This window comes from Pseudomonas viridiflava (assembly GCF_900602065.1).
Classification (GTDB): Bacteria; Pseudomonadota; Gammaproteobacteria; order Pseudomonadales; family Pseudomonadaceae; genus Aquipseudomonas.
The window spans coordinates 1-57671 of sequence record NZ_UWFN01000098.1 but is presented as its reverse complement, the minus strand read 5'-3'; the positions used below and the strand labels follow the sequence as shown (position 1 = coordinate 57671).

The following is a 57671-nucleotide window of genomic DNA, read 5'->3' as shown; positions in this document are numbered from 1 at the left end:
AAGGTCAGGGCTGGAGCACATTGAACAAGGGCGTCACCAACGAGCAGGGCCGGATTACCGGGCTGTACCCCGAAGGCAAGGCGCTGGAGAAAGGCACGTATCGCGTTACGTTCAAGACGGGTGAATGGTTCCAGAAACACCAGACGGCAAGCTTCTTCCCGGAAGTACCGGTGATCTTCAATGTGGACGGCACCTTGCCGCATTACCACATCCCGCTGCTGATCAGCCCTTATGGGTTCTCGACGTATCGCGGGAGTTAATAAGCGCATTACGGCGTCGGTATGTCTGACACGGCTACAAGGATTGCCGATATCCGTGGGGCATCGCATTCCCTCGTAGGAGCTGCCGAAGGCTACGAAAGCGTTATGTCTGACACACCGCTGTTCGCAGCCTTCGGCAGCTCCTACAGGGATCGACGATATCTGTTGGAGCGAGGCTTGGTCTGGGCGGCATTCTGACGATTCAGGCATATCACGTAATCGTTCAGCACGGGCAAGCGCGCTCTTACAGTGTTGCTCACGGATTAAATACAAAGTTATGGCGTCAACAAAACGTCAAATTATCGTATTCGTTACACATATCAGTTTTCCAGCCGCCGAACGGGCGACGGTTTCCCGACACACGGTCACAACTTTTACGCTTCTCCGGGTCATATCAGAGTGCTGGCCGATTGGTTCTTGGCAGCCCTGTGAATTCAGTCCGCTACCGGAGATAAGTCCATGATTTATAACGTCCAAAATTTTGGCGCCAAAGGAGATGGTGTCACGGATGATACCGCTGCCATACAAAAGGCCATCGACGCAGCCGCCGCAGCGGGTGGCGGGCAGGTTTACATTCCACCGGGCACGTTCATCGTCAGCGGTGGTGAGGAGCCTTCCGACGGTTGCCTCATGCTCAAAAGCAATGTGTACATGTATGGCGACGGGATGGGCGTTTCCAATATCAAGGTTGCGGACGGCTCGGACACGAAGATCACCGGCATCATCCGCTCGGCCTACGGCGAAGAAACCCACGATTTTGGCCTGAGCAATCTGACGCTTGATGGCAACCGGGACAATACCACCGGCAAAATCGACGGCTGGTTCAACGGTTACATTCCCGGCCAGGAGGGCTACGACTCCAACGTCACCCTGGACGGTGTCGAAATCAAGGACTGCTCGGGTTACGGCTTCGACCCGCACGAACAGACCGTCAATATGGTCATCAAGAACAGCGTGTCCCACGGCAACGGCCTGGACGGCTTTGTTGCCGACTTCCTCAGCAACAGCACATTCGAAAACAACGTCGCCTACGACAACGACCGCCATGGTTTCAACGTCGTCACCAGCACTCACGATTTCACCCTGACCAATAACGTTGCCTACAACAATGGCGGCGGCGGTATCGTCGTGCAGCGTGGCAGCGAGAACATCCCCTCCCCCAGCAACATCGTTATCACGGGTGGCGAGGTTTACGGCAATGGTGCCGAAGGCGTGCTCATCAAGTTGTCCAGCGATGTGACCCTCAGTGGCGTGGATATCCATGACAACGGCAGCGCCGGGGTGCGTATCTACGGCAGCAATAATGTCGAAGTGACCGACAACACCCTCACCAATAACGCGCTGAAAGGCGCGGTACCGGAAATCATCATTCAGTCCTACGACGATACGTTGGGCGTCTCCGGCAAATACTTCGACGGCAGCGACAATACGATTCAGGGCAACACCATCACCGGCAGCAACCTGTCGACCTATGGCGTGGCGGAGCGCAACGAAGACGGCACCGACCGTAACGCAATCATCGGCAACACCATTGGCCACACCAGCAAAGGTGACACGCTGGTATACGGCGACGGCAGTTACGTCAGCGCCACCGTGCCAGTGGTGACGGTTCAGGGCACTGAGGGCAATGACACCCTGATCGGTAGCAGCGCCAACGAAATCTTCTACGGCGCTGCGGGTAACGACACGATCAACGCAGGGGCCGGTAACGACATTCTGGTCGGCGGTGCAGGCATCGATAAACTCACCGGGGGTGCGGGTGCTGACACGTTTCGCTTCGCCAGCCAGTCCGACAGCTACCGCAATGCCACGACCAGCTTCGATGACACCATCACCGATTTCGATGTCACGCAGGACAAGATCGACATCGCCGACCTCGGTTTTACAGGGTTGGGCAATGGCCGCGGGGGCACCTTGCAGGTCAGCTACAACGCCAGCAACGACCGCACCTACATCAAGGACTACGATGCTGACGCCGCAGGCAATCGCTTCGAGCTGATTCTCAACGGCAACCTCACCAGCACGCTGACGGCCGATAACTTCATCTTCAACCGGACAGTCACCGGCACCAACGGCAACGACTCGTTGCAGGGCACCGATTCGGCAGACACCCTGCTCGGCCTCGCCGGTAACGACAGCCTGGTCGGCGGCGCGGGTGATGACAAACTCAACGGCGGCGCGGGCATGGACACGCTTAGCGGCGGTGCCGGAGCGGACACATTCGTGTTCTCGGACCGGATGGACAGCTACCGCAACTACAACACAGGCGGCGCCAACCTCGGCGATCTGATCACCGACTTCGATCGCACAGCCGACAAGATCGATGTATCGGCGCTGGGCTTTACTGGCCTGGGCGACGGCAAAAACAACACCCTTTATCTGGTGCTCAACGACGCCGGGACCAAGACCTACATCAAGTCGCTGGACGCGGATGCCAACGGTAACCGTTTCGAAATCGCGCTGGACGGCAACTACCTCGACAAGCTGACCAGCGCCAACTTCGTCTTTGCCACCACGCCAACGACCAACCATGCCCCCGTGGTTGCAACCCCGTTGCTGGATCAGAACGCGACTGAAAATACCGCCTTCAGCTATGTCGTACCTGCCACCAGTTTCACGGACCCGGACAACGACAGCCTGAGCTACACCGCGTCTCTTGCCGACGGCAGCGCCCTGCCCGACTGGCTGACCTTTGACGCCGCCAGCCGCACGCTCAGCGGCACACCGGACAGCACCGCGTCGGGCAATTATTCGGTGAAGATCACCGCGACTGACGGCAGCAACGCCACGGTCAGCGACAGTTTCACGCTGGCGGTGCAGGACGTCCCCGCCGCGCCGATCATCATCAACGGCACCCCCAACAACGACACGCTGACCGGGACGGCGGCCAACGAGCAATTGCTGGGTGGCGCGGGTAACGACACGCTCAATGGCGGCGCGGGCAACGATATTCTTATCGGCGGCGCAGGTTCAGACAAACTCACCGGGGGCGCCGGGGCGGACGTCTTCCAATTCACCTCGAAGATGGACAGTTACCGCACCAGCACCACCAGCGCCAGTGACCAGATCCTTGATTTTGATGTGGCCGCTGACAAGATCGACGTCTCCACACTGGGCTACACCGGCTTGGGCAATGGTCTGAACGGCACGCTGCAGATGGTCTACAACGCGTCGAACAATCGCACTTATCTCAAGGACAACACGGTCGACGCCAACGGCAACCGCTTTGAGATCTCACTGGCGGGGAATCTGGCCAACAGCCTGACGTCCAGCCATTTCGTGTTCGCCGACCAGAACATGCCAAGCAACGTTGCGCCTGTAGTGGTGATCCCGCTACTGGACCAGAACGCGAGTGAAAACACCGCGTTCTCATACACCGTGACCAGCAACAGCTTTGCCGATGCCAACAAGGATCAACTGAGCTACAGCGCAACGCTCGCGGATGGCACAGCCCTGCCTTCATGGTTGAGCTTCGACGCAGTCAACCTCACGTTCAGCGGCACGCCTACCAGCACTGCGGCGGGCAATTACGACGTATTGATCAAAGCGACTGATCCTGCGGGCGCGTCGGTGAGCGACAATTTTGCACTGGTCGTCGCAGATGCCCCTGCCAATACCATCGCGGGCACCGACAACGCTGAAACCCTGACGGGCACAGCTGGCGCGGACCTGATACTGGGCCTGGGCGGCAACGATACGATCAGGGCCAATGCCGGGGCGGATATCATTGACGGCGGCGCCGGGCGTGACTCGCTTTACGGCGGCACCGGCGCGGATACCTTCCGCTACAGCAACGTGCTCGATAGCTACCGCGACTACGACGCGGGAGGCGTCACGGCCACCGACACGATCTATGACTTCACCCAGGGTGTGGACAAGATCGATGTCTCGGCTTTGGGCTTCCTTGGGTTGGGCGACGGCAGCAACGGCACGCTGTACATGACCCTCAATGCGGCGGGCGACAAGACTTACGTCAAGTCCAGCGAACCCGACGCCGACGGCAATCGCTTCGAGATCGCCCTCAGCGGGAACTACCTCAATACCCTGACAGCTGACGACTTTGTCTTCGGTGAACGCGCTCAGCAGGACATCCTCTACTTGCCAACGCTCGGTCAATCCAACGCGCGATTGCTGCGCATGACCGAGGACGATGATCAGTCCGGCACGTCCATGCTGGTCAACGACCTGAGCAAGTACACCACCTATGACGTGCGCAGCCAGTTCAACGATGCGGATGGCAATGGCATCGACATCGCAGTCGGTGGCAGCACTGTGAACGGCATGTCGACGCTAGGCGCCGAAGAGCTGAAATTGTGCTGGTGGCTGACCGATACCAATGAGCCAGGCCCGGCGTTGTTGCGTGCCGTTGCGCTGCTGCAGAACCAGCTTACTGAGCTCAAGGCCGTCGATAACGTCAAGATGGGCATCATCTGGGGTCAGGGCGAAGAAGCTGCGCAAGAGATTGGCCGGGCGGCGGACAAACAGGCAGCGGCTGCCGACTACAAAGCGGCAACGCTGGCGGTGTTTGACTACCTGCACTCGCAGTTGGGGAGCTTCGATGTGTACATCATGGAGACTGGTCATTACGACCAGGACGCCGCCCGTGCGCGGGGTTACTCGGAGGACAAGATCGCGCAGATTGTTGAGGGTGTGGGCTATGTCCGCGCCTCTCAGGAAGCTATTGCGGCTGAGCGTACCGACGTCAAACTCGCCGTTGATTACACCGACTTGCCATTGCGCCACGAAGTCGACCCGCTGGTTTACCCCGATGATGTCTGGCACCTGCATGAAGAATCGGCCGAAATCGTCGGGCAGCGTCTGGCTGACTACATCGCCGATGACTTGGGTTTCAAGGGCAATCCCAATGACAACAACAGCGTGCAGGACATCTTCGACAACGCTCATAACGAAGGCGGGATGATCTTCGGTACCGATCAGGCCGACACGCTGGTTGGCACCTCGGGCAACGACACGCTGGACGGCGACCTGGGCGCTGACACCATGACTGGCGGCGATGGCAACGACATTTATGTAGTCGACAATGCCTTCGACAGCGTTGTGGAAACCAACATCTCGCCTGCGCAGATCGACACCGTGCAGGCATCGGTCAGCTGGACACTGGGTAACAACCTGGAAAATCTGGTGCTGACCGGGGTCTCGGCTATCGATGGCACAGGTAACGCCGTACGCAACTTCATCACCGGCAATGCCGCCAACAACATCATCGACGGCGCTGCGGGTGCAGACAGCATGAGCGGTGGCAATGGCAGTGACACTTATTACGTGGACGACACGAGCGACAACGTGATCGAAACCAACAGCGACAAGGTGTCGGGCGGTACTGACAGCGTACACAGCAGCCTGGCGACCTACACGCTGACGGCGAACGTTGAAAACCTGTACATCGATAGCAATGCAGCGGCCAATGGTATCGGCAATGCGCTGGACAACACGCTATTCGCGGGTGCGGGGGACAACGTGCTGGACGGGCGTGCCGGTAACGATACGGTGTCATTCGAGCGAGCATTGGCGGGCATCACCGCGACGCTGTCGACCTCGGCGCAACAGAACACCGTCGGCTCGGGATTCGATACTCTCAAGGGTATCGAAAACCTGACAGGCAGTGCCTATGCCGACACCCTCTCCGGCAACAGCAGCGCCAACGTGCTGAATGGCGGCGCGGGTAATGACACGCTGGTGGGCGGTTCAGGTAATGACCGGTTGATTGGCGGGGAAGGCACGGACATGTTGACGGGCGGAACAGGCGCTGACACTTACGTCTTCGGTTCGTTTTCCGAGATGGGCACAGGGGGCTTGCGGGACGTCATCAGCGGCTTTAAAACCACCGAAGGCGATCAACTGGACTTCACCGGGCTGGATGCCAACCCACTGACCACCGGGATGGACGCCTTCAGTTTCATTGGCAACAACGCCTTCGACAGTACTGACGCCACCGGCCAGCTTCGTTTCGCCGACGGCATCCTTTACGGCAGCCTCAATGCGGACGCCACTGCGGAGTTCGAAATCCAGTTGGTCGGAGTCAAGGAGTTGCACGCCAGCGACTTTACGGTCGGATAGCTGTCCTTAAATGCATTTCCTGGAGGAGTGACCGTGTTCGCGATCTGGCGCGAAGCGACAGCAATGGCCGCGACTCGTTACATTTGCTGAATCGGGTCGCCAGATTTACGACTGATGCGCCCCCGTTCGCGAACACGTTCACTCTTACCAGGTCTGCGTTTCAATCCATTATTGAAGTGATGTTTGATGAGGGGGAGCTTGCTCGCGATAGCGTCGGGTCGGTCGTTACTTGTCGAAAGAAAAATCGCATCGCGAGCAAGCTCACGCCTACAGGTCCAATGTTCGCTACGACGCGTCAATGCCCCCGGAAATCTGCAAGTGATTGAGAGCATCAGAGGTAGAGCGCGTAAATAGAGAGGTCGCGGGTATACAGGTCCCGGGCGCGTATCGCCCGAGACCTGCCATTCACCGCTTTTACTTACAGAAAGGTAAACACCGACTCGGCAGACAGACGCGACTTCGGCAACTTGGCGTTGAAGTCAGTCTCGCTGCGATAGCCCAGGCTGACGATCACCAGGCTGCTGAACCCCTTGTCACGCAGACCGAGCTCTTCATCGAGCTTCTTGAAGTCGAAACCTTCCATGGGCGTGGCGTCCAGACCCAGCGAAGCCGCGCCCAGCAGCAATGTACCCAACGCCAGATAGGTTTGTTTTTCCATCCAGTGCTGCACGTCCTTGAGGTCGTAGCGATGCATGTCCACATAGCCACGACGCAATTTGTCCTGCCCAGCCCTGGCTTCCGGGTTCTGAAAACGGCCATCCAGTTCTTCTTGATCGATCACCGCCTGCAAGTGAGCTTCGGCCATTTCAGTACGCGTGCAGAGCACCACAACGTGGGAAGCATTCAGGATCTTGGCCTGGTTGTAGGCAAAACCATCCTGTGCGCCTTTGGCGATCCGCGCCTTGCCTTGTTCGTCAGCAGCTACAACGAAGTGCCAGGGCTGCGAATTGACCGATGACGGGCTGTGGCGCAATTGGTCGAGCAATGTATCGATACTCGCCTGAGGAATTTTACGGGTCGCGTCGTAAGCTTTGGTGGTGTAGCGGCTCTTGGCGAGGCTGGCGAGTTCCATGGTGTTCTCCGGTTAAAGATGCTTAGCGGGTTGGTGCTGGCGCTGCGTTGATTTTTACGCGCAAGAGGCTGTAAGGCTTCTGGCGCAGATCTTTACCGTCGTGGAAACCGGCCTGGCGATGCAACTGGTTGGCGGTGAAATACAGGTAGCCATCCGGGCCTATGGACAAGGTATCCGGCCACAACACTCGAGCATCGTGAACGATGGTTTGCCAAGTGCCATCCGCAAGGCGTTTGCGAATACCGTTGTGCTCGTAATCACTGGCATATACCGCTCCGTTCGCGTCGGCTTCGAGGCCGTCGGAAGCACCTTTTTCGCCTAGATCCTGAACAGCGGCGTCCAGTGCTTTCTCGCTGACGCTTGCATCACGCAAGAGCCTGGTCGGTACGGAATACAGATGACGGCTCGACAGCGGGCTGAAATATAACGTCTGACCATCTGGCGACAGTGCGATGCCATCGGAGGCAACCCCCAGCGCTTTCTTCTTGCCATCAGCGCCCGTGGTCATAACCGTCTGCCCTTCGACGACCGGGATGAACGACGGATCAACCGATGTCGACTTAGCACCGCTCAAACGGCGTGTCGCCTTGCCGCTCGCGATGTCCATGACAATGATCGCGCCGGGCCCACTGACGGAGGAGTCAGTGACATAGACCGTGCCTTCTTTACCAGTACGAAAATCGAAGCGCATGTCGTTGACGTAAGTGCTTGGCAGGATGACGTTGGCCGGGAAGACCAGCGTTTTCACAACCTTGTTACTCGCCAGATCGACCGCTACCAGCTTCGCGCCTCCAGGCTTGGGTGCAGCGAACCCGGGGGCAGCAGTGTCCAGCAACCACACGCGACGCTGCCCGTCAGCCACTACGCTCTGCACACTGATCAGCCCCTTGGCCGGGTCCTTGGGATCTTCCTGGTTGATCTGTGCATTGGGCCAAGCCTGTACTTTGCCGTCCCGAATTTCAGCGACCGTAAAAGGCACGTCATCGCCCCAACGCGGGAAGTTGACGAAAATACGTCCGGTTTCGCTCACGGTCACGCCCGTGGGCATAGCGTCGTGGAAAGCGAAGACTTGCTGCAATTGGCCAATGGCCGCGTCGGCCGGCGCGTTTGCTGGAAAATCGGCAGCCTCTGCCGCCAACGCTGTTTGAGCATTAAAGGCCACACCAAGTGCCAAAGCGGAAACAGCAAAAAAGGACTTTTTGAACATGGACATTCTCCGGACTGCCTGTCGGACACAGGCAGCCACTGACGGATTGATGAAAATCAAAAGCCTTCGAGGACGATCTTGCCTTTCGCCTTGCCGCTTTCCACGACCGCGTGGGCACGGCGGAGGTTGGCCGCGTTGATCGTGCCGAAATGCTCGCCAAGCGTGGTTTTGAGCACGCCTTGATCAATCAGGTCTGCAACGCGATTCAACAGCTCATGCTGCTTGATCATGTCAGGGGTTTCGAACAACGAACGGGTGAACATCAGCTCCCAGTGCAGCGACAACGCCTTACGCTTCATCGGTACAACGTCGAGGGTTTTCGGGTCGTCGATCAGAGCCAGCTTGCCTTGTGGACGCAGCGCTTCGATCAACTGCGCGAAGTGGCTGTCGGTGTGGGTCAGGCTGGCGACATGAGTGACCTGACCAACGCCAATCTGCTCCAGCTGCGCCACCAACGGCTTGCTGTGATCGATAACGTGATGCGCGCCGAGCTGCTTGATCCACGCTTGAGTTTCTGGGCGCGAGGCAGTGCCGATAACGGTCATTCTGGTCAGTTGGCGGGCCAGTTGAACGAGGATCGAACCCACGCCGCCCGCAGCACCGATGATCAACAGGCTCTCGCCTTCACCACCACCCTCTTCAACGCCAAGGCGATCGAAGAGCAATTCCCAAGCGGTGATTGAAGTCAGCGGCAACGCGGCCGCGTGGGCGTTATCGATGGATTTCGGTTTATGGCCGACGATGCGCTCATCCACCAGATGGAATTCGCTGTAGCTGCCGGGGCGCACGATTGAACCGGCATAGAACACTTCATCACCGGGTTGAAACAGCGTCACGTCACGGCCCACTTCCCGCACCGTACCGACGGCGTCCCAACCGACAACTTTAGGTTCAGTGGCAGCCGAACCCGCACGGATCTTGGTGTCTACCGGGTTGACCGATACGGCACGCACTTCAACCAGCAGGTCACGAGGACCGGGCGCAGGTTTAGGCAGGTCCATGTCGAGCAACGCATTAGGGTCTTCAATAGGCAGACCGTGTTGGGTGAAGGCGATGGCTTTCATGGGAATTCCTTTGAACGTGGTTTTTCAAAACGTGGGGCCATACTCACCTTCTCTACCGCAAAGAAAAACCCCTAAAATGCGCCAACACTTTCACAGCTGGAGTGAAGATGATTCGTATTGATGATCTGGCTTTGTTTGTGCGGACAGCCGCTTTAGGCAGCTTTTCCAATGCCGCGCGTGAGGTCGATCTGTTGCCAGGCCAAGTGGCGGCGGCGATCAAGCGCCTGGAGCGCGAACTGGACGTGCGCCTGTTCGCTCGCTCCACACGAAGCCTGCGCCTGACGATTGAGGGCGAGCAGTACTTGCCCAATGCCCAATCCGTGCTCGACACCTTGAAAGACGGCCGTGAGAAGCTGCGCCGCGAATCTGCCGAGCTACAGGGCGTGCTACAGGTCGCCGCGCCCTCGGATCTGGGCCGTAACGTGTTGCTGGGGTGGCTGTCCGAATTCCGTCGCGAACATCCGACGTTGTCGATGCGTCTGTTTCTATCTGATCAGGTTGCCGACATGTTCCGCGATCCGGTAGACGTTGCGATTCGCTACGGCCTGCTGGAAGACGCCAATTACATCGCCCTGCCGCTGGCAGCGTGGAATCGGCGGGTGCTGGTTGCGTCGCCCGATTACTTGCAGCGCCATGGCAGGCCCCAGACGCCCGACGATCTGCTGCGTCACGACTGCTTGCTCTACACTCTCGGAGGGCGGATCTACGATAAATGGCGAGTCGGTGCGCGAGTAATCTCGGTGTCGGGTCCGCTGTTTTGTGATGATGCCGATGTCGCGCGGCGCTGGGCCGTTTCTGGCGAAGGCATTACCTACAAATCGTGGCTGGACGTCAGTCAGGACATCAAGGCTGGCAGCCTGGAAATCCTCCTGCCGGATTATCCCGGTGAGCCTGTCCCGCTGAATCTGGTCTGCCCACACCGCAAACAGTTTTCACCTGCTATTCAGCAATTGCATTCGTTGTTGAAAGGCAAGTTCGCGGAGCTGGAGAAGGAACTGCCTGGATTGATTTGAGGTAATAGAAATCAAAGCCGGATGCAGGACCTGTAGGAGTGAGCTTGCTCGCGATTCAGTTTTTTGGCCGACGAATTTATCGTCTGAACTGACGCCATCGCGAGCAAGCTCACTCCTACAGGAACCTCATTTCAAATCAGATTGTTATGTGTTGGCTCCTACAGGGGGAATGCATTTCAACGCCACAATCCTTGCGTCCCACCCAACAGGCTGAGCCCCATCCATGCAAAGAACCACCGAACGACTGCTACTCAGACCACCCCGCCCATATGACCTGGCTGCAATGTTCGCTATCTATAGCGACCCAGCCACCAATGTGTTCAATCCCAACGGCCCGATGAAAGAGCTCGCGCAGGCGCAGATATTTCTGAATGCCTGGATGCGTCACTGGCAGGAACAGGGATATGGCTGGTGGACGGTGGCAACTCGCGAAGCGCCGGATAAGGTCATCGGCTTCGGCGGTGTGGCGTTGATGAAGTACCTCGACGTTGAGCGGGTCAACCTCGGGTATCGCTTCGGTGTTCCGGCGTGGGGCAAAGGTTATGCGACGGAGTTGGCCAGCGCGGCGCTGGGGTATGCGTTTAACGAGCAGAAGCTACCGAAGGTATACGGGCTGGTTCGGCCCACGCATCAGGCCTCGATCAGAGTGCTGGAAAAGATCGGTATGCAACGTATTGATGTGCTGGACGATGTGCCCGGGCAAGCGCCCAGTCTGGTGTTTCTGGCTAACAGGATTTGACGTCGCGGCAAGCCTGAGGCTTGCCGACGACACTCAATGCATCAATGCATTTTGCTGTGATCATGCATCGCGCCATGATCCGGCGCATTCAACGCACGAGCAGTGGCTTCAACCGCGATCGACTGTTTAACACCCTTGCCATCCTCGACGATCAGCGTCAGCGGGACTTTATCGCCCTCTTTCACCTGCCCCACCAGATTGATCAGCATGACGTGATAGCTGCTTGGGTCCAGCACCACAGGCTTACCCGCAGGCAAAGCAACCGACGTCACTTCGTGCATGCTCATCACATCGTCTTTAATGCTCGATTGATGAATCTGCACGATTTTGGCCACCGGTGACTGAGCCTCAAGCAACTTGCTGTCGGTACTGGCCGTCAACGTCAGAAAGGCCCCCGTGGACGCCTGCCCCGGGACGGTTGCACGCACCCACGCATCTTCGACCACCGTTTGCGCCGAAACCTGAGCAGCCATGCCGATTAGCGAAAGCCCCAGCAGCGCGTGTTTGAGGAATTTTTTCGGGCGTTCAAGGTTCATCAGCAGACCTCCATGACAGTCAGCAGATCTTCTGTGCACTGTTGGGCAGAAAGGGAGTGAGACAGGCCAAGGCGCAGCACGCCACGGGTGTCGTAAACGTAACTGGTCGCGGTGTGGGACATGGTGTAGGTGTCGCCCGTCGGGATTTTCTCGTAGAAAACACCAAACTCTTTGGCCGTTGCGGCGGTTTCTTCAAGAGTGCCGTACAACGCCACAAAGGTCGGATCGAAGGCTTTGACGTAGGCATCAAGCATTGCCGGTTTGTCGCGTTCCGGATCCACCGTAATGAAAATAACCTGGAGCGTATCGCCATCCGGGCCCATCAGTTTCTTGATCTGAGCTGCTCGCGCCAGCGCAGTGGGGCACACTGCCGGGCATTGAGTGAAGCCGAAAAACACCATCGGCATCGTGCCGCGAAAGCTCGACAGGGTTTTCACATTGCCCTGCGGGTCCTTCAGTTTGAAGGTCCGGCCAAGGATCTTGTCGCTCAGGTCCTTACCGTACTTGAACGACAGTTTGTTGGAATCACCGCAACCTGCGAGCGCGCCCAGACTCAGCACGCCCATGCCGCCGATGAGCTGGCGACGGGTCAGTAATGTGTTCATGTCTTACCTCTTGAAAAACAACGGAGTCAGATCGCTGTTCCCGTTATTCAAAATTCTCTGTGCCGCTAAAGCCGCGTAGGTTACCTGTGACATTTCCTACAGTCGCTGTAGTAATGTCAGAAAATGCTTCACGGCACATCCTGCCCAGTCGCCGTCAGCCCTGGCTGCGCACAAAGGCGACAGACGGCGCTCTGTACGTGACGATGACGTCGCAGATAACCAGCACCAGCAGGCTCAAGCCCAACACCGGCAAGCAAACGCCGAGCGTGATCGCCACCAGCGGCCAGGCGACTCGGGCAGCAAAACCTGATTGCCGCCACGCATCAATTAGCGTCGGCTGCCGTGTGAGGGTTGGCCTGCGTCGCCACCACATCAGGTAACCAACGATCACCATCAACACCAGACCGCTGGCAAAAAACACCAGAATCAGTTGATTGGCCAGACCAAACAACACGCCCATGTGCGCGTCGATCCCCCAACGGGTCAGTTTGGCGGGTACTGAGTACTGGGAAAATTCAACGTGATCGACCACCGCAAGGTTATTCGGATTGATCGAGACAACATCAACCTGAGTCGGCCAACTGCGATCAATTTCAGCGACCACCCAGGCTTTTTCCGGTTTGCTCGACGGCCGAATCTCAACCTTGGCAGCCTCGATATTGGCACTGCGCGCAGCGGCCAGCACGCTATCGAACAACGCAGGATCCAATGCTGTACCTGAGACAGAAGGCGCCATGTGCATGTGATGCTCGGCGTGTTCGTCCATAGGCATGCTCATGTTCATTGCTGTATCAGCCGGTTTTGCCAGCGTCGTCGCAACGCTGGGCGTTGACCAGCCGTAGTAAGCGCGCAGCACACCAATGTTGTCACCGGCGTATTGCGACCAGGTCAAACCGGTCGCCGAGAAGAACAGCAAACCCAGCATCAGCCAGAGCCCGGCACTGGCATGCCAACTGCGCAAACCACTGCGCAGGGTCCTGGCGCGCTTGCGTCGCACCGCCCACAACACAACGCCCCCCGCTGCAGCGACCCACAGCCAGGAAGCGGCCAGTTCGCTGTAGATCCGGCCAATATCACCGAGCAGCAGACTGCGGTGAAACTGATCGATCCAGGTGCGCAGCGGCAATATCCCGCTGGTCCCGTAGACCTTCATGTCCCCCCGAATCTCGCCACTGACAGGATCAACGAACAGTGCCCGATGCTCGGACTCGCCGAGACCAGGCGCGTTGAACATGACACGGGTGGTATCGCCCTGATTGGGCGCAGGACGTACCGCCGCAACCGTCGCCCCCGGACCGGCAACGGCCTGCGCTCGACGTACCTGCGCTTCAAGGCTCAGTGTCGGGCCATGGGTTTCAGTGTGCAAAGCCTGGGCGTACAGCTGTTTTTCGAGCTGCGGCGTCAGGGCATAAACCACCCCGCTGAGCGCCGCGACCAGAATAAAAGGGCCAATAAACAGGCCGATGTAAAAATGCAGCCTTTTCACCAGAGCGACAAAAGCGCCTGACGATGGCTGTGCAGGTAAAGCGGACATAAGGCTCACCAACGGTTAAACGCGCTCAGCCAGAGCAGGCTCCGGCGAGGCAAAAAATCGATATTGGTTTTTTAACGGCGAGTGGATGCCGTCAAGGAGCCTGCGGGTTGAGCCCGGGGAAACACTGGCGTGAGGCACGGCCTGACCAGAGCGACGGGAAGATGAAACGAGGGTTACGGGTGCGGATCAACCAGCCCAGGGCGACGAAAAAAATCATCGCCAGAGTCAGCGTCCCCGCAAACGAACAGTCGCCGAACAGCGACTGCATGCTGCCCGGCATGGCCATGTTTTTCGCAGACATGTCCATTGAGGCATCCATCGACATCTCGTGATGCATGCCACTCATGGCTGAAGCGCCGTGATGTTCATGGTGGGAAGGTGCTGCGGCGGGCTTCCCGGAAAACGCCCCCATCATCTGACCATGACTCATGGCGCACGCGAGACCATTGAACAGGATGAAGGCGTACAGCATCCAGGCAATGGGTGAGCGATGGGTTCGGAAGAAATTCATGGCGGCTAATTTAGCATTTCAACCGGGGGGAAGACAGGACACAGGTCAATGGGTGATCACACTCTGTGTTGGAGCGAGGCTTGCCCGCGAATGGGGCGACGCGGTGTTGCAGTTATTCCGCGCCATCGTTCTTCGCGGGCAAGCCTCGCTCCAACCAGATTGCGATCACCTCAAATACATCACCCAGAAACAGATCAGCATCAGCATTCGCTAGGCCCAGCGGCAAAATCACCAAGGCGTATGAGCACATTTCCGCAACAAAGTTCACGACTGATAACGATTTGTATTTGCTGTCGCATTCACACCTTGTTAGGATCGCGTCATCTTGCGCTTCACTGTAGTTCGGCAATGTCTTGAACATTTGTGTCAAAACATCATGCCAGGTGATCTCGTGCGCTTATTTTTTGCCCCCCTTTCAGGATCACAAAAATGTCCCGTCCCGCCCTATCAGCCTTGACCATCGCTCTGGCGCTCGGTTTATCCGCTTCAGCTCTCGCTGCCCCGGTCCGTCTGGACCTTCCGGCCCAACCGTTGGCGACATCCCTGGCTCAGTTGGGCAAAGCGAGCGGCATGACGGTGACATTCGATCCGCAGTTGGTCGCAGGCAAGCAAGCGCCAACAGTGCGTGGCGATCTGGAGCCAGCCCAGGCTCTGCAACGCCTGCTGGAAGGCAGCGGCCTGACGGCCAGCGTGGAAGGTAACTCGGCACGCGTGATCCAGCCGACTCAGGGCGCTATTGCTCTGGACGGCGTGAACATCAACGCTGACTACGGTCTTGCGGGCGTAGCAACGACTGAAGGCACCAACTCGTATACGACCGGTTCGATGAACACCGCGACCAAGTTGCCGCTGTCGATTCGTGAGACGCCACAGTCTGTGAGTGTTATTACTCGTCAGCGAATTGAAGATCAGGGCATGAATGACGTGAACGACGTCGTTAAATATGCACCGGGTGTGACGTTGCAGAAGTTCGGTCAAGACCGCCAGAAATTTATGGCACGTGGTTTTACCATCGATAACCTGATGTACGACGGGCTACCGAGCAGTCTTGGTACTTTTACACAGGACACTATTTCCGAAGCTGACCTGGCTATCTATGACCGCGTTGAGGTCGTACGCGGTGCGACTGGTTTGATGACCGGTGCCGGCAGCCCGTCGGCAACTCTTAACCTGGTACGCAAGCGGCCTACCGCGACTCCCCAAGTTAGCGTTACTACCAGTGCCGGCAGTTGGGATCGCTATCGCACCGAAGTCGATGCATCCAACAAACTCAACGATTCCGGCACAGTCCGCGGACGAATGGTTGCAGCCTATGAAGACAACAAAAGCTTTGTTGACGAGCGTGATAAACAGCGCCAGACCTTTTACGGAATTATCGAAGCCGACCTGAACGATGCAACTACCTGGACTTTCGGTGCATCCAAACAGAAAGACGACGCTACCTCAGATTGGGGCAGCCTGCCGTCGGGACCAAATGGTGAGAACCTGCACTTATCGCGCTCGACTTTCCTGAGCGGAGACTGGGCTTATTGGAACAGAGACAACGTCACCGCCTTCACTGATCTGACGCATCGCTTCAACAACGGCTGGAATGCCAAGCTGGCAGCCGCGAAGATCTGGGGCGAATCAGATACCTTCTCCAACTATCTGTTATTCGGCGGCCCGACTGGATACACCCAAGGCGCGGGCACGTATCAAACCACCGATCTACAGACCAACCTTGATGGATCCCTCAGCGGCCCGTTCCAGTTATTTGGTCGTGAACATGAACTGAGCATCGGCGCTAGCCGTCGCCAGGAAAAGTTTGATCAGAAAGGCGGCTACTGGGATGCTTATTCAGTGGATCCGTTCAACATAAATCCCGGCACAGTTCCAAAACCAGGAATCGGCACGCGCCAACCATCCTCCAGTCGCTACACAGCCACAGAGGAAGCTTTTTATGCGGTAGCTCGATTCAATCCGATTGATCCGCTACACGTGATTATTGGCAGTCGTTTGAGTTGGTATGACTACGATGACCGCACCGCCACCGGCGATTATAAAGTCACTCAAGAAGTCACTCCTTACGCTGGCGTTATCTATGATCTGAACGACACGTATTCGGTCTATGCCAGCTACACCGAAATTTTCAAGCCGCAGACTGATCGAGACCTTTCCAACTCTGTTCTGGATCCGATGACAGGTGAGAGCTATGAAATCGGCCTCAAAGGTGAGTATTTTGACGGAGCGTTGAATGCATCGGTAGCACTCTTCGACATGACTCAAGAGAACCGTGCATATCCGATCAATCCTCAACCAGCCATATGTACTCAACAAAGTCGTACCTGTAACGAAGCGGCAGGTGAAGTCCGCAGCCGTGGTATCGATACGGAAATTAGCGGTGCTCTTACCCCAAATTGGCAGTTCTCTGCTGCTTATACGTTCCTGTTGAGCCAGTATGTGAAAGATTCAACAGCAAGCAACGAAGGCAAGATGTTTGCTCCGAATCAGCCCAAGCATTTGTTTAAGGCTGCAACCAGTTACAACTTGCAGGGTGCTTTGAGCAAAATGCGCATCGGTGCAGACGTTCTAGCTCAAAGCGACACCTTCGAACGCGTTGGTACTGGTTACGCTACTCAGGATGCTTACTCGGTTGTAGGCTTGATGGCAGGTTATAAGTTCGACGAGCACTGGGATGGTCGCGTCAACTTCAACAACGTGTTTGATACCAAATACTGGCAGGGCATCCCACAAGGCTCGGGCAGCGGCGTATATGGCGACCCACGCAACCTGATGTTCTCGGTGAAGTGGACTCTTTGATAAACGCTGATGTGGTTGCCCTCTTCAAGGTAACCACTGACTGATCCGACGCCATCGCGAGCAAGCTCACTCCTACAGGGGATCACATTTTTCCTGTGGGAGCGGTGCTTGCCCGCGATAAGGGCGATGCGGTCTGACGGAAAAATCGCGGTGTTCTTATCGCGGGCAAGCCTTGCTCCCACAGGTTATTGCAAGCCGATATAGATCTCTCCCAAGCTGCATTCCCATTCAAAGCTGCGCTTCAACGGCTGCCTTATCAATCACCGACCACACCTCAACAATCCTCCCCTCCCGAAACCGGTAAAACACGTTCTCGCTGAACTGCACTTTCCGGCCATTCACCGGCAGGCCCATGAACTCCCCAATCGGGGTGCAGTTGAAATCGAGCCGGGCGGCGATGTGTTCGGGGTCGGCGATCAAAAATCGAATGTGGAACTGCAGGCCCGGAATCTGCCGGTAGTCTCGTTCGAGCATTTCGCGGTAGCCACTCAGGCCTACGCGCGTGTCGTTGTAACGCACATCCTCATCAACAAACTGCCCCAGCGCATTCCAGTTCTGTTTGTTCAAACAGTCGATATAACCTCGGTACACGTCACGCAGATCACTGCTCATGAAATATCTCCGGCAATAAAAAGCCCCGACCTGATGACTCAGCCCGGGGCTTTTCGGTTCAAGCGTCTACATCAGGCAAGGTCGAAGCGATCAAGGTTCATCACTTTGGTCCAGGCCGCGACGAAGTCACTGACGAACTTCTCCTGCGCATCGCCCGCGGCATATACCTCAGCCAGAGCACGTAACTGGGCGTGGGAGCCAAACACCAGATCGACGCGAGTACCGGTCCATTTGACGGCACCGGTCTTGCGGTCACGGCCTTCGAACTCATCCTTGGCATCCGACACCGCGCGCCACTCAGTGCCCATGTCCAGCAGGTTAACGAAGAAGTCGTTGGTCAGTGTTTCCGGGCGCTGAGTGAATACACCATGGCGGGTTTGGCCGACGTTGGTGTTCAGCACACGCAGACCGCCGAGCAGCACGGTCATTTCCGGTGCGGTCAGGTTCAGCAGTTGCGCCTTGTCGACCAGCAATGCTTCGGACGAGGAGCCAAAGCGGCCCTTCTGGAAGTTACGGAAGCCATCAGCGACAGGCTCCAGGAAACCGAACGACTCAACATCCGTCTGTTCCTGCGAGGCGTCGGTACGACCCGGCGCGAAAGGAACGGTGATGGCATGGCCGGCGTTTTTCGCCGCTTGCTCAACACCCGCAGAACCGGCCAGCACGATCAGGTCGGCGAGGGAGATTTTCTTGCCGCCTGCTTGCGCGCTGTTGAACTCACTCTGGATGCCTTCCAGTTTTGCCAGCACGTGCGCCAGTTGCTCGGGCTGGTTGGCCTGCCAGAACTTTTGCGGCGCCAGACGCAGACGACCGCCGTTGGCACCGCCGCGTTTATCGGAGCCACGGAAGCTGGAGGCTGCTGCCCATGCGGTGGAGACCAGTTGCGAAATGGACAGGCCCGAAGCCAGAATTTTTGCCTTCAGTGCGGACACATCGCTGTCATCAACCAACGCATGATCAACGTCAGGAATCGGATCCTGCCAAAGCAGTTCTTCCGCCGGCGTTTCCGGACCGAGATAACGGGACAACGGCCCCATGTCACGGTGAGTCAGCTTGAACCAGGCGCGTGCGAATGCATCGGTCAGTTGATCCGGATTGGCAAGGAAACGACGGGAGATCACTTCGTAAGCCGGATCAAAGCGCAGCGCCAGGTCGGAGGTCAACATGGTGGGGAAGTGGCGCTTGGACGGGTCATGTGCGTCAGGAATCAGACCGGCCCCTGCGCCGTCCTTAGGACGCCACTGATGGGCACCCGCCGGGCTCTTGAACAGCTCCCACTCGAAACCGAAGAGGTTTTCGAGATAGTTGTTGCTCCACTGGGTTGGCGTGGTGGTCCACGTTACTTCAAGACCGCTGGTGATGGTGTCGCCACCTTTACCGGTACCGAACGAGCTTTTCCAGCCCAGACCTTGTTCCTCGATGTCTGCCGCTTCGGGTTCTGCGCCGACGTTATCAGCCGGGCCAGCACCGTGGGTTTTACCGAAAGCATGACCACCAGCAATCAGGGCCACGGTTTCTTCGTCGTTCATCGCCATGCGGCCGAAGGTTTCGCGGATGTCCTTGGCCGAAGCCACTGGATCCGGGTTGCCTTCCGGGCCTTCCGGGTTCACATAGATCAGGCCCATTTGCACGGCGGCCAACGGGTTTTCCAGATCGCGGCCCGGCGCATCGTTGCGGCTCTCTTCAGTGCCGTGCTTGCCGGCATCGGCCACCAGCACGCCTTCGCCCTCGGGTTGAGCTTCCTTGCCGTAGCGCGTGTCGCCGCCCAGCCAGGTTTTCTCGGAGCCCCAGTAAACCGCCTCTTCCGGCTCCCAGACATCTGCCCGCCCACCAGAGAAACCGAACGGCTTGAAGCCCATGGTTTCCAGCGCCACGTTGCCGGTCAGGATGATCAGGTCAGCCCAGGAAATCTTGCGGCCATACTTCTGTTTGATGGGCCAGATCAGACGACGCGCCTTATCCAGGCTGACGTTGTCGGGCCAGCTGTTGAGTGGCGCGAAACGTTGTTGACCCGCGCCTGCACCGCCACGTCCGTCAGCCGTGCGATAGGTACCGGCGCTGTGCCAGGCCATGCGAATGAACAGCGGGCCGTAGTGACCAAAGTCGGCTGGCCACCAATCCTGTGAATCGGTCATCAGCGCGCGCAGGTCTTGTTTGACGGCTTCCAGATCCAGACTCTTGAAGGCTTCGGCATAGTCGAACTTTTCGCCCATCGGGTCGGACAGCGATGAATGCTGGTGCAGAATCTTCAGGTTCAGTTGCTTGGGCCACCAGTCACGGTTGGTTGTACCGCCACCCGCAGCTGCGTGGTTAAAGGGGCATTTCGATTCAGTCGACATGTTTTATTTACCTTTGGTCGATTCATCCGCTACCGGGTCAGGTCCAGACCTCGAATAGCGATGTGGGTCATCACGGCACAACGTGCATGGCCAGCTCTGGATCAGGTTCGTACTGCCGCCACGCGGAAACTCTAAATAACAGCTAACAACTCAACGGAGCCAGAACAAGCCTAGACGCGAGTTGAGGAGAGAGCTAATAAGCTAAGTCTTGGGTGTTGATAGACATACTCTGTTAACCGATAGATAAAACTTGAAGGTATGGGCTTTTTTTGAGCATTTCTCTGTGGGGAATTCTATTTTGGCCTGCTTGCTCTGGGGTCGACGAGGTAAATCAGGCAGACCGCATCATCGTTCTTCGCGAGCAAGCTCAGCTCCTACAGTTGATCGTGAAGTCTGTGGCTAACTAGCACCCTGCGGGAAACGCTGCGGGTCGGAGAAGCTTGCCAGCAGGTGGTCATAAACCAGGCGAACACGCGGGGCTACAGGGCCGCGTTGCGGACGATAGACGAACAACTCCCACGGCGGCGGAGCGATCTGAGGCACCACCTCTACCAGCTTGCCCTCTTGCAGATAGGGTTCGGCCAGATAGCGGGGCATTTGCGCATAAGTCAGCCCCGCCAGAACAATTTCCCGCTCGGCTTCTGGATCGTCGCAGGTAAAAGCTGCTGACTCCGGCATGAACGTCTGCCCATCGGCGAATACCCAAGGCCACGGCCGTCCGGTCTTGCGGTCGATCAGCACCGACAACGGACGCTGTTTGAGTTCATCCAGGGTCAAGGGCTGCCCCATTGAGGCCACCAGTTGCGGCGCGGCCACTACATGAAACGGAACAGTGCCCGCCGCTCTCGCGATATAGCGCCGGTCGCGGATGTAACCCACCCGAATGCCGATATCGACCTGAGCCTCAACGGCGTCGGTCATTTCATCATCGAAGCGCACGTCGATGCGCAGTTCGGGGTGCTTGCTCATCAGGGGTTTGAGGAATTCCAGCAGGTAAAGCCGGCCGATGGCATGCGGCGCGGTAATGCCCACGCGTCCGGCCAGGCCGTTTTCCTCAATGCCGGTGTGGCGGGTGAACAACTGATCGAAGCCGCTCAGGGTTTCCCGCGCCTGCCGTACGAGGTCTTCGCCGAATGCGGTGATGTGAATCTGCCGAGTGCTGCGGTGGAACAACATTTCGCCGAGGGTGTTTTCCAGTTCCTTGATAGCCCGGGTCACGCTCTGCGGCGAAGTGCCCAGGCGACTGGCGGCCTCACGGAAGGTGTCCGATTCGGCTGCGGCGCAGAAGATTCTCAGCATTTCGACGCGGTTGAGCATGGCAACTCCTGATACATGTGGATGCTAAACCTGTAGGAGCGCGCTTGCCCGCGATCGCGTCAGCACAGGCGATATATCCATCAACTGACAGACCGAAATCGCGGGCAAGCGCGCTCCTACAGTCCAATGTTTGCGTCGCGACAGCGTGGTGTCAGGGACAGCGGAGCGGCTTCTACAGGCAAAAGCAATTCAGAACGAAATGGGTCATCACTGACCAATTGTTCCAATTTATGGAATTCCTAAATCCTATCTCTTCCATTTATCGATAGGAAGAAGCCGATCACAATTGATTTCGAAAGCGGTTATTCATCTCGACATCAACTCAAAGGTATTCAGAACATGAGCAATAACATCGAAGGAAAAGTTGTCGTCATCACCGGTGCCAGCAGCGGTCTGGGCGAAGCCACTGCACGTCATCTTGGCGGTCTGGGGGCGAAGGTTGTATTGGGCGCTCGTCGCAAGGCGAACCTGGACACGCTGGTCAGCGAGATCACTGCAGCAGGCGGCAACGCCGTTGCCTACCAGACTGACGTGACCCGTAAAGAAGATGTGGATGCGTTGATCAAAGGCGCGCTGGATACCTTTGGCCGGGTGGACGTGTTGATCAATAACGCGGGTGCCATGGCGATCGCGCCGATGTCGGAAGGCAAGACCGATGAATGGGATCGCATGATCGACATCAACATCAAAGGTCTGCTCTACGGTATCGCAGCAACCCTGCCAGTATTCCAGCAACAGAACAGCGGCCACTTCATCAACATCGCTTCGGTTGCGGGTATCAAGGTCTTCAGCCCGGGCGGCACTGTTTACAGCGGCACCAAGTTTGCCGTGCGGGCAATTTCCGAAGGGCTTCGTCATGAAGTCGGCGGCAGCATCCGCACCACGACCATCGAGCCAGGTGCAGTGGACTCGGAATTGAAGCTGGGCAGTTCGCACCAGGCCAGTTCTGAAGCGGTGGGCGAGTTCTACAAACAGGCCATCCCTGCCAGCTCCGTGGCCCGCGCCATTGCCTTCGCCATCGAGCAACCGGCCGACGTGGACATCAACGAAATCGTACTGCGCCCGACTACGCAGGATTTTTGATGAGTAACATTCAATGAAAGACCTGTAGGAGCTGCCGAAGGCTGCGATAGCGGTATGTCTGGTACACCGCTATCGCAGCCTTCGGCAGCTCCTACAGGTGGGTTGCATTTCAACTCGAAGCAATGAGCCCTAAACCGGCTTATCCAGCGGCTCCCCCACCGTTTTACCAGCCCCCTTCCTGAGCGAACTCTGCTCTTTCATCGCGGCGATTTCCCGCGCCGCCTGAGCCTGGTCGAATGAGCCGTCCCATTTGGCGATCGCGATAGTGCCGATGCCGTTACCGATCAGGTTGGTGACTGCCCGTGCTTCGTTAAGGAAGCGGTCGACACCCAGCAACAACACCAGGCCTACCAGCGGAATATCGCCAATCACCGACAACGTTGCTGCCAGGGTGACAAAGCCTGCGCCCGCAACGCCCGCCGAACCTTTCGAGGTCAGCAACAGCACGCCCAGCACCACCAGTTGATCCATCAAGGTCAGCGGCGTGTTGGTCGCCTGAGCCACGAAGATCGCGGCCATCGTCAGATAGATGCAGGTACCGTCGGAGTTAAAGGTGTAGCCAGTTGGCAACACCATGCCCACCACCGATTTCTTGCAGCCAAGCTTTTCTAGCTTGACCATCATTCGCGGCAGTACCGCTTCGGTTGAACATGTCCCGAGGGTGACGAGGATTTCATCCTTGAAGTAGCGCAGGAACTGCAGCAACGGCAAGCCTGACCAACGTGCCACGCTGCCCAGTATCACGACGATGAAGAACAAGGTCGTGACGTACAGGGCGATGATCAATTGCCCCAGGGACATCAACGTGCCAATGCCGTACTTGCCGATGGTGAACGCCATGCCTGCACCCGCGCCCAGCGGAGCGAGCTTCATGACCATCGCGACGATCCGAAACAGGGTTTGCAGCAGCAAGTCGATGACGTTGACCAGCGGCTTGCCGGTTTCCCCCAGCTGCACCAGCGCTACGCCCATCAAGACCGAGACCAGAATCACCTGCAACATTGCGCCTTTGGCAAACGCGTCGAACAGCGTCGTGGGGATGATGCCCATGAAGAACTCGATGACCCCACCCTGTGCCGCAGCGGCCTGGGTGTAACCATTGACTGCGCTGGCATTGAGGCTGTTGACGTCGATATTCATGCCGACGCCTGGCTTGAGTACGTTGACCACGACAAGGCCGATAACCAGCGCCAACGTCGATAACACCTCAAAGTAGATCAGCGCCTTGCCGCCAATACGGCCGACCTCCTTGATGCTGCCCATCTTGGCAATGCCGACTACGACGGTGCCGAAAATGATCGGCGCCAACAGCATTTTGATCAGCTTGATGAAGCCGTCGGCAAGCGGTTGCAGCTTGGCGCCGATATCAGGAAGGAAGAAGCCGATGGCACCGCCAATCACGATGCCGATCAACACCTGAACGTAGAGCTGGCCGTACCAGCGTGTGGGTGTGCTGCTCATGAGAACCTCGATCTTGTTGTTGTATGAGGAATTTCAGCAATCCGTGCCTCTGTAGGAGCTGCCGAAGGCTGCGAATCGCGGTGTGTCAGACACACCCTTTTCGCAGCCTTCGGCAGCTCCTACAGGGATAAGGGTTAATTCACTATCAAGCGCCCTCGCCCAGCTCGCGCATCACGGCATACAGCGCGGACTTGGCTTCGAAACCGACACCCGGGATGTCCGGCAGGCCTACATAGCTGTTCTCGACCTTGATGCCATCGGCGAAACCACCAAATGGCTGGAACACGTCCGGATAGGACTCGTTGCCGCCCAGATGCAGCCCTGCCGCGATGTTCAGCGACATCTGGTGGCCGCCATGGGGCACGACGCGGCGCGATGACCAACCCAGTTCTTTCATCACGTCGAGGGTGCGCAGGTATTCCACAAGACCGTAAGACAGCGCGCAGTCAAACTGCACAAAGTCGCGATCAGGGCGCATGCCGCCGTGACGCAGCAGGTTGCGTGCATCCTGATGGGAGAACAGGTTTTCACCGGTGGCCATCGGCAGGTCGTAGTGGTTGGCCAGTTCAGCCTGAAGCGCGTAGTCCAGCGGATCGCCCGCCTCTTCGTACCAGAACAGGTTGTAGGGTTTGATGGCTTCGGCATAAGCAATCGAGGTTTTCAGGTCGAAGCGACCGTTGGCGTCCACGGCCAGACGACGGCCATCGCCGACCACTTCCAGCACAGCTTCGATACGGCGGATGTCTTCATCCAGCGGCACAGCACCGATTTTCATCTTCACCACGTCGTAGCCGCGGTCAAGATAGCTCTGCATTTCGGCCTTGAGCTTGGTCTGATCCTTGCCCGGATAGTAGTAACCGCCCGCTGCGTAAACCCAGACCTTGTCATCCGCAACGCCATCGCGATAACGATCGGCCAACAAGCGATACAGCGGTTTGCCTTCGATCTTGGCCACCGCGTCCCACACTGCCATGTCGATGGTCCCGACTGCCACCGAGCGCTCGCCGTGGCCGCCTGGCTTCTCGTTGGTCATCAGGGTTTTCCAGATGGCAAACGGGTCAAGGTTGTTATGTTCCTTGTCGATCAGACTTTCAGGGTCCGCTTCGGCGATACGCGCCAGAAACCGGTCCCGCATCAGCGCACCCTGACCGTAACGCCCATTGGAGTTGAAGCCGTAGCCGATGACCGGCTTACCGTCACGGATAACGTCCGTGATGACGGCAACAACCGAGCAGGTCATTTTTGAAAAGTCGATGTAGGCGTTGGCAATAGGCGATGCGATAGAAACGGTTTTCTCGCGAATGTCCACGATGCGCATGGGGTAAGTCCTCTCTGATTATTAGGTTGTTGCCAGTGCGAGAGAACTCTAGGGCTAGCAGCCCGGGCGCAGCCAATGCTTATAATCGAGCACCTCATGCACAGGTGGCATTGCCCATGGAACTCGCTTGGCTGGAAGACTTTGTTGCGCTGGCAGAACTGGAAAACTTCTCTCGTGCGGCTGACTCACGCCATGTCACCCAACCGGCGTTCAGCCGCCGGATCAAATCGCTGGAAAACTGGATGGGCGTTGAGTTGTTCGAACGCACCACCCATGGCGCGACTCTGACCGATGTGGGTCGGCAGATGCTCGGTAACGCGCAGGACATGACTCGCCGTCTGCATCAAATGCGTCTGGACGCCCGCGAGCTGGCAGGCAAACAGCTGCGCACGCTGTATTTCGCGGCGACTCATTCACTGTCGTTCACGTTTTTCCCCGGCTGGATCAGAAGCATCGAACGGGAAGCACCCATCGAAGGCGTGCGCCTGCATTCGGACAACATGCGTTCCTGTGAACAGATGCTGTTGAACGGCGAGGTGCAATTCCTGCTGTGCCATCATCACCCGGACGTACCGCCTCGTTTTGCCAGCGAGCAGTTTCTGGGCAAACCGGTGGGCGTTGATGTGTTGTTGCCGCTGTGCGCGCCGGGGCAACGCAGCCCGGCGTCGAATCAGCCGCTGGATTATCTGGGCTACACCGCAGATTCCGGGCTAGGCAGGATCATCAACTGGCGGCTCAATCGCTCGCAACCGGAGCAGCCCTTGCAAACTCTATTCAGTTCACACCTTGCAGCGGTATTGCTGTCGATGGTCCAGGAAGGCAAGGGAATGGCTTGGTTGCCGCGCACGTTGGCAGAGTCAGAAATGAGCCAGAACCGGTTGGTGCGGGCCTTGGAACAAACCTGGGACATCCCGGTGGAAATCCGCCTGTTCCGCGCCCGCACGCCACTGAGTGATTTCGCCGAAGCGTTCTGGAATGGGTTGGGGTAGAGAAAACAGGCGTCCGAGAGATTGCGGAGGAGTGGCGATCCAGTGTGGGAGCGGTGCTTGCCCGCGATAATGTTTTGGTGATCTGCCTGTCAGACCGCGGTGCCTATATCGCGGGCAAGCACCGCTCCCACAATGGATCGCCGTCACCGGCACATACCCATGCGGCAGCAGGTTAATCAACTGAGGTACTATCGACGGCTCTTTGTAGCCTGGGTGCATGTGCCGGATGTCTTCAACTGATTCCCTTCCCGCTGTTCTTGCCGGTCCGCTGCTGCGTCGCCTGGAAACGCGACGTCTGGTGATGTGGCTGGTGGGTTCGCGGCCTTTGACGTTGACGCTGCGCTTGCCAGACCGTGATTACCCGTTGAATGAGCAGCAATGTCAGGTCGTTGCAGTAGGCCGCAATGCCTTCATTCACTTGATCGACGTGCCGCTGGATGACGCCCTGCCCTGCGATGTCGCCATTGCCTACGACCTGTTGATTGACGGCCAGCAAGGCATCGCTGAATGGGCACCGCATTTGCTGTACGCCGACCGATCCCTGCCGGATTTCGTACTGCGCAACACCATCGAACAACTGCTCCACGGCTCTTGCCGTAAACCGCATCACGCTGCGGAAGAAGGTTTGTTGTGCGCCGACCGTCTGCTGGCGGCCAATCCGGATGCCGAACATCGTCCGGCGCTGTTGATGATGAGCGGCGATCAGGTCTACGCCGACGACGTGGCGGGGCCGATGCTGCGCGCCATTCATGCGCTGATCGAACGGCTGGGGCTGTTCCATGAGCACCTGGACGGCGCAGTGGTCGACGACAGCGCAGCGCTCTACAACCATCCGGCCAGCTACTACAACCGTGCCGATCTGTTACCTGCACTGAAGAGCAACGACACGCTGCGTGAACGGTTCTTCGGCGGTGCGCGCAAGCCGATTTTCACCAGCAGCACGGCGGATAATCATCTGGTCACGCTGTCTGAAGTGATCGCCATGTACCTGCTGGTCTGGTCGCCAGTGCCATGGACGCTGATCGCTCCGAAACCGCCGCTTTTCGAAGCTGGCGAGCAACCGCGCTACGAACAGGAACAGCAGCGTATCGACGCTTTTGTCGATGGTTTAGGCGGTGTATCACGGGTTTTCGCACATTTATCGTGCCTGATGATCTTCGACGACCACGACGTGACAGACGACTGGAACCTCTCGGCGAAATGGGAAGAAACCGCCTACGGCCACCCGTTTTCAAAGCGCATTATCGGTAACGCACTGCTGGCTTACTTGCTGTGTCAGGGCTGGGGCAACAACCCGGATGCGTTCCCTGATCTACTGGAAAAAACTCAACAGCTGACCCGGCAAACATCCGATGGCTATCTGCAGAGCGAAACGCTCGACAGCCTGATTGGCACGCTGCTGAAATTCCAGCAATGGCATTACGTGCTGCCGACGTCTCCCGCGCTGGTGGTGCTTGATACCCGCACCCGACGCTGGCGCAGTGAATTCAATCTGCACCAGCCTTCCGGCCTGCTCGACTGGGAAGCGCTCAGTGAGCTGCAACAGGAACTGCTGGATCATCCTTCAGCGATCATCGTTTCACCCGCGCCAGTGTTCGGCGTGAAGCTGATTGAAACCGTGCAGAAAATCTTCAGCTGGTGCGGGCATCCGCTGCTGGTCGACGCCGAAAACTGGATGGCACATCGCGGCGCGGCGCAGGTCATCCTGAATATCTTTCGACATTCGCGGACCCCGGGCAATTACGTGATTCTGTCGGGCGACGTGCATTACTCGTTCGTCTACAAAATCCTGATTCGCCATCGAACTGCTAACCCGCATATCTGGCAAGTCACCAGCAGTGGTTTGAAGAATGAATTCCCGCAAAGCCTGCTGGACTGGTTCGACCGCCTGAACCGCTGGTTGTACTCACCCCGCTCGCCGCTGAACTGGTTTACCAAGCGACGCCTGATGCGGGTGTTGCCGCGGATCCCCGAGCACAGTAAAGCAGGGGAAAGACTGTGGAATTCGGCGGGCGTGGGCCAGGTGTTTTTCGATGCCAAGGGGCGGCCAACCGAGATTTATCAGCTCAATGCCAACGGGCGTGAGCCGACACGGTTCATTGAGCCAAGCGACAACGTCTAGCCGCTGAAGGATTTGATCAGCGCGTCACGACCTTTACTGGTGACGTTCAAGGCGCGGGAGTCGAGCTGCCGGGTGGCCCAGCCACGTTTGAGCATCAATTCCAGAATGGCGGCGCCCAGCGCGCCGCCGATATGCGGTGAGCGCTCGCTCCAATCCATGCACGGATAAGCCAGTCGCCTGCGCTGAGCGCGTATGGCATCAACATCGACGCCCAGCTTCAACAGTCGCTCGACGCCCTTTTCGGTGAGGACGTAATCCCTGCCCTGCGCCTCGATCCAGTTGGCTTGCAGCAAGACATCATGAAGCCTGACCGCGACCTCGCCCGCGCAGTGGTCGTAACAGGTTCGGGCGTGCCTGAGTGCGGCCGGCGTGCTGGGCTGGAACGCTGCTGGCCGCTGGTCCGTGAGCGACAACAGTGACTCAAGCGCACGCGCCACCCGGCTATTAGCCAGCCGGTAATAGCGATGTCGCCCCTGCACCAATTGCTCGACCAGCCCGTGCTCGCGCAGACGCGAAAAATGATTGCTGGCCATGGAGGCTGTCACGTCGGCAACTGCAGCCAACTCAGTGGCGGTGCGCGCCCGGCCATCGAGCAAGCTGCACAACATGCGCGAGCGAGCCGGATCAGCAATGGCTCCCGCCACTTCGGCAAGCGAAACCTCTGCGCAGTCAACATCCATAGTTCAGCCATCCCTGAAGCATCGTTTTAGGCGCTCATCATACTGAGATTCACCGCACCTTTAGGGATTGAGTCATGAAGCAACCGGGTTTCTTTGGCAGCAAAGTCGTGGCTGCCACGTTTGTAATGGCTGTGTTTGGCTGGGGTATTGGTTTCTACGGACCACCGATTTTTCTCTATGCCGTGTTGCAGCGCACTGACTGGTCGGTGTCACTGTGCTCAGCGGCAGTGACGTTGCACTTTCTCGCGGGCACCCTGGTAATCGTCAATCTGCCTCGTCTCTACAAACGCTTTGGCCTGGCTAGCGTGACCGTGTCCGGCGCGACGGTACTGGCATGCGGAGTGTACGGCTGGGCGATGGCGGATCAGCCTTATCAGTTATTCATCGCGGCGCTGCTCAGCGGATTGGGATGGGTGACCATGGGCGCAGCAGCGGTCAATGCGGCCATCGCACCGTGGTTTGTCAGCAAGCGCCCCGCCGCACTGGCCATGGCTTACAACGGTGCGAGCATTGGCGGGGTGATTTTCTCATCAGCGTGGGTTTACCTGATTAACCAGTTCGGTTTCGGTCAGGCAGCGCTACTGGTGGGGTGCGTGTCGATCAGTGTCATTGGCCTGCTGTCGTTCAAGGTGTTTGCCCTGCGCCCAGAGCATCTCGGTCAATATGCAGACGGGGCTGACCAAGCTCCTGCCGAGACCATCAACCTGGCGACATCCCCTCCGACCTCGCTGTGGCGGAATCGTCAGTTCGTGACCTTGGCAGCGGGTATGTCATTGGGTTTGTTTGCCCAGATCGGTTTGATTACGCATCTGTTTCTGGTACTGGCACAGTACTTCACCGAACAGCAGGCAGGGCTGGCGATGGGGTTGGCAACGGCCAGCGCCATTGTCGGCCGTACGCTGGTCGGCTGGCTCATGCCCGTCCACGCAAACCGCCGCACTGTGGCGTGTCTGAGTTATGGCATTCAGCTGTTGGGTTGCATCGTGATGCTAGGTGTTGGCCTATGGCCCAATCTGATCTGGTTGGGTGTAATCCTGTTTGGCGCGGGCATCGGCAACGCGACTTCATTGCCGCCGCTGATTGCCCAGGCGGAATTCCCACGCCAGCACACCCAACGCGTCGTGGCGTTGATCGTGGCAACGGCGCAAGGCTGTTATGCGTTTGCCCCGGCAATTTTCGGCGTGGTGAAGTCGTTGAGCGAGGGAGCTAATAGCGGGGTGTTGATATTTACTCTGGCGGCGGCGATTCAAGGACTGGCGATAGTGGTTTTGCTGGCGGGCAAGGTTCGACATTCCTGAGTTGGAATGCGCCCCCCCCTGTGGGACCGAATTCATTCGGGAAGGCGGCATTCCTGACGACAAATATCCTGTGGATGTACCGACCCCTTCGCGAATGAATTCGCTCCTACAGGGTCCGAGTGTTTTCAGCGTGATCATTCGTTCAATCGATAGTCACCATCAAAATTCGCAAGTTCTGGTTTTTCCGGCAAAGGAGGAGGATGGCCACATACCGAAACCGCTTGTGAGGAATACGCGATGAGACTTTCAACCCTGCTGACACTTGTCGCCGTATTGACCGGTGGTGCCTTTGCACCCGCCTTCGCTGCAGAGCAAGCGGCCTGCCATTTCCAACCGGTTGCCGACAGCAGCACCGGCCTGCAGCACTCACAATCGGTCGGTGTGCTGTATAGCGAAAATACCGTCAGCACACTCGCCTACCTTGAGCAGTACCATTCGGTTGCCGTGAGCGGTGCAAAAAATACAGGGCTGGATTCGCGTATTCGCGAAGCCTTCGTTAACAGCTCCGACCCGAAACTGGCCATTGACTGGCTGAAAGGCTCACTGCAAAAAGAATTCGCCTCGGTGACTGTCTACGACAACCTTGATGCGCTGATGCAAGCCAGACCTGACGTGGTAGTGATGCTCGACACTTACAACCGTCTGGTGACCCAGCGTAATACCCAGGTGGAAGCGCGGTTTGTGGCGAAATTTTACGACACCAATCTTCAATACATCGGCAAAGCCGAGGGTTATGGCGGTAAGGAAATGACGTCGATTTGGGTGCATGACAAAGCTGCCGCTGAAATCGCTGCGCAGATTGATCAGCAACGTGTGCTGCAAGTGAATGCGTTGAAACAGTTCGATGCTTCGTTGAAGGCGCTGGTGATTTCGGGGCAGGTTGCTGTTAACTGAGTTAAAAACACTACGACCTCTGTAGGAGCTGCCGAAGGCTGCGAAAGCGTTTCGCCTGATAGATCGCAATCGCAGCCTTCGGCAGCTCCTACAGTGACAATGTCTCTACCTCATTGCAGCGACCCCGCCACCGCGCCGCGTATCGCATCCAGCAACATCGCAAACGCCGGGTTGTCATTATCCGAGCGCCAGATCAGGTGCAGCTCACTTTGCACGCCCTCGCCCAGATCGATGTCGCGAAACGTCACGCCTTTGAACACCACGCTCGCCGCACAGCGCGGCACCAGCGCCAGGCCCATGCCGGCGTTGACCAGCGCCAGAATCGTCAGTGACGAACCCAGCCATTGCACGTACTGCGGCGCCACCCGCGCAGAACGGAACATGCCGGTCAGCAATTCGTTGAACGGCGGATAAGCGGCGTGGGAGTACATCAGGAACGGCTCGGCATCCAGATCGGACACTGACACCGTTTCAGCGGTGGCCAGCCTATGCGTGCTGGGCACCGCCAACACAAACGGCTCACGCACCAGGCACTCGGTGGCAAACCCCGGTTGTAGCAACGGCGAACGCACAATCCCCAGATCAATGCGCCGCGCCCGCATGGCTTCGTGCTGCTGATAGGTGTTCATTTCTTCCAGTGAGATTTTCACTTGAGGCTGTTTGAGCCGCGCCTCGGCAATCACCTTGGGCAGAAACTCATACACCGCACTGCCGACGAAACTGATGGTCACCGAGCCAATATCACCTTCAGCAAAACGCTTGGCCGATGCAGCCGCTTGCTGAGCACGCTCCAGCAGGTTCTGCGCCTCCACGAAAAACGCCCTCCCTGCCGCCGTCAACGCCACGCTGCGAGTACTGCGCGTAAACAACGCCACGCCCAGATGATGCTCCAGCAACTGAATCTGCCGACTCAAGGGTGGCTGGGTCATGTTCAGGCGCTCAGCGGCGCGACGAAAATTAAGTTCGGTGGCGACAGTGGTGAAACAGCGAAGCTGGGCGAGCTCAAACATTGATTCATTCCAGGTATCAATCAAGTGCCAATCTAGATTAGACCGGAACAAAGACTGCGTCCATGATCGACTCGTCCCCAAAAAAATAATGATCGGGAGTCGCCTCAGTGAACACAGTCCATAGTCCGACGGACGCCTCAGCGCTTGCCCGGGCAGCCGCCAAGGTCAAGCGCCACGTCCTGCCTCTGTTCGTCATCATGTTCATCGTCAATTACATTGACCGGGTGAACATCGGCTTCGTCCGTAGCCATCTGGAAACCGACCTCGGTATTGGCGCAGCAGCTTACGGCCTGGGCGCCGGGTTGTTCTTCGTCGGCTACGCGATTTTCGAAGTGCCTTCCAACATGCTGCTGCAACGTTACGGCGCTCGCGCCTGGCTGACGCGGATCATGTTCACCTGGGGCCTGGCGGCAATGGCCATGGCCTTCGTCCAGGGCGAAACCAGTTTCTATGTGCTGCGTTTTATCCTCGGCGCGGCAGAAGCCGGCTTCTTCCCCGGCATCATTTATTACTTCACACAGTGGTTGCCCGGCGCAGACCGCGGCAAAGCCATGGCTATTTTCCTGAGTGGCTCGGCCATCGCTTCGGTGATCTCAGGCCCGGTATCGGGAGCGCTGTTGCACATCAGCGGCATGGGCATGCATGGCTGGCAGTGGATGTTCCTGATCGAAGGCTTCGCCTCGGTGGTGCTCTGCGCATTCGTCTGGTTCTGGCTGCAATCTCACCCCAGCGAAGCCAAATGGCTGACCACTGAAGAAAAAGACGCGCTGATTGGTGCGATTGCCGAAGAGCAACGTGAGCGCGAGGCATCGCAGACCATCAAGCCGTCGATGTTCAAGTTGCTGGCCGATAAACAGATCGCACTGTTCTGCTTTATCTACTTCTCCATCGCTTTGACTATTTACGGCGCTACTTTCTGGCTGCCGAGCATGATCAAGAAGATGGGCAACCTGGGTGACTTCCAGGTCGGTCTGTTCAACTCGATCCCGTGGATTATTTCGATCATTGCCATGTACGGCTTCGCAGCCATGGCAGGCAAATGGAAATACCAGCAAGCCTGGGTTGCAGTGACGCTGGTGATCGCCTCGTTCGGCATGTTCATGTCCACCACCGGTGGCCCGGTCTTCGCGTTCGTAGCCATCTGCTTCGCAGCAATCGGCTTCAAGGCGGCTTCGGCGCTGTTCTGGCCAATCCCGCAAGGCTATCTCGATGCACGGATCGCAGCAGCAGTTATCGCCCTGATCAATTCCATCGGCAACCTCGGCGGCTTCGTTGCGCCTACCGCGTTTGGCTTCCTTGAACAAACCACCGGTTCCATCGAGGGCGGCTTGTACGGCCTGGCGATTACTTCACTCGTAGCCGCAGTGGTGATCTTCTTCGCCCGCACCAAGCCTCGCGGGGATACGCCAAGCGTGCTGGGCGGCAAGCCTGACGACGCGAAAAAAAACATGGATAAGCCTCAAGCCCTGACATCGGGAGCAGCCTCTTGAAAATCAAACGCGTAACCGTCACCCCAATCGCCTTTCGCGACCCGCCCCTGCTCAACGCCAGCGGCATTCACGAGCCTTTTGCACTGCGTTCGATCATCGAGATTGAAAGCGACAACGGCTACATCGGTTTGGGCGAAAGCTACGGCGATGCTCCAGCGCTGGCGATCCAGCAACAATTGCAGAGTCAGTTGATTGGCCTGGACCCATTCAACCTCAACCAGTTGCGGGCCATCGTGCAAGCAACGGTAGCAGCCAACAAACCGGCGAGCATTGCCGGTGCGGAACTGGCCCCCGGCTCTCACGCCAGCAAAGCGGTGAGCAATGCTTATTCGGCTTTCGAAGTAGCGTTCCTGGATTTGCAGGCCCACTACCTGAACGTTCCGCTCGTGGATTTGCTGGGCGGAGCGATTCGCGATGAGATTCCGTTCAGCGCCTACCTGTTCTTCAAGTACGCCCAGCATGTGGATTCGCCTTACAAGCCGGACAATTGGGGCGAGGCGCTGAATGAAGAACAGATCGTTGCCCAGGCCCGGCGAATGATCGAGGAATACGGTTTCAAGAGCATTAAGCTGAAGGCTGGGACGCTCCCCCCAGAGCATGAAGTGTCCTGCATCAAAGCACTGAAAAAAGCCTTTCCCGGCTATCCATTACGCATCGACCCCAACGGCAACTGGTCGCTGGAAACCTCGATCCGCATGGCCGAGCTGCTAGGCGATGACCTGCAGTATTACGAAGACCCGACGCCAGGTCTTGAGGGCATGTCCGAGCTGCACAAGCGCACCGGTTTGCCACTGGCAACCAATATGGTGGTGACGGACTTCGATGAGTTCCGCCGCAGCGTCGCGTTAAACAGCGTGCAGATTGTGCTCGCTGATCACCATTACTGGGGCGGTCTGCGCGACACGCAAGCACTGGCGAAAATGTGCGACACCTTTGGACTTGGGGTTTCGATGCACTCCAATTCACACCTGGGCATCAGTTTGATGGCGATGGCGCATGTAGCGGCGTCCGTGCCGAATCTGGATTACGCCTGCGACACCCATTACCCGTGGCAAGAACCGGATGAGGAAGTGATCAAGGGCGGCAAGCTGCCGATTGTCGACGGCTGCGTGAAAATCACTCGCGCGCCAGGGCTGGGTCTGGAGCTGGATCGGGATCAACTGGGCAAGCTGCACGATCAATATTTGACCTGCGGCATTCGCCAGCGCGATGACGTGAAACAGATGCAACGCTACAAGCCAGACTGGAAAGCGGTTAAGCCGCGGTTCTGATCTACCCTGGCTCACCAGACATACCTTTGGCCCGACACTCCCCCTGTGCCGGGCTTTTTTTACTGCCAGCGATTTATGTAGGAGCTGCCGAAGGCTGCGAATCGGTACATCTGACACACCGCAAATCGCAGCCTTCGGCAGCTCCTACAAAATCAGCGGATCACGCCAATGCGGGCGCAGCCATTCTCACATCCCGGCGCGCCAGCACCAGGTAGAACGCGCCGCCCAGGAAGCAGCCAGTGAACCAGGCAAAGTTGGCAATTGGCTTGAACCACGGCACGAAGGTAAACAGCAGACCGACCAGCGTGGCAGCCAGCAACGCTTTGATCGCCACCGGGTTGAAGCCATTGGTGTACCAGTAGCGGCCAGCGGGGGTGTCGTCGAACAGTGCATCCACATCGATGTACTGCTTTTTGATCAGGTAGAAATCCACCAGCAGGATGCCGAACAGCGGGCCGATAAAGGCCGCCAGCACGTCCAGGGTGTAGTGAATCACTTCCGGGTTGTTGAACAGGTTCCACGGCGTGATAAAGATCGAGGCCACTGCCGCGATCATGCCGCCCGCACGCCAGCTGATTTTGCTCGGTGCACAGTTGGCGAAATCAAAAGCCGGCGACACAAAGTTGGCGACGATATTGATGCCAATGGTTGCGGTCACAAAGGCAAACGCGCCCAGCAATACCGCGACGGTATTATCGATGCGTGCCACGGTGGCGATAGGGTCATGAATCATTTCGCCGAACACCGGCAAGGTGCCGGAGACGATCACTACCGTCACCAGTGAGAACGCCAGAAAGTTCACCGGCAAGCCCCAGAAGTTTCCGCGTTTAACGTCAGCCATGCTGCGGCAATAGCGACTGAAATCGCCGAAATTCAAAGTAGGTCCGGAGAAGTACGACACCACCAGCGCCGTTGCCATCACCACCTGACCGAAGGCCTCCCAGCCGCTCAAGGATTTCTCCGACAGCGTGAAGCTGATGTTGCTCCAGCCTGCTTTCCAGACAATCCAGCCAGCCAACAGAAACATCACTGCATAGACCACCGGCCCCGCCCAGTCGATGAAGCGACGTATCGAATCCATGCCGCGCCAGAACACAATGGCCTGCAGCACCCACAGGGTCAAAAAGCCCATCCAGCCAAGATAAGACAGACCGGCGAAGTGCACCTGAGCGAGGCTTTCCATGGACGGAAAGAAGCGCAGTACGACGATGACCAGTGCGCTGGACGCCAGATAGGTTTGCACCCCATACCACGCAACTGCGATCAAGCCGCGAATCACCGCCGGAATGTTTGCGCCGAACACACCGAACGCCAATCGGCAGATAACCGGATAAGGCACGGCTGCTTGCTGACTCGGCTTGGCGAGCAGGTTGGCGATGACCTGAATGATGCAAATCCCGACCAGCAAGGCGATCAATACCTGCCAACTGGCGAGCCCCAACGCGAACAGGCTCGCGGCGAAGACGTAACCGCCTACGCTGTGCACGTCGCTCATCCAGAACGCGAAGATGTTGTACCAGGTCCATTTCTGCTTAACCGGGCCGAGATCTTCGTTGTACAAGCGAGGGCTGTAGCCCTTTGGAATTTCTGGATTCATCGCACGCACTCTCCCTGGATCGATGCCGCTCCGGAGACTGCATACGGAGGCTGGCGTTATTTGTATACGATCTGAAAGGCATGATGCATGCCAAACACGGCCAAGACGCCCAAAAGGCAGGTGATAGAAGTGTCCGGGCACCTCAGGCGACGAACCGGCCTCTCTTCAAGTGCGCAATTAAAGTGCGTAAATGCGCAGTGTCAGTGCATACAATCGGCATTACCACGGCTGTAAGCGGTGATGGCAAATCGTCTAGACTTTGTATACGATCAGCCCCACATTTACCGGTTAAAGCGGCCTTATGAATCCTCTCTTCCTCGCTACCCCTGCGATGAGCGACTCAACACTGAGCCGCGATGAACAGATCTATCAGGACATTCTGGAAGCCATCGTCGAGCACCGACTATTGCCAGGCACCCGTTTGCCCGAAGATGCCTTGGCGGAAGTGTTTGCCATCAGCCGGACCGGTATTCGCAAAGTTCTGCAACGGCTGGCACTGGAGCGGCTGGTGACGTTACGCACCAATCGCGGCGCGGAAGTTGCGCAGCCCACCGCTAAAGAAGCTCAGGATGTGTTTGCTGCCAGGCAGTTGATCGAGCCGGCGCTGATGCCGGCCGTGGCCGAGCAGATTGACGCGGCTCAACTGAACACACTGCGCACGCTGGTCGATGAGGAACACCAGGCCCAGCGCGACGGTTTGCACAGCAAAGCCATTCAGCTGTCTGCGCGCTTTCATGTGCAGTTGATTGCGCTGGCGGACAATCAGGTACTGACCGAACAGGTCGCCCAACTGACCACGCGTTCGTCGCTGATTATTGCTGTTTATGGTTCACGCCACAGTGTCGGCTGCGATTGTGGCGATCATGCTGAACTGCTCGGGCTGCTCGAAGAAGGCAAAGGCGCTTCGGCGGCGCAATGGATGGGCAAACATCTGGCAAGCATTCGCGCCAGCTTGCAGGTCGATCAGGTAACGCCGGTCGAGCCGGACTTCAAAACCATTTTCAAGCGTTGATCCGCGAGTCGAGCCTTACATGAAAATCCAGGTCATCAACCCCAATACCAGCCAGAGCATGACCGCCAGTATCGGCCGGGCTGCCCGGGCGGTGGCACGGCCCGATACTGAAATCATCGCCTGCTGCCCGGACGCTGGCCCGGAATCCATCGAAGGTCATTTTGACGAGGCCATCGCCGCCGTCGGCGTGCTGGAAGAAGTTCGCAAAGGCGTTGCTGCGGGATACGACGCACACATCATCGCCTGCTTTGGCGACCCGGGTTTGCTGGCGGCACGTGAGTTGGCACGCGCACCGGTGATCGGCATCGCCGAGGCGGCCTTTCATGTCGCCAGCCTGATCTGTACTCGCTTCGCGGTGGTCACCACCCTCACCCGCACACGGATCATCGCTGAGCATCTATTACGCAACTACGGCATGACCGAGCATTGCACCTCGGTGCGCTGCGTTGATGTGCCTGTGCTGGAACTGGAAAGCATGGGTGAGCAGGCCCTGGCGGAACGCATTGCCGAACAGGCGATATACGCACGCGACAACGAAGGCGCTGGCGCGATCATTCTCGGGTGCGGCGGCATGGCGGACCTGCCGGGGCTGGTCAGTGAAATGACAGGCTTGCCGGTGGTAGACGGCGTCGCCGCCGCCGTGAAACTGGCAGAGGCATTGGGTGAACTTGGGCTCGCTACCAGCAAACACGGGGATCTGGCCTTCCCGCTGGCCAAGCGCTTTACTGGGCGCTTTGCGCATTTCGGTCGTTAACCAGGTCCGGCCCTGTCAAAAAATACAAATGACTGGATTGAAATGCATTTTCTGTAGGAGCTGCCGAAGGCTGCGAAGCATTTCTCCTGATACACCGCTATCGCAGCCTTCGGCAGCTCCTACAGGTCCTATGTTTGCCGCGACGTCCTGTCTGATGCACTGCCATCGTAGGCTCGCGGTGCTCGTGCGCTCCTACAGCGTCTAATGTCCGCTACACAAAACAGCTGCTCCCACTGAGCACTAATAAAGATATATCGATAGACCGTATCGATATAAGAAGTTATTAAAAACGTCGTTATGCTGCCCGCCAGTTTTTTCTGACAGTCGCCCTTTTTGTTGTGGGAAGCAGTAATGGATTTTGGTGGTTTGGGGTTGGTGGTTGCGGGCCTGGTGGTGGGCTTCATCGTAGGCATGACGGGCGTGGGCGGCGGCTCGCTGATGACGCCGATCCTGCTCTGGTTCGGCGTCAACCCGGCCACGGCCGTTGGCACTGACCTCTTGTATGCAGCCATCACCAAGTCAGGCGGTGTCTGGGTTCATAAAAGAAACGACAACATCGACTGGAAAATCACCGGCTGGCTGACCATGGGCAGCGTCCCGGCGGTGCTGCTGACGCTGTGGTTCCTCAGCACCCTGCACGCGGCTCCAGACGCCATGAATGCGGTGATCAAGCAGGCACTGGGTGTCGTTCTACTGCTGACCGCGGCGGCGGTGTTCTTCAAAAAGCGCCTGCTCGCATTTGCCCACAACCGGGCAGGTGGGAACTACAACCCAAGCGGCAAGAGCCTGAACGCACTGACCGTGGTAACCGGCCTGATTCTCGGCACAATGGTCGCACTGACATCCATTGGCGCCGGTGCGCTGGGTACTGTCGCGCTGTTTATCCTTTACCCCTTCCTCGCCACTCGCCGCCTGGTCGGCACAGAAATCGCCCACGCCGTCCCGCTGACACTGGTTGCAGGTCTGGGTCATGCCGGTATGGGCAATATGGATTGGGGAATTCTGGGGTTCCTGCTGCTGGGTTCGCTGCCGGGAATTTATCTGGGCAGCCATCTTTCCGGCCGGGTCTCGGACGACATCCTGCGTCCATGCCTGGCAATCATGCTGGCGTTTATCGGGTACAAGCTGGTCTTCTGATTCACGACTTCTGTAGGAGCTGCCGCAGGCTGCGAATGGCGGCGTTTCAGGATAAATCCTTCGCAGCCTTCGGCAGCTCCTACAGAAAATGCATTTCAATCCATTAGCTTGCGTGTTGGCTACCAGCGATAACTCACCGATCCAATCACACTTCGCTCATCGCCATACCGGCAGGTTGTGTTGCAGTACAGGTATTTGCGATCCGCGAGGTTCTGCGCCTTGGCGGCCACTTCCCAGTGCTTGCCGATTTCATAACTGACCAGCGCATCGACCAAGGTGTAAGCACCGATTTTGCCTTCGTAATCTGTCGGCGTAGCGCGGGTCGTGCCGATGTAACGAGCGCCCGCAGCCACGCGCATTTGCGGAATACCGAATGCGCCCAGACGATAGCTCGCCCACACGCTGGCGCTGTGATACGGAACACCTTCGATACGTTTGCCGACGTTAGTCGCCGCCTGATCTTCGATGACATGCGAGTCGGTATAGGCATAACCGGCTGTGAGCGTCAGGTTGTCAGTGGCCTCTGTCTTGGCCTCCAGCTCCAGCCCCTTCGAGCGGGTTTTCCCGTACTGCACATAGGTCGCGCTGGCAGCATCGTAGCTGAGCGCATTGTCCTGAGTAAGCTGATACACAGCAGCGCTGAGCATCGTCTCGGTGCCGGGCGGCTGATAGCGCAGGCCCAACTCGTACTGTTCACCCTCAAGCGGCGCAAACGCGTTGCCAAAAGCCGGGTTGCTGACACTCGCAGGCTGGAAGGACTGGCTGTAGCTCACATAAGGAGCCAAGCCGTTTTCGGCGAGGTAAACCAGGCCGATGCGCCCGGTAGCCTTCTTGTCATTGCGTGACTGGCGGCTGTCATCAGCATGACTGGTGGTTCGACTCTCCGCCCAATCCTGTCGGCCACCCAACAGCAGCACCCATTTTTCGTCGAAGGTAATCTGGTCTTGCAGGTAAACACCTGACTGGGCGCTGTGCAGATCCGAACCACTGTCTGCGGCAGTATTAGCGCCGACACCGGTATACACCGGGTTGGCGAGATTCAAGGGTGGCGCGAACTGCGCCAGCGTGCCGCTGATGTAGCGATGCGAATCATAGGTCTTGTGGTAGTAATCAACGCCGGCGAGCAGAGTGTGTCTCCAGTTTCCGCTCTCGAAGGTGTACTGCACATTGTTGTCAGTCGTCCAGCCGGTCGAACGCTCTTCTCGCTCGCTGTAACGTCGAAGCAGATTAGAGCCGACGATGGAGAACGGAATCAGATAATTCCAGTCAGTGTTCGCCTGAAAGTAACGCAAGCTGTGATTGACCTTCAGGTTCTCATTGAAGTCGTGGCTGAACAGGTAACCCAAGGTGTCCATACGATTATTGAAATGGTCGTAGCCTGGCTCACCGGTGAATTGATCACGACCAATCTTGTACCCCGGAGTTGAGCTGTAAGTCGTCATGCGGTAACTGGTGGGAGGCGCGAAACCAGTATAGGTTTCCTGATGGCTGGCCAGCACGGTCAGAGAGGTATCGTCATCGGGACGCCAGGTGATGGCCGGAGCGATGTAACGCCGATCATCATCAACGTGGTCGACCTGGGTATCACTGTCGCGCCACAAGCCGGTCAGGCGGTAACTGAACTGGCCCTGATCGTCCAGCGGGCCACCGAGATCGAAGGTGTACTGCCGTCGATTATGGTTGCCGAATTCCACGCCAATTTCATGCAAGGGGGTATCCGTCGGACGTTTACTGACGGTATTGATCATGCCACCCGGCGACAGTTGACCGTAAAGCACTGACGAAGCGCCTTTGAGCACTTCGACACGTTCAAGACCATAGGCTTCAACGCTGCCGTCGTAAGGGTTGGACTGTAATTTCATACCGTCGCGAAGGATGCCGCCAGTACCCGCGCCTACGTTGAAGCCGCGCAGCGTGTAATCATCGGCAGTGCGACTGAAGCCGCTCGGCTGACTGGTAAAACCCGGGGTGTACTTGAGCGCGTCAGAAATATTGTCGCTCTTGCGTTGGTCCATTTCGGCACGTGTCACCACCGACACTGATTGCGGGGTTTCCAGCAATGACGTATCGGTTTTGGTTCCCACACTGCTGCGCCGTGCGACGTACCCCGCTTGCTCGCCGTTGCTGCCATCTCCCGCAGTAGCAGCATTGATGCTGATCGCCTCCAGCGTCATGCCTTCGCTCGGCACAGGCTGCACGCTCAATGCGCCGCTGGCGGTGATCTGCAAGCGCAGACCGCTACCCTGCAACGCACGCTCAACCGCCGCCGCAGCACTCATCCGGCCGATCACGGGCGCAGAAACGCGCTGGGCAACATCAGCGGGGATGAACAAAATCTGCCGCGAACTCTGCTGGCCGATCTGAATGAGCGCGCCGGTCAATGGCCCGGCAGGTACAGAGAAGTCATACAGAGCTTCAGCAGCCTGAGCGCTCACCGAAACGGCAACCGCCAAGGTCATGAACAATGGAGTAACAAGTGATGGACGCATGGACGATGCTCAACCTCGCTGGCAAAACGGAGCGCGCAATCTGGCGCCTTTACCTGTTCTGTAGAGTGAGGTGGCGATTTGTTAAGGGCTCCTGTGATTTATTTTTCAGCAGGCGTATCAGACCCGATCAATCCGGGTCCATAGCCCCCAATAGTGATCGATGCGCAGCGGCAGAATATCTTTCAAGGCTGCCAGTGCCTGATCGCTGTTATCCAGATTGAATACGCCGGAAATACGCAGCGACGCCGCAGCATCGGAAACCTGCAAAACTCCGCGCCTGTAGGGACGCAACCTATCGACGACCTCTGCGAGGGATTGATCGCTGACCTCCAGTAACCCACGCACCCAGGCACCGGGGTCTGTTTGACTGACCGGCAATGGATGGACACCCAGTCCATCAAGACGCGCGCCCTGCCCGGCCGTCAGAACCAGCGTCTGACGTTGCGAGCGGATCTGTGCAGTGCCGGCTTTCAGCCAAAACTGCGTGTGATCCTGATACTGGCTCAGCACACACTGGCCGGAAGTTAACTGCACGCTGCCGTCACGGCACCCCAACTGGAAGGGCCGGTCTTGCGCTTCGATACGCGCCATGAGGCCTCCACGCAGCAAGCGCACAGTGCGCATGCTCGCGGTGAAACTCACATCGATAGCACTTTCTGCGTTCAGGGTCAGGCTGGAGCCATCGACCAGAACCAGTGTCTGGCGCTGCGCATTGGCGGTCGCGACATCCGCTGTGAGCCTGTCCAGCGGCATGCCAGGCCAGGTCAACAGTCGTGCGGTCAGCGTACAACCGCCGACCGCTAGCGCTCCACGCAGTAGATGACGACGACTCGTTCCGGCGCTCAATACCTGACGGGCACGACTGCCAGACAAATGCGAGAACGTCTGATCAAGCCGGGTACGCAGAACGTTCCATGCCGCAGCATGGGATTGATCAGCCGCAAGCCAGCGCTCAAACGCACGAAGTTCCCCCTCAGAGAATTGCCCTGAGGCCTGGCGCGCGTGCCATTCGATGGCCTGTTCGAGGGCCGCAGGCAGTTCGCTCATCGTTGGACCGCACAGATGGCTTTGAGACCCTGGACCACATATTGATGGACCCGGGGTGCTGACACGCCCAACTCGGCCCCGATCCGGGCGTAGGTCCAACCGTCCAGTTGGCTGTATAGAAAGGCAGCCCTGGCCTTGGAGGAAAGGCTGTTGAGCAAATGATCCACCTCCAGCAAAGCTTCCATCATCAGGTAACGTGCTTCGGCAGACGGCTCAAATAGCTCGGGTTCGGCGGCCAGCGATTCGAGATAAGCTCGCTCCAGGTCACGCCGACGCCAACTGGCGAATATCAACCTCTTGGCAATCGTCGTCAGCAAGGCTCTGGGTTCACGAATCGCTTGCGTATCGGGTAGCGCAACCACGTGTGCAAAAGTTTCGGCAGCCATGTCTGCGGCGTCATGGCGACAGCCAATTCGCGCGCGCAGACGCTCCAGCAGCCAGCCATGATGCTCGCCAAACAGGTGAACAAGCGCAGCATTACGACGTTGCAGAGTGTGAGACATCTCGATTGCCAATGAAAATCATTAACAAATGATGCAGGCTTGTAAATGGCTTGGCAATACGTTTGAAGCGGCGAATGACAGCGGACATTTGCCCAAGCCTGTTTATCTGCAATGCTGTTATTACACGCATGCCTGGCGGTACCGCTGATGACTGAAGCCTTTGCCCCCTTTCAGGATCTCGCCACTTTTCTACTGCCACACACCGTGGCCGAAAAAGTTGACGGTTCCCATGATGCCTCCCACCTGCTGCGAGTGTGGAGCAACGTCTGCGCGATTCGCGATGTAGAGGGCGGCGATCCGGAGATCCTGATAGCTGCCACGTTGTTGCATGACTGCGTATCCGTGGAGAAAAACTCTCCCTTCCGGTCCAGTGCGTCGCGGCTCGCTGCGGCCAAGGCTGCGGATCTGCTCACCGAAATGGGCTGGGCGGAAGAGCGCATTGAATCAGTTGCTCATGCAGTCGAGGCACACAGCTTCTCGGCAGCAATCACACCTGAAACACTCGAAGCAAAAATCCTTCAGGATGCTGACCGGCTCGACGCACTGGGTATGATCGGCGTAGCGCGGATGTTCTACGTTTCCGGGCGAATGGGCAGTGGCCTGTATGACCCAGAGGACCCCCACGCATCAAACCGTGATTACGATGACAAGCGTTTCACCGTGGATCATTTCCATACCAAGCTTTTCCAGTTGACCGATAGCTTCCAGACGGAGACAGGCGCTCGTCTGGCGCAGATCAGGCATGCACGCATGAAGCGCTTTCTGGATGAACTGATGCAGGAAGTGGGTGCGCCGAAAAAAACTGAATTGAACGACTCATCGGAAATTTGACGTCAAACTTAGCGATGTCACAAAGACATCACAGAACTGCCCTATAACCCAGTCTCCGATGTTTCTATCGATTGGGTTTTAGCCTCAGTGAAAAAATTATTGCCTGCCATTTTGCGTCGACGCTCCGGGACCACGGTCTTGCGGCGCTTCAAGATCACTCAGCGTCTGGTGCTGTGTTTCGGCATCACCTCATTGCTCACGGTAGCGTTGGGGGCATTCTGCCTGTTCCAGATGCAGGAGATTCGCAAGCAAGGTGAAACGGTAGAAAGCGGCTCGCTGCCCAGCATCGCCATGGCCGATGCGCTGGCGATCACACTGGTCAAAATGCGCAGCGAAAGCATTCGTCTGATCGCCAATGCTGACGACCCCGGCGCGGTGGTTACCAGCAAGATCAACGTCGAAACACTGAAGAATGATGCCGAAAAAGGCTTCGCCGACTATCTCGCTCACGTAAAGGACGCCACCGAGCGAGATTCTCTCGTGGCCTTGCAGGACGCTTACAAAGCATTCATCCCCGGCCTTTATGACGAGATTGCGCTGATCGAGCAGCGCAAGATTGAAGACGCCCGCATGCTGGCCAATACCATGCTGTCCCTGCAAGGCGACCTGATGGACATGCAGGTGCAGTTACTACGTGAGCTCAACAAGCAAAGCGCGGCTACCGCCGTCGAGAAAGCCACCGCCAGCTACGCCCAGACGCGCATCATCGCCCTGAGCGCGATCGGCGTGGTCCTTGCCTTGACCTTGCTGCTGGCCTGGCGCTTGAGTGTCAGCATTATTCGTCCGGTACGTCAGGCCTTGAAAATCGCCAGCACCATTGCCGATGGTGACTTGAGTCCGCAGACAATCCCCGAGGGCAAGGACGAAACCGCTCAGCTGTTGAACATGCTCGGCCGGATGCGTGGCAATCTGCACTCGACCATTGAGCAGATCTACGCCGCCGCGAACCAGCTTTCGCAGTCGGTGCAGGAGATGAGCAGCATTGCCGAGTCAGGTGCGGAAAACCTGAAACTACAGAACAGCGAAATCGAACAGGCTGCTGTTGCGGTCAATCAAATGAGTCAAGCGGCGATGGAAGTTGCCAGCAATGCCAGCAACACCGCGACCGAATCCCTGGCCTCTAACGAAGCGGCGGCCAACGGCAAGTTGCGCCTGGCCGACACCATTGGCTCGATCAAAGAACTGACCGGCAATGTACTGGACACATCACATCAGGCTGAAGGGCTTGCCGAGCGCACGCTGAGCATCAGCAAAATCCTCGATGTGATCCGCGCCATCGCCAATCAGACCAACCTGCTCGCGCTCAATGCTGCGATCGAAGCGGCGCGCGCGGGCGAAGCTGGACGCGGGTTTGCCGTGGTTGCCGATGAAGTTCGCTCGCTGGCACAGCGCACCAGCGCGTCAACCACAGAAATCGAAGGGCTGATCAACAGCGTGCAGCAAAGTACCCAGGAAACCGCCCAGGCACTGCGGCTGACGGCCAATCAAGCCAACGTGACACTTGAGCAAGCCGCCGCCACCGGCGAGGCACTGACGGTGATCATCAGTTCGACCTCTACCATCAATGACCGCAACCTGCTGATTGCCAGTGCAGCCGAGCAACAGGCACAGGTAGCCGGTGAAGTGGATCGCAACCTCAGCAGTATTCGCGATCTGTCCACCCAAAGCGCATCAGGCGCACACCAGACCACGGCGGCCAGCAACGCTTTGTCGGTGCTCGCAACAGATTTGAACCTGATGGTTCAGCGTTTTGTGCTCTGATTGCATCCACACAGCATGCCTGGGGCAGTAAATTTATTTGCTGTCCCCCGTTTATTCGCAATGGCACATTGCTTCAATATTGAAGCGACCCGAACCCTCGGGGCAGATTGCCAAAAAGGATATGAGCATGCTGAAAGCCGCTGTATGGACTGCAACACTTGCCACCCTCACCTTCGGATCGCTGGTGCAGGCTGATGTAAACGTCAAACTGGGTAGCCGGGAACGCGTGACCCAACTCTTCGCCTTCCCCAACAACTGCAACGTCATCTGTTATCGCAACTGGACCTTGGAACAGACCGTCGAGCATTACCTGACTCAAAGCGTGCAGCGTGATGGCTATAGCGGCAAAGTCAGCGTGACCAGCGATGGCGATGTTATCTACGCGCAGATCAGCGGTGTACCTGACGGTTATGACAAGCCCCTGACCCAACTGCTGGACGCGGGCGATCTCGCCTACAGCGGCGCGCAAAAACTCCTGGCCTCCGGACCGGACAAATGGCAGTACAACTGGTATTTGTTCCTGCCGTTGGGCATGGCGTTGGAGAACCGCAAGAGTGTCGAACTGCTGCATTTCCCACCCGACTATTCGCTGACCCAGGCTCAGGATTATCTGAAGTCCAATACCACCGACCGCTGGGCGCAGTTGCTGTCTTATAACGGCATCCCACTGGCACAGACTCCGGCCTATCAGACCATCATCGATATCGCGCCGATTGCAGCGCCTGCCTCGGCGGGTAGTTCACTGGAAGGCGTATACAGCTTCTTTCAGGATTACCAGACCACGATGGTCAAACAGTTGAGCCAGAGCACTGGCGGTGCATCGTTGCCGATGGTTGCGTTCGGCGCTCCGGTGCGTAACTGGATCAAGCAGCAATATTCAGCCAGCGTGCCGGTGCTGGGGCTGGCGACGATCAGCCCGACGCCAGGGCAAACCGTACCCGTGCTGGGTTCCAACCATCCGAGTTACATCTGGTACGCGGCTGACAAATCCAACTATGGTGGCGACGAAGCCAAGGCAGATGCGGCCGGTCTGGCGGTCATGGGGCAGGACTTGAGCGCTGCCTGTTGGCAGGCCGGGATGGGCCAGAAGCCGGGTGCAGATCCCAAAGCGACATTGAGCAGTTGCACGCAGAACTGGCAGGTCACCAATAAAATCAAAACCTGTGTGCTGTTCTACACCGACGTGCGCAAACTGAGCCAGGCCGACGCCGACGCCAAGTGCACATCCGGGACGGTATCGCGCTCACTCAAACAGCTGCAGAAGCCGCTGACAGCGCCAGCGGTTCATCCGTATATGTAAACGCGAACATCGCTCCTGCGGGTAAATGAGATCACCAGTGGGAGCGAATTCATTCGCGAAGGGGCCTGTACATTCACAGGATATTTGTCGTCAGGAATGCCGCTTTCCCGAATGAATTCGGTCCCACAGGTTTTGCATCCAAACGGATTACTTACTCCCCCAACGGACGCAAACGGTACTGCGGCGGCAGTTGTTCGAAGCCGCTGATCGTCGCATTCAGGCTTTTCCAGCGGCCGTCCTTGATGCCGTAGATGCAACCATGGATCGAGAGGCTCTGCCCGCGATGCCAGGCGTTTTGCACAATGCTGGTATGGCCGACGTTGGCCACTTGCTGAATGACATTGAGTTCGCACATGCGGTCAACGCGTTCTTCTTCGGTAGGCAGCTTGGCCAGGGTTTCGCGATTTTCGTAATACAGATCGCGAATCGAGCGTAACCAGCCATCGATCAGACCCAACTGGCGGTCCTGCATCGAAGCTCTGACCCCACCGCAACCGTAATGGCCGGTCACCAGAATGTGTTTGACCTTCAGCACGTCGACTGCGTACTGGATCACTGACAGGCAGTTGAGGTCGGTGTGCAGCACGACGTTGGCGACGTTGCGATGCACGAACAGATCACCCGGCAACATGCCGACGATCTCGTTAGCGGGTACGCGGGCGTCCGAGCAACCTATCCACAGGAATTCCGGGGTCTGCTGGCGCGCCAGCTTGGCAAAAAACTCAGGATCTTCCTTGGTGATCGCGTCTGCCCAACGTTCGTTGTTGTCGATCAGGTCTTGTAGCTCGTTCATGTGTCATGCCTCGAAGATGTGCCAGCTTATGACTGGGGCTCGGCGATTCGGGTCACTACTCATTTTCCGCCTCCGCTCGTGCAAGCAAAAGGAATCTTCAGGATAGGTGCCGGTCCACCTTTCACGCCCCTGAATAACGAGGATTCGCCATGAATGATTCCCGCCGCCCTTACGGTGCAACCCAACCCGAGCCCATTGACGATAACGAAGATCGAATGGGCTCAATGCGTGAGCTGGATTTCGACGACAAAGGCGACGATGCGCGCATCGGTGACTTGATTCCTGAAGATGAACTCAGCCACGAAATTCCGGAGCAGCGCGTACGCGAAGCAGGTTTAACCGGCGCGTCGACCCCAGATCATCACCCGACTGACGACGATCTGGACCCTGAAATCCTGATCCGCGAAGACGGCGCTCGCTCGGCCGAAGAAGAAGGTGAAGACAGCCCCGCCGATTTCAGTCTCACAGTAGTGGACGAAGATGACATTGGTGGTGGCGATGGTCTGGATGAGGCCGAGTTGGGCCGTCTGGACCCGCTGGATGGCAAGCCTGAGAAAAGCGAATAATCTCAGGCGTCCGAAACCTGCAGGACTGGCCGGGCGGCGCTCCGCTTTAGCCGGGAGAGACTTATTCTGCCTGCGGATATCGAGGTAGATGCCGGACGCTCTCCCGGCTAAAAACGGTCCTACGAAATGGCGTCGCCTCCGTGGGAGCGAATTCATTCGCGAAGAGGCCGGTACATCCGAAGTCTATGTATCGCCTGGAATACCGCCTTCCCGAATAAATTCGGTCCTACCGGGAAGTATGTCTGGTCAGCAGTACGGGTTACTCGAACAACGTACACGCCATGACGAGCGCATCTTCGCGGCCGCCGGCAACAGGGTAGTAATCACGTCGGCGGCCGATTTCGTTGAAGCCGAAGCGCTCGTACAACCGATACGCTGCGCGGTTGCTGTCACGCAGTTCAAGGAAGCATTCCCGGGCGTTCAACTGATAAGCCCGTGACATAAGATGTTCGAGTAAACGCAGCCCCAGACCGCGGCCCTGGCTTTCCGGTTTGACGGTGATGTTGAGCAAGTGCGCTTCGTCGATGATGACTTGCACCACGCCATGCCCGACCTGTTGGTTGCCTTCGAACATCAGCCATATTTCGTAAGACTTGAGACCGTCGAGAAAGATGCCGCGTGTCCACGGATGGCTGAACGCTGCGTATTCAATCTTCAGTACAGCGTCCAGATCCGCTTCGGTCATCGGGCGGAAGGTTATTGCGTCACTCATCTATCGGTTTCCAGCGCGCCATCAGCCGACGCATGGCTTTCCAGACATCGGCCTTGCGTTGCGGCTCGTCCATCAGTAATTCAAGACCCGGCAACGCCCAGGCAGAACCTAGGCCTTCAACCTCGAGTTCACTGTTATACGCCTCGGCATTGGCCTCCCCGGCAAAACGCACCGACGGTAGGCCAATCAGCCACAAACAGGCACTGGGCGCCTCTTCCAGCCGGGCTGAGACAAAACCCTGCACGAAATCACGCGCCGCTTCAGGCCCCTGATCCATCTGGCCACGGCTCAACAACGGCCAGCGCACCGGCTCGCCGATGATCTGCGGGCTGTCCGGCAGACCGGCGGCACGCAGCATGTCCTTGAGCAGCAGATAAGCCGGATCACGACTCTGGAAGGGCTGACCTGTTGGCAACTCCACCAACAGCAGGCAACGCCCGGCGCGTAACAACTGCAGTGAAAAGCGCGGTGGCGACACAACAGCAGCCTTGACCGGCGCGGGAGCAGCCTCGTCTTCGGCGACCGCAGGCTTGCGGGTATTGGTGGCCGCAGGTCTCGGCACTTCGATCTTTGGCCGTGCGACAAGTGCCGGACTCGCCGCAACGGCGCTCGCCACCTGATTGACCGCAGCTTCGGGCACCGCAATATCCGCCACCGGTTCAACCTGTGGCGCAAGCGGAGCAAGCAGTTCCGGACGTGACGGAGCCGCAAAAGGCAGTTCGGTGCGCGGCAGCCAATTGACCACCTGCATGGCGGTCAAATAAGCGCGGCGGCGGGACTCGTTGAGCAAAGGTCGGCCACCTGTGGATAAGTTAGGACGGCGATTCTACAACTCTTCGCACTTTCCCGCCGCAGTTGATCGTCAGGAGGTGAAATCCGAAGCCCCGGATGCAGTACAATCGCCGCTTTTATTTGCCAACAGTCGGCCTTCCAATGATCGAACCTAAGCGCGTCTTGCGCGCACTTGCCGAGCACTGGGCGCTTCTTGAGCCGCTGTGCGAACATTTCGACCAAGGCACCCTGAGCCTGAGCGAATTGCGCTTGCAACTGGCCGCACAGCAACTGGACAGCACCCCGCAGGACATCACCAACCTGCTGGATGTGTGGATTCGCCTGGATATCCTCGTACCGGTGGCGAAAAGCCCCAACCGTTTTGAACTCAATGCGCAGATTCATGACTTCCTGTCCTATCTGCGCCGCGAGCACCGTTTGGGCCTGTGCCTGGAAATCGAAGCCTACCTGCGCCATCTGGAGCGGCTGGCTGGCTATATTCAGGACGCCTTTGATATCCGCGACGCCAACGACCTCGCCCGGCAGCTGCGTTTGTTGGACATGCGTGTGCGCGACGTGCTGAAAAAGCTCGCAAACGACGAACAGGCATTGGTGGGCGTTGCAGACCGGGCCAAGACCAGTGATCGCCAGATCCCGTTGCGTCAGCGTTATGCAGAAGTGCTGGCCACCTGGGACGAATACGTCGAGCCGATGATTCAGTTGGTAAACGCTGACGGCGCTTTCGAACAAGGCGTGCGCAAGGTCGAGAACGTGTTGCTGCGCTTGCTGACCGAACAGCAACGCCTGGGCCAACTGGTCGACGACGATATGCTGCTGCGCACCCACGCGCGCATCCTCGAAATGCAGACCAGCGCTCAGTTGACGCTGCGTCATGCCCGCGAACTGCTGCTGCCGCTGCGTGAAGAAGCCCGCCGCCACAACGCAGTCACCCGTGGCGCGGCGTTGGCCCTGTCGGCTATTCGCCGCAAAGGCATTGATGCCGTCCCGCAAGCGGCCATGCCGATGTTCACACGACCGCAGAGCACCTTTCTCGGCAGCGCGAGCCAGGTCGAGGCCTACGTGTATGCGCTGGCCCGCTTCGAACCAAAACCGGCGAAGTTTCCCAAGGCAGGCGGCGGCAAACGCAAAGGTGATTCACCGCAAGCGCCGCGCACGGTCAAGGAAATGCTCGAACGTTGCGAGGACGCCTTGCCAATGCCGGACTTGATGGTCTGGCTGCTTGAGCAGGAGCCTACCGGCGCTACCGACGAATTGCTGTACTGGTTCTCGCGCCTGTCCCGCGAAAAACGCTTCACCCGCGAACGCCTTGAGCGTCGTGACTACTTTACCCAGGAGCATCAGGTCAGCCTGCGCTCCTTCGCCCTGCTCTCCAGCAGTGATGAGCAAACGGGGAACCCAGCCAATGCATCTTGATCTATCCGAAATGTCCCAGCTCGCGCCGATCTTCCGCGAGCTGTTCAAAGGTTTCCACATCAGCCGCCGTGATCCAGAGCTGTACGCGCAGTTGTCCAACGCTCAGGACCAATACCGCACGCTGTTCAAAGCGCTGGGGTTCGAACTGGTCTGCGATACACGCGGCTTCTATTACTTCGTCCCGGACCAGGCCGCTGCGCAGGTCAACAAGACTGCACAACGTCTGGCGCTGTTCACGTTCATTCTGGTTGAACACCTTGCCGACCAGGGTCGCGACCCGGTCGCCGTGCTGGATGGCGGCAGCCTTGGCCGCGATGAGTTGCCGTCGATGCTGGAGAAGTACCGCGACCTGTTCTTGCAGGCCGAAGTGCAGACCCAGGACGAGCTGGAAGAGAAAATCATGCGTCGTATGACCCAACTGGGTTTCGCCGCGGAGGAAACCGGTATCTACCGCTTCCTGCCGCCGATGCACCGCTTCCTCGACGTCTGCCTCTCGGTACAACAGGACCGCGACCTGGCCGCCAGCCTGCACAGCGTGCTGCCGCTGCCAGTGCCGGTACTGATTGACGACGACAGCGATGAAAAGCTGCTGCAAACGGCTGACCCGCTGGATCTGGCCGAATTCGAAGACGTGGAAGAGACCGAAGAGCAGGCCCTGGCCCGCGCTATCGCTGACGAGCAACAGGAGATGGATGCATGAGCCAGGAACGCTACGGCATCCGCCGCTTTGCCCTGCTGAACACGGCCGGTTACAGCCTCGGGCTGTTCCCACTGGAGCACCCGTTGTCGGTGTACGGGGCCAACAACCTCGGCAAGAGCGCCTCGATCAACGCGCTGCAGTTCCCGATTCTGGCGCGCATGTCAGACATGAGCTTCGGCAAGTACAGCCTGGAGCAATCGCGCAAGTTCTACTTCGCCTCGGACACCAGTTACATTCTGGTTGAAGTTTCCCTGCCCCATGGCCCGCACGTCATCGGTGTGGTCGGACGTGGCCCGGGTGGCGGTTTCGGTCACCAGTTCTTTGCCTATGCGGGCAAACTGGATCTGGGGCACTACCAGAAAAACGACACCTGCCTGCGTCAGAAAGAGCTGTTCAGCAACCTGGAGAGCCAGGGCCTGAAAGCTTACGAACTCAAGCCTGATGAGCTGCGTCGTTTGCTGGTGGGCGGTCACACGTCGATTCCATTGGACCTGACGCTTATTCCGCTACGCTCCACCAGTGAACAGAGCCTGAAGACTTTCCGCGCACTGTTCATCAACTTGCTACACATGCGCGAAATCACCGCAGCCAAGCTCAAGCAACTGTTCCTCGACGCGTTCGAACACAGCCTGCGTTCCGGCAGCGTGGATTACATCGCCGCGTGTGAAGAAGCTTTCCGCGACGTGCGACGTATGGAGCAGGACTACAACTCGCTGGTCAAGGCGGGTCCATTGGTCGAAGCTCTGGCGGCAGGTGTCGCTCAGCGTGATCTGTTACGCGGCAAGCTGCATCGCCTTTCGCCCCTGCTCGACTCGTTGCTCGGCACCTGGATGGATTACTCCACCGCCCGCAAAGAAGAGCTGGTTATTCAGGCCGAGCATTACCGCAGCCAACAGGATGAACTGCAGAACGATCAGCGCGGCGGCACTCAGGAGTTGATGCGTCTGGAGCGGGAAATCAGCAGCATTCAGCGCTGGATCGGCGAACTGGCGGTCCTCAAGAATCGCTTCGCGCTGGTCGACGACGCCAAAGTGCTGGAACAACAGTTGCTGGCCGCCAAGGATGCTCACGATGAACTGGCCGGTGCGTTGGCGCAATCCCGTCAATTCAGCGCCGAAGATCTGGACGAGCGTCTGCGCGATCTGGAAAAGCGTCTGAAGTCGGTGAAGCAGCAACTCGATCACGCAGACAACAACAGCTATGCGCGCCTGCGCGAAGAGTTCTCGCAGCCGGATGTAGAACGCTTGATGCGCCTGTTCAACAGCGCCCTGTTCAGCTTGCCACTGGGTGAGCAAGGTATCGCGCTGGATGATGGTGATGCTTGGGTCAAATCTCTCGAAGCCATCCTTGATAGCTTCAAAGGCGACCAGTTCCAGGTGCCGGGTTTGTCGATCAACCTGACGAACATTGAGCCGCCTGCCCTGCAAGCGCTGGCCGATCGCGCCGCGTTGCGTGATCAGAAAGAACGCCTTGAGAAAGAGTTGAAACAGCTCAAGACCCAACAGGCCGTCGCCTCTGACCGCGCAGCGAGCAAGACTCAGACTGAGGCCTTGTATCAGCAGGTGCTGGACGCACAGAAAGCGCTGGAAGACTTCCGTCGTTGCCAGACGTTGAGCGCCGAAGAGCCCGAGAAACACGAACAACTGGCACAGATGGAAGCGGCACAGGATGAACTGAAGCGCTCCAGTGATGCGTTCACCGAGCGCGTCCAGCAACTGTCCGCCAAGCTGCAACTGGTCGCACGTCAGATTGGCGACCTGGAGTCCAAGCAACGCACGCTGGATGACGCCCTGCGCCGTCGTCAGTTGCTGCCAGCCGACCTGCCGTTCGGTACGCCTTACATGGACCCGGTGGATGACTCACTGGATAACCTGTTGCCGTTGCTCAACGATTATCAGGATAGCTGGCAAGGTCTGTTGCGCAGCGATGGTCAGATCGAAGCGCTGTATGCCCAGGTACGCCTGAAAGGTGTCGCCAAGTTCGACAGCGAAGAGGACGTCGAGCGTCGTCTGCAACTGCTGATCAATGCTTACGCACACCGTACCGATGAAGCCCTTACTTTGGGCAAGGCGCGCAGGGCAGCCGTGACCGACATTGCGCGCACGTTGCGTAACATCCGTAGCGACTACGACAGCCTGGAGCACCAACTGGCCCTGTTCAACCGTGAGATCAACAAACGTCAGGTTTCCAACCTGGCCAGCTTCCGCATCGTGCTCGCTCCCAACAAGGAAGCGCTCAAGCACATTGACCAGATTATCCACAGCGCTGGCCAATACGAAGAAGGCGAAACGCTGTCGGTGTTCGACCTGAGCCAGAGTGCCGAACAGGACAACAAGAACGAAGAAGCCAAGGAGTATCTGGCGCGTCTGGTGGCGGCTAACCACAACCAGCTCGGCCTGAAAGACCTGTTCGAACTGGCCTTCGAGATCACCAAGGTCAATGGCCAGCCAGTGATCCATACCGACATCGATGGCGCCGCCTCAAACGGCACCACGATGACCATCAAGGCGCTGACCAACATGTATTTGTTGCTGCACTTGATGGATCGCGATCAGGCCGGTCGTGTGCGCCTGCCTTACTATCTGGACGAAGCAGCAGACATCGACGAGAAGAACCAGGCGGCACTGCTGGAAACGAGCCTGCAACTGGGCTTCGTACCGATTCTGGCAAGTGTGAAGCCGCAGGTTTCAGCCCACGTCGCCATCGATCTGGAAGGCGGCAGCGGGCCTAACGGCATCTACATTGATGAGGCGGACTGGAAGTACATCCGTCGCCGTGATGAGGTGAAGGCGGCTGTTTCTGAAGTCGCTGAGGAAGCGGCTGAATAAGCTGAGTCCGCATGAACAAAAAAGGCCGCATGAGAATGCGGCCTTTTTTGTGGGCGTTGTTTTTGTGGGCTTAGTGCGGCGTTCGTTAAATCTTGAACTTGCCCACCATCTGATTCAACTCAACCGCCAGACGCGACAGCTCCTGACTGGCGGCATTGGTCTGATGAGCGCCATCGGCAGACTGCAGCGACAGATCACGGATGTTGACCAGGTTACGATCCACTTCGCGGGACACTTGTGCCTGCTCTTCTGCGGCGCTGGCGATGACCAGGTTACGGTCGGAAATTTCACCCACGCTGCGGGTGATTTCCTCAAGAGCATCACCAGCGCTGCGAGCAACCTCCAGAGTGCTTTGAGCGCGGCTGCTGCTGTTCTGCATCGACGCCACAGCCTTGCTGCTCCCTTGCTGAATACCACTGACCATCACTTCAATTTCTTGCGTGGACTGCTGAGTGCGATGGGCAAGCGCCCGGACTTCGTCAGCCACAACAGCAAAACCGCGACCGGCTTCCCCGGCACGAGCAGCCTCAATGGCGGCGTTGAGGGCCAACAGATTGGTCTGCTCAGCGATGGCGCGGATCACGTCCAGAACCTTACCGATATCTTGAGTCTGGTCAGCCAGACTGCGGATCTGCTCGGAAGTCACTTCGACGTCGTTGGTCATTTGCTGGATGGCGTTGACCGTTTCCTGAACACGCTGGCGACCTTGCATGGCCGAGGTGCTGGACTGTTGCGAAGCAGTCGACGTGTTGACCGCGTTGCTGGCGACTTCTTCGACGGCTGCAGTCATCTCGTTGACCGCTGTAGCGGCTTGTTCGATTTCGTTATTTTGCTGCTGCAGCGATCGCGAACCTTCCTCGGTCACCGCATTGAGCTCTTCAGCGGCTGAGGCAACTTGAGTTGCCGAGCCGGAAATTCTTTGCAGCGTATCGCGCAGGTTGATCTGCATGGTTTGCAGTGCTTGCTGCAGGCGGGTGACTTCATCACGACCACTCACCTGAGCCGTTGTAGTCAGATCGCCACGCGCCACGTCTTCAGCGGCACGCACGGCCTCACTGAGGGGACGAACGATGCTGCGTGTCAGGATTACGGCCAACAGAACGGTCAGTGCAGCGGTCAACACCAGAACAGCAATGATGATGTTGCGTGCACTGGTGTACTCACTCGCGGAGTCCGCAACGGCAGCGTCCGCGCCCTTGCTGTTAATCTCCAGCAGGCCCTCTACCAGAGGCGCCATCTGGTCTGAATACTTCTTGAGTTCACCACTGATCAAACCTGGAATTTCAGCGTCACGTTTGGCCAGTGACGCTTGGCGCAGTTTGTCCTGAGCCACCAGATAGTTAGCCAATGCTTCTTTGAACTGCTGAAACTTGGTGCTCTCCTCCGGGCTACGAACCAAAGGCGCATAAGCAGCGACGATGTTGTTGGCCTTCTTGGTCAAGACTTCAAGGCGAGCCTCGGCCTTGTCGATGTCCGCCTGTGTGCGGTTGACCATGATCAAGTAGGACATGGTACGGAATCGCGATGTGGTGTCTGCCAACTCACCCAGAAGCCGAGTGGACTTCAGCCAGCCGCCACCGAGATCAGTGGTGTTTTTGTTGAGGCCGGACATTTTGTCGAGGCTCATGACACCGAGAAACAGGACGAATAAAGCCATGAGGGAGAAACAGAGAGCGGCGCGAAGGGCAATTCCGAGATTACGCAGTGTCATACGGCTGAACTCAAAGAGTGATGTTAGCTAAGTATCGGCTGCGATGCGGGAAGATGAAGGTGTGTCCGTATGTTTCATTTAGCAGTGGTAGGAGCGAACTTGTTCGCGAGGGGGCTGTACATCCGCAGCTTATGTATCGCCTGACATACAGCCTTCCCGAATGAATTCGGTCCTACCCGATCGCGGTATACCTGTAGGAACTGCCGAAGGCTGCGAGGCGGTGTGTCAGACAGAACGCGGAGTCGCCTATTGCGGGCAAGCGCGTACCTACAGCTAATCCTTTTTTCTTCGCGCATAAACAAAACCCCTGAACGCGTAAGCGATCAGGGGTTCTGGAATTTAATCTTGACGATGACCTACTCTCACATGGGGAAACCCCACACTACCATCGGCGATACATCGTTTCACTACTGAGTTCGGGAT

45 protein-coding genes, 1 rRNA gene and 1 pseudogene (1 of these 47 running past the window's edge) are annotated in these 57671 nt (G+C 57.7%); 22 read left to right on the top strand and 25 right to left on the bottom strand.

What is annotated here, in order from left to right:
• Both uraH and EE949_RS04870 read left to right on the top strand, forming a co-directional pair.
• A protein-coding gene (gene uraH / locus EE949_RS04875) for a hydroxyisourate hydrolase (RefSeq protein WP_122663245.1) crosses the window boundary here: on the top strand, positions 1–260 show its 3' portion. Its footprint begins 151 nt before the window's first position; 260 of the gene's 411 nt are visible here — the last part of the coding sequence; its start codon lies beyond the left edge, outside the window; it ends in the stop codon at positions 258–260.
• A gap of 459 nt (positions 261–719) precedes the next feature.
• A complete protein-coding gene (locus tag EE949_RS04870; protein WP_122663244.1) occupies positions 720–6338 on the top strand; it encodes a putative Ig domain-containing protein in 5619 nt (1872 codons plus the stop codon).
• A gap of 418 nt (positions 6339–6756) precedes the next feature.
• Here the strand turns inward: EE949_RS04870 and nfsB are convergent, their stop codons facing one another.
• From nfsB to EE949_RS04855, 3 genes are read right to left on the bottom strand one after another with little or no spacing between them, the layout of a single operon-like run.
• On the bottom strand, positions 6757–7410 hold the full coding sequence (gene nfsB / locus EE949_RS04865) for an oxygen-insensitive NAD(P)H nitroreductase (RefSeq protein WP_122663243.1): 654 nt from the start codon (positions 7408–7410) through the stop codon (positions 6757–6759).
• Positions 7411–7432: 22 nt separating this feature from the next.
• On the bottom strand, positions 7433–8617 hold the full coding sequence (locus EE949_RS04860; RefSeq protein WP_122663242.1) for an L-dopachrome tautomerase-related protein: 1185 nt from the start codon (positions 8615–8617) through the stop codon (positions 7433–7435).
• A 56-nt stretch (positions 8618–8673) separates the two neighbouring features.
• A complete protein-coding gene (locus tag EE949_RS04855) occupies positions 8674–9681 on the bottom strand; it encodes a zinc-binding alcohol dehydrogenase family protein (RefSeq protein WP_122663241.1) in 1008 nt (335 codons plus the stop codon).
• A gap of 107 nt (positions 9682–9788) precedes the next feature.
• Between EE949_RS04855 and EE949_RS04850 the strand changes: the two genes are divergently transcribed.
• Complete coding sequence (locus EE949_RS04850; RefSeq protein WP_122663240.1) at positions 9789–10694, top strand: LysR family transcriptional regulator; 906 nt, start codon at positions 9789–9791, stop codon at positions 10692–10694.
• Between the two features lie 223 nt (positions 10695–10917).
• The gene (locus EE949_RS04845; protein ID WP_122663239.1) at positions 10918–11433 is read left to right on the top strand and encodes a GNAT family N-acetyltransferase; all 516 of its coding nucleotides are present in this window, start codon (positions 10918–10920) and stop codon (positions 11431–11433) included.
• A 41-nt stretch (positions 11434–11474) separates the two neighbouring features.
• Here the strand turns inward: EE949_RS04845 and EE949_RS04840 are convergent, their stop codons facing one another.
• The 5 genes from EE949_RS04840 to EE949_RS29380 form a co-directional block, all read right to left on the bottom strand.
• The gene (locus EE949_RS04840; RefSeq protein WP_122663238.1) at positions 11475–11969 is read right to left on the bottom strand and encodes a copper chaperone PCu(A)C; all 495 of its coding nucleotides are present in this window, start codon (positions 11967–11969) and stop codon (positions 11475–11477) included.
• Entirely contained in the window at positions 11969–12574 is a 606-nt protein-coding gene (locus tag EE949_RS04835; RefSeq protein WP_122663237.1) for an SCO family protein, read from the bottom strand. The genes EE949_RS04840 and EE949_RS04835 overlap by 1 nt, the downstream gene beginning before the upstream one ends.
• A gap of 154 nt (positions 12575–12728) precedes the next feature.
• Complete coding sequence (locus tag EE949_RS04830; RefSeq protein ID WP_122663236.1) at positions 12729–14108, bottom strand: PepSY-associated TM helix domain-containing protein; 1380 nt, start codon at positions 14106–14108, stop codon at positions 12729–12731.
• 91 nt (positions 14109–14199) lie between these two features.
• On the bottom strand, positions 14200–14619 hold the full coding sequence (locus EE949_RS04825) for a DUF2946 domain-containing protein (RefSeq protein ID WP_122663235.1): 420 nt from the start codon (positions 14617–14619) through the stop codon (positions 14200–14202).
• Positions 14620–14731: 112 nt separating this feature from the next.
• Positions 14732–14980, bottom strand: coding sequence for a hypothetical protein (locus tag EE949_RS29380; protein ID WP_162874492.1), 249 nt, complete (start codon positions 14978–14980; stop codon positions 14732–14734).
• A 68-nt stretch (positions 14981–15048) separates the two neighbouring features.
• Between EE949_RS29380 and EE949_RS04815 the strand changes: the two genes are divergently transcribed.
• Positions 15049–17418, top strand: a complete 2370-nt coding sequence (locus EE949_RS04815) for a TonB-dependent siderophore receptor (protein ID WP_122663234.1) — start codon at positions 15049–15051, stop codon at positions 17416–17418.
• A 228-nt stretch (positions 17419–17646) separates the two neighbouring features.
• Here EE949_RS04815 and EE949_RS04810 read toward each other — a convergent pair whose 3' ends face one another.
• From EE949_RS04810 to EE949_RS04800, 3 genes are all read right to left on the bottom strand, one after another.
• The gene (locus EE949_RS04810; protein WP_122663233.1) at positions 17647–18030 is read right to left on the bottom strand and encodes an ester cyclase; all 384 of its coding nucleotides are present in this window, start codon (positions 18028–18030) and stop codon (positions 17647–17649) included.
• Positions 18031–18101: 71 nt separating this feature from the next.
• Complete coding sequence (katG, locus tag EE949_RS04805; protein WP_122663232.1) at positions 18102–20369, bottom strand: catalase/peroxidase HPI; 2268 nt, start codon at positions 20367–20369, stop codon at positions 18102–18104.
• A 399-nt stretch (positions 20370–20768) separates the two neighbouring features.
• Entirely contained in the window at positions 20769–21686 is a 918-nt protein-coding gene (locus EE949_RS04800; RefSeq protein ID WP_122663231.1) for a LysR family transcriptional regulator, read from the bottom strand.
• Between the two features lie 339 nt (positions 21687–22025).
• Here EE949_RS04800 and EE949_RS04795 point away from each other — a divergent pair, with 339 nt between their 5' ends.
• Positions 22026–22769 (top strand): SDR family oxidoreductase, encoded by a 744-nt coding sequence (locus tag EE949_RS04795; protein WP_122663230.1) that lies wholly within the window; start codon positions 22026–22028, stop codon positions 22767–22769.
• Positions 22770–22898: 129 nt separating this feature from the next.
• On the opposite strand, the gene dctA is transcribed toward EE949_RS04795, so the two are convergent.
• Positions 22899–24230 carry a C4-dicarboxylate transporter DctA gene (gene dctA / locus EE949_RS04790; protein WP_122663229.1) on the bottom strand — a complete coding sequence of 444 codons (1332 nt, stop codon included), beginning with the start codon at positions 24228–24230 and terminating at the stop codon, positions 22899–22901.
• A gap of 145 nt (positions 24231–24375) precedes the next feature.
• Positions 24376–25548, bottom strand: a complete 1173-nt coding sequence (locus EE949_RS04785; RefSeq protein WP_122663228.1) for a mandelate racemase/muconate lactonizing enzyme family protein — start codon at positions 25546–25548, stop codon at positions 24376–24378.
• A 116-nt stretch (positions 25549–25664) separates the two neighbouring features.
• Between EE949_RS04785 and EE949_RS04780 the strand changes: the two genes are divergently transcribed.
• On the top strand, positions 25665–26537 hold the full coding sequence (locus tag EE949_RS04780; RefSeq protein ID WP_122663227.1) for a LysR family transcriptional regulator: 873 nt from the start codon (positions 25665–25667) through the stop codon (positions 26535–26537).
• A 226-nt stretch (positions 26538–26763) separates the two neighbouring features.
• On the top strand, positions 26764–28659 hold the full coding sequence (locus tag EE949_RS04775) for an alkaline phosphatase family protein (RefSeq protein WP_122663226.1): 1896 nt from the start codon (positions 26764–26766) through the stop codon (positions 28657–28659).
• Here the strand turns inward: EE949_RS04775 and EE949_RS04770 are convergent.
• Positions 28656–29339: an ArsR/SmtB family transcription factor gene (locus tag EE949_RS04770; protein ID WP_122663225.1), complete on the bottom strand. Its 684-nt coding sequence runs from the start codon at positions 29337–29339 to the stop codon at positions 28656–28658. The two genes, EE949_RS04775 and EE949_RS04770, sit on opposite strands and share 4 nt — an antisense overlap.
• Positions 29340–29413: 74 nt before the next feature.
• On the opposite strand from EE949_RS04770, the gene EE949_RS04765 reads away from it, so the two are divergent.
• Complete coding sequence (locus EE949_RS04765; RefSeq protein ID WP_122663224.1) at positions 29414–30637, top strand: MFS transporter; 1224 nt, start codon at positions 29414–29416, stop codon at positions 30635–30637.
• A 237-nt stretch (positions 30638–30874) separates the two neighbouring features.
• Entirely contained in the window at positions 30875–31531 is a 657-nt protein-coding gene (locus EE949_RS04760) for an ATPase (RefSeq protein ID WP_122663223.1), read from the top strand.
• Between the two features lie 110 nt (positions 31532–31641).
• Here the strand turns inward: EE949_RS04760 and EE949_RS04755 are convergent, their stop codons facing one another.
• Positions 31642–32541, bottom strand: coding sequence for a LysR substrate-binding domain-containing protein (locus EE949_RS04755; RefSeq protein WP_095100253.1), 900 nt, complete (start codon positions 32539–32541; stop codon positions 31642–31644).
• A gap of 107 nt (positions 32542–32648) precedes the next feature.
• Between EE949_RS04755 and EE949_RS04750 the strand changes: the two genes are divergently transcribed.
• Both EE949_RS04750 and EE949_RS04745 read left to right on the top strand, forming a co-directional pair.
• Positions 32649–34031 (top strand): MFS transporter, encoded by a 1383-nt coding sequence (locus tag EE949_RS04750; protein WP_122663222.1) that lies wholly within the window; start codon positions 32649–32651, stop codon positions 34029–34031.
• A complete protein-coding gene (locus EE949_RS04745) occupies positions 34028–35302 on the top strand; it encodes a glucarate dehydratase family protein (protein WP_122663221.1) in 1275 nt (424 codons plus the stop codon). Before EE949_RS04750 ends, EE949_RS04745 begins: the two co-directional genes overlap by 4 nt.
• Before the next feature lie 160 nt (positions 35303–35462).
• Here EE949_RS04745 and EE949_RS04740 read toward each other — a convergent pair whose 3' ends face one another.
• The gene (locus tag EE949_RS04740) at positions 35463–36899 is read right to left on the bottom strand and encodes an NCS1 family nucleobase:cation symporter-1 (RefSeq protein ID WP_122663220.1); all 1437 of its coding nucleotides are present in this window, start codon (positions 36897–36899) and stop codon (positions 35463–35465) included.
• A 301-nt stretch (positions 36900–37200) separates the two neighbouring features.
• Between EE949_RS04740 and EE949_RS04735 the strand changes: the two genes are divergently transcribed.
• From EE949_RS04735 to EE949_RS04725, 3 genes are all read left to right on the top strand, one after another.
• Positions 37201–37911, top strand: coding sequence for a GntR family transcriptional regulator (locus tag EE949_RS04735; protein ID WP_122663219.1), 711 nt, complete (start codon positions 37201–37203; stop codon positions 37909–37911).
• A 19-nt stretch (positions 37912–37930) separates the two neighbouring features.
• The gene (locus tag EE949_RS04730) at positions 37931–38665 is read left to right on the top strand and encodes an aspartate/glutamate racemase family protein (RefSeq protein WP_122663218.1); all 735 of its coding nucleotides are present in this window, start codon (positions 37931–37933) and stop codon (positions 38663–38665) included.
• 351 nt (positions 38666–39016) lie between these two features.
• Positions 39017–39802 (top strand): sulfite exporter TauE/SafE family protein, encoded by a 786-nt coding sequence (locus EE949_RS04725; protein WP_122663217.1) that lies wholly within the window; start codon positions 39017–39019, stop codon positions 39800–39802.
• A gap of 119 nt (positions 39803–39921) precedes the next feature.
• Here the strand turns inward: EE949_RS04725 and EE949_RS04720 are convergent, their stop codons facing one another.
• From EE949_RS04720 to EE949_RS04710, 3 genes are all read right to left on the bottom strand, one after another.
• Complete coding sequence (locus EE949_RS04720; RefSeq protein WP_122663216.1) at positions 39922–42291, bottom strand: TonB-dependent siderophore receptor; 2370 nt, start codon at positions 42289–42291, stop codon at positions 39922–39924.
• Positions 42292–42408: 117 nt separating this feature from the next.
• On the bottom strand, positions 42409–43338 hold the full coding sequence (locus EE949_RS04715) for a FecR domain-containing protein (protein ID WP_122663215.1): 930 nt from the start codon (positions 43336–43338) through the stop codon (positions 42409–42411).
• Positions 43335–43841, bottom strand: a complete 507-nt coding sequence (locus EE949_RS04710) for a sigma-70 family RNA polymerase sigma factor (protein WP_122663292.1) — start codon at positions 43839–43841, stop codon at positions 43335–43337. Before EE949_RS04710 ends, EE949_RS04715 begins: the two co-directional genes overlap by 4 nt.
• 147 nt (positions 43842–43988) lie before the next feature.
• On the opposite strand from EE949_RS04710, the gene EE949_RS04705 reads away from it, so the two are divergent.
• The 3 genes from EE949_RS04705 to EE949_RS04695 all read left to right on the top strand — a co-directional run bounded on the left by EE949_RS04705 (position 43989) and on the right by EE949_RS04695 (position 47733).
• The gene (locus EE949_RS04705; RefSeq protein WP_122663291.1) at positions 43989–44672 is read left to right on the top strand and encodes an HD domain-containing protein; all 684 of its coding nucleotides are present in this window, start codon (positions 43989–43991) and stop codon (positions 44670–44672) included.
• An 87-nt stretch (positions 44673–44759) separates the two neighbouring features.
• The gene (locus tag EE949_RS04700) at positions 44760–46433 is read left to right on the top strand and encodes a methyl-accepting chemotaxis protein (RefSeq protein ID WP_122663214.1); all 1674 of its coding nucleotides are present in this window, start codon (positions 44760–44762) and stop codon (positions 46431–46433) included.
• 127 nt (positions 46434–46560) lie between these two features.
• Complete coding sequence (locus tag EE949_RS04695) at positions 46561–47733, top strand: hypothetical protein (protein WP_122663213.1); 1173 nt, start codon at positions 46561–46563, stop codon at positions 47731–47733.
• Between the two features lie 151 nt (positions 47734–47884).
• Here the strand turns inward: EE949_RS04695 and can are convergent, their stop codons facing one another.
• Positions 47885–48526 carry a carbonate dehydratase gene (gene can / locus EE949_RS04690; RefSeq protein ID WP_122663212.1) on the bottom strand — a complete coding sequence of 214 codons (642 nt, stop codon included), beginning with the start codon at positions 48524–48526 and terminating at the stop codon, positions 47885–47887.
• 149 nt (positions 48527–48675) lie between these two features.
• Between can and EE949_RS04685 the strand changes: the two genes are divergently transcribed.
• A complete protein-coding gene (locus EE949_RS04685; RefSeq protein WP_122663211.1) occupies positions 48676–49092 on the top strand; it encodes a serine kinase/phosphatase in 417 nt (138 codons plus the stop codon).
• Between the two features lie 259 nt (positions 49093–49351).
• On the opposite strand, the gene rimI is transcribed toward EE949_RS04685, so the two are convergent.
• Positions 49352–49804, bottom strand: a complete 453-nt coding sequence (rimI, locus tag EE949_RS04680) for a ribosomal protein S18-alanine N-acetyltransferase (RefSeq protein ID WP_027900174.1) — start codon at positions 49802–49804, stop codon at positions 49352–49354.
• A complete protein-coding gene (locus EE949_RS04675) occupies positions 49797–50594 on the bottom strand; it encodes an energy transducer TonB (RefSeq protein ID WP_122663210.1) in 798 nt (265 codons plus the stop codon). The genes rimI and EE949_RS04675 overlap by 8 nt, the downstream gene beginning before the upstream one ends.
• Positions 50595–50737: 143 nt before the next feature.
• On the opposite strand from EE949_RS04675, the gene mksB reads away from it, so the two are divergent.
• The 3 genes from mksB to mksF are packed head-to-tail and all read left to right on the top strand — an operon-like array spanning position 50738 to position 55537.
• Positions 50738–52009: an Mks condensin complex protein MksB gene (gene mksB / locus EE949_RS04670; RefSeq protein WP_122663290.1), complete on the top strand. Its 1272-nt coding sequence runs from the start codon at positions 50738–50740 to the stop codon at positions 52007–52009.
• Positions 51999–52709 carry an Mks condensin complex protein MksE gene (mksE, locus tag EE949_RS04665; protein WP_122663209.1) on the top strand — a complete coding sequence of 237 codons (711 nt, stop codon included), beginning with the start codon at positions 51999–52001 and terminating at the stop codon, positions 52707–52709. The genes mksB and mksE overlap by 11 nt, the downstream gene beginning before the upstream one ends.
• Entirely contained in the window at positions 52706–55537 is a 2832-nt protein-coding gene (gene mksF / locus EE949_RS04660) for an Mks condensin complex protein MksF (RefSeq protein WP_122663208.1), read from the top strand. The genes mksE and mksF overlap by 4 nt, the downstream gene beginning before the upstream one ends.
• An 85-nt stretch (positions 55538–55622) precedes the next feature.
• Here mksF and EE949_RS30115 read toward each other — a convergent pair whose 3' ends face one another.
• From EE949_RS30115 to rrf, 3 genes and pseudogenes are all read right to left on the bottom strand, one after another.
• Positions 55623–56486: a methyl-accepting chemotaxis protein gene (locus tag EE949_RS30115; protein ID WP_430735959.1), complete on the bottom strand. Its 864-nt coding sequence runs from the start codon at positions 56484–56486 to the stop codon at positions 55623–55625.
• A pseudogene (locus tag EE949_RS30110) lies at positions 56478–57248 on the bottom strand (MCP four helix bundle domain-containing protein); the annotation flags it as partial. The gene EE949_RS30115 and the pseudogene EE949_RS30110, both read right to left, overlap by 9 nt.
• A 343-nt stretch (positions 57249–57591) precedes the next feature.
• Positions 57592–57671 (bottom strand): 5S ribosomal RNA (gene rrf, locus EE949_RS30105); the annotation flags it as partial.

Bases quoted from the DNA above. Each gene is read 5' to 3' on its own strand.
- katG (WP_122663232.1), bottom strand. From the start codon at position 20,369: ATGTCGACTGAATCGAAATGCCCCTTTAACCACGCAGCTGCGGGTGGC.
- EE949_RS04845 (WP_122663239.1), top strand. From the start codon at position 10,918: ATGCAAAGAACCACCGAACGACTGCTACTCAGACCACCCCGCCCATAT.
- EE949_RS29380 (WP_162874492.1), bottom strand. From the start codon at position 14,980: ATGTTCAAGACATTGCCGAACTACAGTGAAGCGCAAGATGACGCGATC.
- rimI (WP_027900174.1), bottom strand. From the start codon at position 49,804: ATGAGTGACGCAATAACCTTCCGCCCGATGACCGAAGCGGATCTGGAC.
- EE949_RS04705 (WP_122663291.1), top strand. From the start codon at position 43,989: ATGACTGAAGCCTTTGCCCCCTTTCAGGATCTCGCCACTTTTCTACTG.
- EE949_RS04835 (WP_122663237.1), bottom strand. From the start codon at position 12,574: ATGAACACATTACTGACCCGTCGCCAGCTCATCGGCGGCATGGGCGTG.
- EE949_RS04720 (WP_122663216.1), bottom strand. From the start codon at position 42,291: ATGCGTCCATCACTTGTTACTCCATTGTTCATGACCTTGGCGGTTGCC.
- EE949_RS04695 (WP_122663213.1), top strand. From the start codon at position 46,561: ATGCTGAAAGCCGCTGTATGGACTGCAACACTTGCCACCCTCACCTTC.
- EE949_RS30115 (WP_430735959.1), bottom strand. From the start codon at position 56,486: ATGCAGATCAACCTGCGCGATACGCTGCAAAGAATTTCCGGCTCGGCA.
- mksF (WP_122663208.1), top strand. From the start codon at position 52,706: ATGAGCCAGGAACGCTACGGCATCCGCCGCTTTGCCCTGCTGAACACG.
- EE949_RS04825 (WP_122663235.1), bottom strand. From the start codon at position 14,619: ATGAATTTCTTCCGAACCCATCGCTCACCCATTGCCTGGATGCTGTAC.
- EE949_RS04710 (WP_122663292.1), bottom strand. From the start codon at position 43,841: ATGTCTCACACTCTGCAACGTCGTAATGCTGCGCTTGTTCACCTGTTT.
- EE949_RS04815 (WP_122663234.1), top strand. From the start codon at position 15,049: ATGTCCCGTCCCGCCCTATCAGCCTTGACCATCGCTCTGGCGCTCGGT.
- EE949_RS04830 (WP_122663236.1), bottom strand. From the start codon at position 14,108: ATGTCCGCTTTACCTGCACAGCCATCGTCAGGCGCTTTTGTCGCTCTG.
- EE949_RS04740 (WP_122663220.1), bottom strand. From the start codon at position 36,899: ATGAATCCAGAAATTCCAAAGGGCTACAGCCCTCGCTTGTACAACGAA.
- EE949_RS04860 (WP_122663242.1), bottom strand. From the start codon at position 8,617: ATGTTCAAAAAGTCCTTTTTTGCTGTTTCCGCTTTGGCACTTGGTGTG.
- EE949_RS04770 (WP_122663225.1), bottom strand. From the start codon at position 29,339: ATGGATGTTGACTGCGCAGAGGTTTCGCTTGCCGAAGTGGCGGGAGCC.
- EE949_RS04780 (WP_122663227.1), top strand. From the start codon at position 25,665: ATGGAACTCGCTTGGCTGGAAGACTTTGTTGCGCTGGCAGAACTGGAA.
- can (WP_122663212.1), bottom strand. From the start codon at position 48,526: ATGAACGAGCTACAAGACCTGATCGACAACAACGAACGTTGGGCAGAC.
- EE949_RS04735 (WP_122663219.1), top strand. From the start codon at position 37,201: ATGAATCCTCTCTTCCTCGCTACCCCTGCGATGAGCGACTCAACACTG.
- EE949_RS04715 (WP_122663215.1), bottom strand. From the start codon at position 43,338: ATGAGCGAACTGCCTGCGGCCCTCGAACAGGCCATCGAATGGCACGCG.
- nfsB (WP_122663243.1), bottom strand. From the start codon at position 7,410: ATGGAACTCGCCAGCCTCGCCAAGAGCCGCTACACCACCAAAGCTTAC.
- EE949_RS04870 (WP_122663244.1), top strand. From the start codon at position 720: ATGATTTATAACGTCCAAAATTTTGGCGCCAAAGGAGATGGTGTCACG.
- EE949_RS04800 (WP_122663231.1), bottom strand. From the start codon at position 21,686: ATGCTCAACCGCGTCGAAATGCTGAGAATCTTCTGCGCCGCAGCCGAA.
- EE949_RS04810 (WP_122663233.1), bottom strand. From the start codon at position 18,030: ATGAGCAGTGATCTGCGTGACGTGTACCGAGGTTATATCGACTGTTTG.
- mksE (WP_122663209.1), top strand. From the start codon at position 51,999: ATGCATCTTGATCTATCCGAAATGTCCCAGCTCGCGCCGATCTTCCGC.
- EE949_RS04775 (WP_122663226.1), top strand. From the start codon at position 26,764: ATGTCTTCAACTGATTCCCTTCCCGCTGTTCTTGCCGGTCCGCTGCTG.
- EE949_RS04765 (WP_122663224.1), top strand. From the start codon at position 29,414: ATGAAGCAACCGGGTTTCTTTGGCAGCAAAGTCGTGGCTGCCACGTTT.
- EE949_RS04785 (WP_122663228.1), bottom strand. From the start codon at position 25,548: ATGCGCATCGTGGACATTCGCGAGAAAACCGTTTCTATCGCATCGCCT.
- EE949_RS04855 (WP_122663241.1), bottom strand. From the start codon at position 9,681: ATGAAAGCCATCGCCTTCACCCAACACGGTCTGCCTATTGAAGACCCT.
- EE949_RS04755 (WP_095100253.1), bottom strand. From the start codon at position 32,541: ATGTTTGAGCTCGCCCAGCTTCGCTGTTTCACCACTGTCGCCACCGAA.
- EE949_RS04760 (WP_122663223.1), top strand. From the start codon at position 30,875: ATGAGACTTTCAACCCTGCTGACACTTGTCGCCGTATTGACCGGTGGT.
- dctA (WP_122663229.1), bottom strand. From the start codon at position 24,230: ATGAGCAGCACACCCACACGCTGGTACGGCCAGCTCTACGTTCAGGTG.
- EE949_RS04850 (WP_122663240.1), top strand. From the start codon at position 9,789: ATGATTCGTATTGATGATCTGGCTTTGTTTGTGCGGACAGCCGCTTTA.
- EE949_RS04795 (WP_122663230.1), top strand. From the start codon at position 22,026: ATGAGCAATAACATCGAAGGAAAAGTTGTCGTCATCACCGGTGCCAGC.
- EE949_RS04840 (WP_122663238.1), bottom strand. From the start codon at position 11,969: ATGAACCTTGAACGCCCGAAAAAATTCCTCAAACACGCGCTGCTGGGG.
- EE949_RS04685 (WP_122663211.1), top strand. From the start codon at position 48,676: ATGAATGATTCCCGCCGCCCTTACGGTGCAACCCAACCCGAGCCCATT.
- EE949_RS04725 (WP_122663217.1), top strand. From the start codon at position 39,017: ATGGATTTTGGTGGTTTGGGGTTGGTGGTTGCGGGCCTGGTGGTGGGC.
- EE949_RS04730 (WP_122663218.1), top strand. From the start codon at position 37,931: ATGAAAATCCAGGTCATCAACCCCAATACCAGCCAGAGCATGACCGCC.
- mksB (WP_122663290.1), top strand. From the start codon at position 50,738: ATGATCGAACCTAAGCGCGTCTTGCGCGCACTTGCCGAGCACTGGGCG.